General features: G+C 44.1%; 58 protein-coding genes, 5 pseudogenes and 1 riboswitch (1 of these 64 only partly in view). Of the genes and pseudogenes, 51 read left to right on the top strand and 12 right to left on the bottom strand.

Annotation, left to right across the window (positions count from 1 at the left end; genetic code table 11):
• Positions 1-282: the final stretch of a metallophosphoesterase family protein gene (locus tag ACTNES_RS01115; RefSeq protein ID WP_441038311.1), read on the top strand. Its footprint begins 1467 nt before the window's first position; the window shows 282 of its 1749 coding nt (coding positions 1468-1749); its start codon lies off the left edge, out of view; its stop codon occupies positions 280-282.
• Positions 242-466 carry a hypothetical protein gene (locus tag ACTNES_RS01110; RefSeq protein ID WP_441038310.1) on the top strand — a complete coding sequence of 75 codons (225 nt, stop codon included), beginning with the start codon at positions 242-244 and terminating at the stop codon, positions 464-466. Before ACTNES_RS01115 ends, ACTNES_RS01110 begins: the two co-directional genes overlap by 41 nt.
• Positions 467-504: 38 nt before the next feature.
• Here ACTNES_RS01110 and ACTNES_RS01105 read toward each other — a convergent pair whose 3' ends face one another.
• Complete coding sequence (locus ACTNES_RS01105) at positions 505-1035, bottom strand: hypothetical protein (protein WP_441038309.1); 531 nt, start codon at positions 1033-1035, stop codon at positions 505-507.
• 1 nt (position 1036) lies between these two features.
• Complete coding sequence (locus tag ACTNES_RS01100) at positions 1037-2197, bottom strand: MarR family transcriptional regulator (RefSeq protein ID WP_441038308.1); 1161 nt, start codon at positions 2195-2197, stop codon at positions 1037-1039.
• A 628-nt stretch (positions 2198-2825) separates the two neighbouring features.
• On the opposite strand from ACTNES_RS01100, the gene ACTNES_RS01095 reads away from it, so the two are divergent.
• From ACTNES_RS01095 to ACTNES_RS00955, 29 genes and pseudogenes are all read left to right on the top strand, one after another.
• Complete coding sequence (locus tag ACTNES_RS01095) at positions 2826-3053, top strand: hypothetical protein (protein ID WP_008705329.1); 228 nt, start codon at positions 2826-2828, stop codon at positions 3051-3053.
• A complete protein-coding gene (locus ACTNES_RS01090) occupies positions 3046-3264 on the top strand; it encodes a hypothetical protein (RefSeq protein WP_008393122.1) in 219 nt (72 codons plus the stop codon). Before ACTNES_RS01095 ends, ACTNES_RS01090 begins: the two co-directional genes overlap by 8 nt.
• The gene (locus tag ACTNES_RS01085; RefSeq protein ID WP_024853999.1) at positions 3261-3458 is read left to right on the top strand and encodes a hypothetical protein; all 198 of its coding nucleotides are present in this window, start codon (positions 3261-3263) and stop codon (positions 3456-3458) included. Before ACTNES_RS01090 ends, ACTNES_RS01085 begins: the two co-directional genes overlap by 4 nt.
• Before the next feature lie 2 nt (positions 3459-3460).
• The gene (locus tag ACTNES_RS01080; protein ID WP_024854000.1) at positions 3461-4540 is read left to right on the top strand and encodes a site-specific integrase; all 1080 of its coding nucleotides are present in this window, start codon (positions 3461-3463) and stop codon (positions 4538-4540) included.
• A gap of 3 nt (positions 4541-4543) precedes the next feature.
• On the top strand, positions 4544-4936 hold the full coding sequence (locus ACTNES_RS01075) for a plasmid mobilization protein (protein ID WP_073113076.1): 393 nt from the start codon (positions 4544-4546) through the stop codon (positions 4934-4936).
• The gene (locus tag ACTNES_RS01070; protein WP_441038306.1) at positions 4908-5714 is read left to right on the top strand and encodes a ParA family protein; all 807 of its coding nucleotides are present in this window, start codon (positions 4908-4910) and stop codon (positions 5712-5714) included. The genes ACTNES_RS01075 and ACTNES_RS01070 overlap by 29 nt, the downstream gene beginning before the upstream one ends.
• Positions 5704-6570: a ParB/RepB/Spo0J family partition protein gene (locus ACTNES_RS01065; protein ID WP_026650282.1), complete on the top strand. Its 867-nt coding sequence runs from the start codon at positions 5704-5706 to the stop codon at positions 6568-6570. The genes ACTNES_RS01070 and ACTNES_RS01065 overlap by 11 nt, the downstream gene beginning before the upstream one ends.
• Before the next feature lie 24 nt (positions 6571-6594).
• A pseudogene (locus ACTNES_RS01060) lies at positions 6595-6955 on the top strand (replication initiator protein A); the annotation flags it as partial.
• Positions 6956-7168: 213 nt separating this feature from the next.
• Complete coding sequence (locus ACTNES_RS01055) at positions 7169-7666, top strand: DUF6017 domain-containing protein (protein ID WP_441038305.1); 498 nt, start codon at positions 7169-7171, stop codon at positions 7664-7666.
• A 105-nt stretch (positions 7667-7771) separates the two neighbouring features.
• Entirely contained in the window at positions 7772-8077 is a 306-nt protein-coding gene (locus ACTNES_RS01050; protein ID WP_028087788.1) for a hypothetical protein, read from the top strand.
• Between the two features lie 45 nt (positions 8078-8122).
• Positions 8123-8680, top strand: coding sequence for a hypothetical protein (locus tag ACTNES_RS01045; protein WP_044925306.1), 558 nt, complete (start codon positions 8123-8125; stop codon positions 8678-8680).
• 24 nt (positions 8681-8704) lie between these two features.
• A complete protein-coding gene (locus tag ACTNES_RS01040) occupies positions 8705-9229 on the top strand; it encodes a flavodoxin family protein (RefSeq protein WP_008119059.1) in 525 nt (174 codons plus the stop codon).
• Between the two features lie 75 nt (positions 9230-9304).
• Positions 9305-9514: a DUF6219 family protein gene (locus ACTNES_RS01035; protein ID WP_009300563.1), complete on the top strand. Its 210-nt coding sequence runs from the start codon at positions 9305-9307 to the stop codon at positions 9512-9514.
• A gap of 257 nt (positions 9515-9771) precedes the next feature.
• Positions 9772-10134, top strand: a complete 363-nt coding sequence (locus ACTNES_RS01030) for a hypothetical protein (RefSeq protein ID WP_002584990.1) — start codon at positions 9772-9774, stop codon at positions 10132-10134.
• Between the two features lie 210 nt (positions 10135-10344).
• Positions 10345-11265, top strand: a complete 921-nt coding sequence (locus ACTNES_RS01025) for a DUF6017 domain-containing protein (protein WP_441038302.1) — start codon at positions 10345-10347, stop codon at positions 11263-11265.
• Between the two features lie 14 nt (positions 11266-11279).
• On the top strand, positions 11280-11504 hold the full coding sequence (locus ACTNES_RS01020; protein WP_002584988.1) for a DUF5348 domain-containing protein: 225 nt from the start codon (positions 11280-11282) through the stop codon (positions 11502-11504).
• A gap of 71 nt (positions 11505-11575) precedes the next feature.
• Positions 11576-12052, top strand: a complete 477-nt coding sequence (locus ACTNES_RS01015; RefSeq protein ID WP_058351589.1) for a PcfB family protein — start codon at positions 11576-11578, stop codon at positions 12050-12052.
• Positions 12049-12582: pseudogene (locus tag ACTNES_RS01010) on the top strand (type IV secretory system conjugative DNA transfer family protein); the annotation flags it as partial. The gene ACTNES_RS01015 and the pseudogene ACTNES_RS01010, both read left to right, overlap by 4 nt.
• Before the next feature lie 84 nt (positions 12583-12666).
• Positions 12667-15057, top strand: coding sequence for a recombinase family protein (locus ACTNES_RS01005; protein ID WP_441038300.1), 2391 nt, complete (start codon positions 12667-12669; stop codon positions 15055-15057).
• A gap of 193 nt (positions 15058-15250) precedes the next feature.
• Complete coding sequence (locus ACTNES_RS01000; protein ID WP_441038298.1) at positions 15251-15586, top strand: DUF3784 domain-containing protein; 336 nt, start codon at positions 15251-15253, stop codon at positions 15584-15586.
• Between the two features lie 377 nt (positions 15587-15963).
• Complete coding sequence (locus ACTNES_RS00995) at positions 15964-17187, top strand: serine/arginine repetitive matrix protein 2 (RefSeq protein ID WP_441038296.1); 1224 nt, start codon at positions 15964-15966, stop codon at positions 17185-17187.
• A 16-nt stretch (positions 17188-17203) separates the two neighbouring features.
• Entirely contained in the window at positions 17204-17887 is a 684-nt protein-coding gene (locus tag ACTNES_RS00990) for a CHC2 zinc finger domain-containing protein (protein ID WP_441038294.1), read from the top strand.
• The gene (locus tag ACTNES_RS00985) at positions 17820-19136 is read left to right on the top strand and encodes a VapE domain-containing protein (RefSeq protein ID WP_441038353.1); all 1317 of its coding nucleotides are present in this window, start codon (positions 17820-17822) and stop codon (positions 19134-19136) included. The genes ACTNES_RS00990 and ACTNES_RS00985 overlap by 68 nt, the downstream gene beginning before the upstream one ends.
• A 227-nt stretch (positions 19137-19363) precedes the next feature.
• Positions 19364-19543, top strand: coding sequence for a transposon-encoded TnpW family protein (locus ACTNES_RS00980; protein WP_441038292.1), 180 nt, complete (start codon positions 19364-19366; stop codon positions 19541-19543).
• Positions 19544-19602: 59 nt separating this feature from the next.
• Positions 19603-20466 (top strand): annotated as a pseudogene (locus ACTNES_RS00975) (VirD4-like conjugal transfer protein, CD1115 family); the annotation flags it as partial.
• Between the two features lie 623 nt (positions 20467-21089).
• Positions 21090-22910: a reverse transcriptase domain-containing protein gene (locus ACTNES_RS00970; RefSeq protein ID WP_441038291.1), complete on the top strand. Its 1821-nt coding sequence runs from the start codon at positions 21090-21092 to the stop codon at positions 22908-22910.
• 114 nt (positions 22911-23024) lie between these two features.
• Positions 23025-23180 (top strand): annotated as a pseudogene (locus ACTNES_RS00965) (TraM recognition domain-containing protein); the annotation flags it as partial.
• 97 nt (positions 23181-23277) lie between these two features.
• A complete protein-coding gene (locus ACTNES_RS00960; protein WP_129873175.1) occupies positions 23278-23655 on the top strand; it encodes a TnpV protein in 378 nt (125 codons plus the stop codon).
• Between the two features lie 13 nt (positions 23656-23668).
• The gene (locus ACTNES_RS00955) at positions 23669-23950 is read left to right on the top strand and encodes a DUF6809 family protein (protein ID WP_129873173.1); all 282 of its coding nucleotides are present in this window, start codon (positions 23669-23671) and stop codon (positions 23948-23950) included.
• A 121-nt stretch (positions 23951-24071) separates the two neighbouring features.
• Here ACTNES_RS00955 and ACTNES_RS00950 read toward each other — a convergent pair whose 3' ends face one another.
• Entirely contained in the window at positions 24072-24920 is an 849-nt protein-coding gene (locus ACTNES_RS00950; RefSeq protein WP_441038289.1) for a helix-turn-helix domain-containing protein, read from the bottom strand.
• A 361-nt stretch (positions 24921-25281) separates the two neighbouring features.
• Between ACTNES_RS00950 and ACTNES_RS00945 the strand changes: the two genes are divergently transcribed.
• The 11 genes and pseudogenes from ACTNES_RS00945 (at position 25282) to ACTNES_RS00895 (ending at position 34793) form a co-directional block, all read left to right on the top strand.
• Complete coding sequence (locus ACTNES_RS00945; RefSeq protein WP_195518953.1) at positions 25282-25575, top strand: hypothetical protein; 294 nt, start codon at positions 25282-25284, stop codon at positions 25573-25575.
• Positions 25559-25864 carry a hypothetical protein gene (locus tag ACTNES_RS00940; RefSeq protein WP_055220683.1) on the top strand — a complete coding sequence of 102 codons (306 nt, stop codon included), beginning with the start codon at positions 25559-25561 and terminating at the stop codon, positions 25862-25864. The genes ACTNES_RS00945 and ACTNES_RS00940 overlap by 17 nt, the downstream gene beginning before the upstream one ends.
• Positions 25865-26268: 404 nt before the next feature.
• Positions 26269-27513, top strand: a complete 1245-nt coding sequence (locus ACTNES_RS00935) for a serine/arginine repetitive matrix protein 2 (RefSeq protein WP_441038286.1) — start codon at positions 26269-26271, stop codon at positions 27511-27513.
• A complete protein-coding gene (locus ACTNES_RS00930) occupies positions 27510-28211 on the top strand; it encodes a CHC2 zinc finger domain-containing protein (RefSeq protein ID WP_373829054.1) in 702 nt (233 codons plus the stop codon). The genes ACTNES_RS00935 and ACTNES_RS00930 overlap by 4 nt, the downstream gene beginning before the upstream one ends.
• Positions 28171-29529 (top strand): VapE domain-containing protein, encoded by a 1359-nt coding sequence (locus ACTNES_RS00925; protein ID WP_373829055.1) that lies wholly within the window; start codon positions 28171-28173, stop codon positions 29527-29529. Before ACTNES_RS00930 ends, ACTNES_RS00925 begins: the two co-directional genes overlap by 41 nt.
• Positions 29530-29797: 268 nt before the next feature.
• A complete protein-coding gene (locus ACTNES_RS00920) occupies positions 29798-29965 on the top strand; it encodes a hypothetical protein (protein WP_172678304.1) in 168 nt (55 codons plus the stop codon).
• Between the two features lie 72 nt (positions 29966-30037).
• Positions 30038-31690 (top strand): recombinase family protein, encoded by a 1653-nt coding sequence (locus ACTNES_RS00915; protein WP_373730072.1) that lies wholly within the window; start codon positions 30038-30040, stop codon positions 31688-31690.
• A 313-nt stretch (positions 31691-32003) separates the two neighbouring features.
• On the top strand, positions 32004-32894 hold the full coding sequence (locus tag ACTNES_RS00910) for an AraC family transcriptional regulator (protein ID WP_273094940.1): 891 nt from the start codon (positions 32004-32006) through the stop codon (positions 32892-32894).
• 92 nt (positions 32895-32986) lie between these two features.
• Positions 32987-33484 (top strand): annotated as a pseudogene (locus ACTNES_RS00905) (MFS transporter); the annotation flags it as partial.
• 71 nt (positions 33485-33555) lie between these two features.
• On the top strand, positions 33556-33888 hold the full coding sequence (locus ACTNES_RS00900) for a transposase (RefSeq protein ID WP_073113382.1): 333 nt from the start codon (positions 33556-33558) through the stop codon (positions 33886-33888).
• Entirely contained in the window at positions 33885-34793 is a 909-nt protein-coding gene (locus ACTNES_RS00895; protein ID WP_070310171.1) for an IS3 family transposase, read from the top strand. The genes ACTNES_RS00900 and ACTNES_RS00895 overlap by 4 nt, the downstream gene beginning before the upstream one ends.
• A 26-nt stretch (positions 34794-34819) precedes the next feature.
• On the opposite strand, the gene ACTNES_RS00890 is transcribed toward ACTNES_RS00895, so the two are convergent.
• The 3 genes from ACTNES_RS00890 to ACTNES_RS00880 all read right to left on the bottom strand — a co-directional run bounded on the left by ACTNES_RS00890 (position 34820) and on the right by ACTNES_RS00880 (position 36649).
• The gene (locus ACTNES_RS00890) at positions 34820-35008 is read right to left on the bottom strand and encodes a hypothetical protein (RefSeq protein WP_441038284.1); all 189 of its coding nucleotides are present in this window, start codon (positions 35006-35008) and stop codon (positions 34820-34822) included.
• Between the two features lie 473 nt (positions 35009-35481).
• Positions 35482-36465, bottom strand: coding sequence for a 23S rRNA (adenine(2503)-C(2))-methyltransferase RlmN (rlmN, locus tag ACTNES_RS00885; protein ID WP_002584956.1), 984 nt, complete (start codon positions 36463-36465; stop codon positions 35482-35484).
• 16 nt (positions 36466-36481) lie between these two features.
• A complete protein-coding gene (locus ACTNES_RS00880) occupies positions 36482-36649 on the bottom strand; it encodes a cysteine-rich KTR domain-containing protein (RefSeq protein ID WP_412588271.1) in 168 nt (55 codons plus the stop codon).
• 67 nt (positions 36650-36716) lie between these two features.
• Here ACTNES_RS00880 and ACTNES_RS00875 point away from each other — a divergent pair, with 67 nt between their 5' ends.
• The gene (locus tag ACTNES_RS00875; protein WP_287935020.1) at positions 36717-37964 is read left to right on the top strand and encodes an ISL3 family transposase; all 1248 of its coding nucleotides are present in this window, start codon (positions 36717-36719) and stop codon (positions 37962-37964) included.
• 30 nt (positions 37965-37994) lie between these two features.
• Here the strand turns inward: ACTNES_RS00875 and ACTNES_RS00870 are convergent, their stop codons facing one another.
• A complete protein-coding gene (locus tag ACTNES_RS00870; protein ID WP_441038352.1) occupies positions 37995-39215 on the bottom strand; it encodes an MFS transporter in 1221 nt (406 codons plus the stop codon).
• A 1479-nt stretch (positions 39216-40694) separates the two neighbouring features.
• Here ACTNES_RS00870 and ACTNES_RS00865 point away from each other — a divergent pair.
• From ACTNES_RS00865 to ACTNES_RS00850, 4 genes are all read left to right on the top strand, one after another.
• Positions 40695-42608, top strand: coding sequence for a beta-N-acetylhexosaminidase (locus tag ACTNES_RS00865; RefSeq protein WP_441038283.1), 1914 nt, complete (start codon positions 40695-40697; stop codon positions 42606-42608).
• A 187-nt stretch (positions 42609-42795) separates the two neighbouring features.
• Positions 42796-43527: a histidine phosphatase family protein gene (locus tag ACTNES_RS00860; protein WP_216460691.1), complete on the top strand. Its 732-nt coding sequence runs from the start codon at positions 42796-42798 to the stop codon at positions 43525-43527.
• 87 nt (positions 43528-43614) lie between these two features.
• On the top strand, positions 43615-44550 hold the full coding sequence (locus tag ACTNES_RS00855) for an alpha/beta hydrolase (RefSeq protein WP_291804179.1): 936 nt from the start codon (positions 43615-43617) through the stop codon (positions 44548-44550).
• A gap of 51 nt (positions 44551-44601) precedes the next feature.
• Entirely contained in the window at positions 44602-46422 is a 1821-nt protein-coding gene (locus ACTNES_RS00850; protein ID WP_291804144.1) for a DUF6320 domain-containing protein, read from the top strand.
• Between the two features lie 297 nt (positions 46423-46719).
• On the opposite strand, the gene thiC is transcribed toward ACTNES_RS00850, so the two are convergent.
• From thiC to ACTNES_RS00835, 3 genes are all read right to left on the bottom strand, one after another.
• Positions 46720-48030 carry a phosphomethylpyrimidine synthase ThiC gene (gene thiC, locus ACTNES_RS00845; protein ID WP_291814969.1) on the bottom strand — a complete coding sequence of 437 codons (1311 nt, stop codon included), beginning with the start codon at positions 48028-48030 and terminating at the stop codon, positions 46720-46722.
• A 335-nt stretch (positions 48031-48365) separates the two neighbouring features.
• Positions 48366-48474: riboswitch (TPP riboswitch) on the bottom strand.
• 131 nt (positions 48475-48605) lie between these two features.
• A complete protein-coding gene (locus ACTNES_RS00840) occupies positions 48606-49616 on the bottom strand; it encodes a fibronectin type III domain-containing protein (protein WP_291804113.1) in 1011 nt (336 codons plus the stop codon).
• Positions 49617-49860: 244 nt separating this feature from the next.
• The gene (locus tag ACTNES_RS00835) at positions 49861-50139 is read right to left on the bottom strand and encodes a type II toxin-antitoxin system HicB family antitoxin (protein WP_216460695.1); all 279 of its coding nucleotides are present in this window, start codon (positions 50137-50139) and stop codon (positions 49861-49863) included.
• A 169-nt stretch (positions 50140-50308) separates the two neighbouring features.
• Here ACTNES_RS00835 and ACTNES_RS00830 point away from each other — a divergent pair, with 169 nt between their 5' ends.
• Together ACTNES_RS00830 and ACTNES_RS00825 are read left to right on the top strand one after the other, a co-directional pair.
• Positions 50309-51115, top strand: a complete 807-nt coding sequence (locus ACTNES_RS00830) for a DNA-3-methyladenine glycosylase family protein (protein ID WP_291804109.1) — start codon at positions 50309-50311, stop codon at positions 51113-51115.
• A gap of 119 nt (positions 51116-51234) precedes the next feature.
• Positions 51235-51525 carry a hypothetical protein gene (locus tag ACTNES_RS00825; protein ID WP_291804106.1) on the top strand — a complete coding sequence of 97 codons (291 nt, stop codon included), beginning with the start codon at positions 51235-51237 and terminating at the stop codon, positions 51523-51525.
• Between the two features lie 2 nt (positions 51526-51527).
• On the opposite strand, the gene ACTNES_RS00820 is transcribed toward ACTNES_RS00825, so the two are convergent.
• Positions 51528-52166 (bottom strand): endonuclease III domain-containing protein, encoded by a 639-nt coding sequence (locus tag ACTNES_RS00820; RefSeq protein ID WP_291804103.1) that lies wholly within the window; start codon positions 52164-52166, stop codon positions 51528-51530.
• Positions 52167-52417: 251 nt separating this feature from the next.
• On the opposite strand from ACTNES_RS00820, the gene ACTNES_RS00815 reads away from it, so the two are divergent.
• Both ACTNES_RS00815 and ACTNES_RS00810 read left to right on the top strand, forming a co-directional pair.
• Positions 52418-53089 carry a Crp/Fnr family transcriptional regulator gene (locus tag ACTNES_RS00815; RefSeq protein ID WP_291804100.1) on the top strand — a complete coding sequence of 224 codons (672 nt, stop codon included), beginning with the start codon at positions 52418-52420 and terminating at the stop codon, positions 53087-53089.
• Positions 53090-53230: 141 nt separating this feature from the next.
• The gene (locus tag ACTNES_RS00810; RefSeq protein WP_216460700.1) at positions 53231-54391 is read left to right on the top strand and encodes an MBL fold metallo-hydrolase; all 1161 of its coding nucleotides are present in this window, start codon (positions 53231-53233) and stop codon (positions 54389-54391) included.
• A gap of 262 nt (positions 54392-54653) precedes the next feature.
• Here the strand turns inward: ACTNES_RS00810 and ACTNES_RS00805 are convergent.
• Positions 54654-56889, bottom strand: a 2236-nt coding sequence (locus ACTNES_RS00805; RefSeq protein WP_441038282.1) for a glycogen/starch/alpha-glucan phosphorylase, incomplete at its 5' end; no start/stop codon positions are given.

The following is a 56889-nucleotide window of genomic DNA, read 5'->3' as shown; positions in this document are numbered from 1 at the left end:
TGGGATGAATTCCTATCATTGGCTGTGACATATGATGGATATAAAAAGAATGAAATACCAGCTATGTCTTTTGGTATTTCATTTGATTGGGATAATATGGAAGCTGATGAGATTTTGCAAATAATGAATATTCTATATTGTTTAAGTTACGTTGGCTTAGAACATGTAATGGAAAATGTAATTGAGTATGCAAGTAATAAATTAAAATTTAAAGATTATTTTAATAAAATAGGAGGAGAATATGAGTTTAGCCAAGGCGGAAAAAAAGTCAATAACGATTGACAAATTTGATTTAGCACAGACTCTTTTGAGAGCTAAGTCTAGTAGTAGAGTGACGGATGAGGATTTTAATACCTTGATCAAAGTCTATGAGGATGCTATTGTAAAGGATGTTAGCAGCAATAAATATTCTCCTACTGTAAAAATAACAAAGGAACAGAAAGAATTACTTAATTTTGGAATTTAGAGAGAGAAGGGAGACGTCATATGACGTCTCCCACTTATTTATTTCGGGAAGAATCTATTCAAGATATCCATTGTTTCTTTTGATGTAAAACCCCAGAGAATGGTACTCAGCGCTTCTATAGCTGCGTGACGTTTCCGGTAATAGGTACGATAAGAGATATTGCTGATATGCGGTTCGAGCTTTTCAAGGATCTCATCCGTGTTTTTCAGTTCCTGTGGAGACAGGAATGCATAATAGAGAATCCAGTAATACTGTTCTCCGTGCTTATGATTGTTACGGAGAAGATCAACGGAAGAATCTAATAGCTTCAACATCTTGTTACTCCGCTCAATGCTTTTTGCCCTTTCTGCTATGTCAGTTCCGGATAATTCTACCCCTGCAGCATAAACGGAATCTAGAAAATCATCCACACTGGTTCCATATTCCATACGGAATTGCGCTTCTAACTGCCGGACCACTACCTTCAGGCTGTATGTGGCATCCCGGTATCTTCGCAGAAACTTGTAAGTGTCGTGGAAGCGGGGATCTTCTTCAGGAGTCGCATAGCTTTGTTTTTTGTTTCCAGCCATTCTATTCACCCCCTTTCGCAGTAGTCATATATGTTTCAGCAGGCAGGTTAACGGCAGGTTTTTCTTTTGGCGTGACAGTCAGTTCAAACCGATATGCAGCCTTTCCGTAAGGACAGATAATATTTAGTGTATATTGATTTACTGTATCTATGCAGGCTGATAAAGGAGATAATATATACCTGGTTTTGGAGCATTCGCAGCACGGAATCCCCTGTGTTTGCAGTAGTTCTGCGACTTTTTTGATGATAAATTTCATGTGAGAAACCGGAACGCAGGACTCATTTTTGGGAACGGTGATTTGTTCTTCTGTAACAGTTTCTGAAACGCAGACCTCTTCTTTGGTTTCAGGTACGTGGATTGGCAGTTGCATGTTCATAGCGATTTCCTCCTTGTCTATCATTACATCACTGATGTCAAACATGACAGACAGGTAGTAGTTAAGATAGATCATGCTGCCATGTTTGCCTTTGAAGCTGACAAGAGTGATGAAGTTTAACTCTTCAAATTTTTTCAAGATACGTGATATAGTGGTTTTTGAATGTCCCCAACGTTCTCCAAGTGACTGGAAGCTGGTTAGGGGATTACCTGTGTTATTTCGGTAATATACTACAGGTGCAGAGAATGAGCCTTGCACGGTTGGATCATTGTATATAGCATGAATCCACATATCCAGTAACATATCCATCTCTGAGCATTTCCCCAGGCTGATAAGTTCATGGACTTTTGCAATAGGGAAAAAGAAAAATCCATCATCCTTTTTGCAGGGACAGTTGTATTCCAGAACGGTATTGTCCTTTGCCCAGTCAGTGATCTTAAATTTTACGATTTTCTTATTTCCAAGAAGAGAGTATGTAATACAATTTTGCTTCACCAGAAAATCTAAAATAGAGATTGCTTGATGTTGGAACCGGCAGTGAAACCATGTCTGAAGATCGGAAAGAGTACAGAGCCATTCGCCAGGACCTACCATGTAGGTAATATGCTCCATTCGCCGATATGACGAGCGGTAATTAGCATAGGAGCAAAGCACGATATAGTAAAAAAGACAAGAGCCTCCGTTTGTGCGGATGCTCTTGTCAGCGATAAGTGATCGTATAAAATTTCTGTAAATTCTGCAGCGTGGGAAATCCACGATTTGTTTTAATTCTAATTGATAGTCCATAAAATAACCTCACATTCTAAAAAGGTATTGAAGTACCTCCGGATACGATTCTTTGATAGTGAATCAGGTGCACCTCATTGCATTTCTATTGCATTTTTGATATCTTTTCATACTATTTCAAACTATCCAATATTGCCTGAAAATGGCTTAAAATCATTGGTTTTGCTTTATATTGCTTACCGTCAAACTGGAGTTTGAGTAGCTTGAAAAATCGCGGAAAAGCCCATAAATAAAGGCTTTGCGGGGTGTCGAAAAGACCAAATGGAGTGCAAATGGAGTTTAAAAATTATTTTTTTCTCTTGTTTATATTCCAGATTCACCTGCAAATTTCGTGAAATCGGTTATTCTCATAAAATAAAATTAGAGTAAATATGAAGAACAGTTTGTTTTGATTGAAGTGATTTTCGTCAAGGCAGACTGTTTTTTTGTTGCCTGCATTTAGAAAACAGATACCACAGAAAGGTTCTTTACTTTCGATGAGCTTAAACTCCATGACACAGTAATCACACTGATGGAGAATTAAAAAACAAGAAAATTTGATAAATTTCGGAAAATGATGTCCGATTTTGCATCTGCCAGTACAGAGTATATGAAGAGATAAATATTCAAAACACAGGAGGTACTGATTATGCAGAATAAATTATTTTTAAAGGCAGCCGATATATGTGAACTTCTGGAAGTAAAACAGACATCGGCTTATGAAATCATCGGAAATCTGAACAAGGAACTGGAAGAACAGGGCTACCTGACGCTTAGAGGAAAAGTTCCGACAAAGTATTTTGTGAAGCGTTTCTACGGAGTAGAAGATACTTGTGAGATTCCACAGGAAGAGGGAAAGGAATGGTTTCATGCGTAAGAGAAAAATGTATTTATCAGTGGAAGACATTGCAGAACTCTTTGGATTATCAGTTTCGTTTGCTTACCGGGTAGTGGAAAGAATGAATGCCGATCTGGCAAGCAAGAACTATTATGTGATTCTCGGTCGGGTGCCAACCCGCTATGTAGAGGACAAGATCTATGGTCTGGAACATGTTGAGCAGTATTTGAAGGAGGATAAAGCGGTATGAGTATGATGCAGGAAAAAATGTATATGGATGTGGATGATGTGTGTGCAATTCTTGGAGTTTCAAAAACTTATGCATATAGTCTGATGCGAGAATACAACAAAGAATTGAAGGCAAAAGGCTATATTGTAGTAGCTGGAAAAATCTCTACGAAATTCCTGGCAGAAAAGATTTATGGCATGAAAGTCGAGGATTAGCAATGGGGGTTTACAAAGAAGGAAAAAACTGGAAAGTACAGGTCTATTACAAAGACTGGCAGGGAAATCGGAAAAGAAAACAGAAAAGAGGATTCAGGACCAAGGGTGAAGCTAAGGAATGGGAAAGAGATTTCCTGCAACAGCAGAGCCAGGGTGTGGATATTGAATTTGGAAATTTTCTGGAGATTTATTACAAAGATATGGATGTCCGTCTCAGAGAAAACACTATGTACACGAAGCGATATATTATTGACCTGAAAATCAAGCCTTATTTTGAAAAGAAGATTCTCAGTGAAATTACGGTGGCAGACGTCCGTGCATGGCAGAATGAGTTGCTGACGTATAAGGATAAGAATGGAAAAGGATATTCTCCTACTTATCTGAAAACAGTGAACTGCCAGCTGACTGCAATCTTCAATTATGCAATGCGGTATTATAACCTGCAGGATAATCCCTGCAGGAAGGCAGGAGCGATTGGCAAGAGTAAAGGAGAACCGAAGGACTTCTGGATGCAGGAAGAGTTCAATGCTTTTCTGGAAACAGTAAGTGATAAGCCGGAGACAAGAATGGCGTTTCTTTTGTTGTACTGGACCGGAATGCGTATCGGTGAATTGCTTGCACTTACTTATAATGACATCAATCTTGAAGAGAAAACCATATCAATCAATAAATCTTATCAGAGACTGAAAGGAAAGGATATGATCACGCAGCCGAAAACTCCAAAGAGTATCCGTGTGATTACGATGCCGGATTTTCTTGCAGAGGAATTTAGGGAGTATTGCAGTCATTTGTATGGAATTATGAAAAAGGAAAGACTTTTTCGGTTTACCAAATCGCATATGGAACATTGTATGGCTACCGGAATCGAGCGGTCTGGTGTAAAGCGGATACGACTTCATGATCTCCGCCATTCCCATGCCAGTATGCTGGTTGATATGGGGGTGGCTCCATTGGAGATTGCAGAACGCCTTGGACATGAAAAGGTGGAAACCACGTTGAACACTTATTCACATCTGTATCCGTCTACACAGAGTAAATTAGCAGGTTTGCTAGATAAGAAACATGAGGAAGAGGAGGAATAAGCGATGGCTGGTGACAGACATGGAAAACACAACACAACGACCATTTCTTTTCGGGTGAATTCTTATGAAAAAGCAACAATTGAAGAACGAGTGAAAGTGAGCGGAATGAAAAAACAGGATTATATCGTCCGATCATGCATTTACAATCATGTATGTGTTGTTGGAAAGAAAGAAACAATTGAGATTATCCGGTCAGAAATGAAGGAAATGAGTTTGGTTTTGGAGGATGTGGCAAAAGATTTGAAGTCTGAAAAACCAGTTATTTCAGAATCGGTTCTTGATAGTATGACAGAACGGTATCTTGCATTTTTGGAAGCAGCATTATGGATGCTGAAAGGTTCAAGTTATTTATGGGAGGATAAAAAGGATGGAAGAGAAAGTAATGAAGGATTGTAAAGTGCTGGCATTGTGTTCACAAAAAGGCGGGGTTGGCAAGACAACAAGTTGCGTGAATCTGGCAGTCGGACTTGCAAAAGCAGGGAAGAAAGTGCTTGTGATTGACAATGATCCGCAGGGAAGTATGACAGCAAGTCTTGGGTATCATAACCCAGATGAATTACCAATCACACTGGCTACTATTCTGACAAAGATTGTAGAAGATGAACTATTTGAAAATACACTGGGAATTTTACATCACCAGGAAGGAATTGATTTGATTCCGGCAAACATCGAACTCTCTGGAATGGAAGTTTCACTTGTAAATATTATGAGCAGGGAACTTGTCTTAAAACAATATATAGAAAGAATGAGAGAAGAATACGACTATATATTGATTGACTGTATGCCATCACTTGGAATGCTGACGATCAATGCACTTGCCAGTGTCGATGCAGTTATTATACCTGTCCAGGCGGCTTATCTTCCTGTAAAGGGTCTAGAACAGCTGATACGGACGATAGGAAAGGTGCGAAGACAGCTTAACAAACAACTGAAAATTGGAGGTATATTGATCACAATGGTGGATAACCGAACGAACTATGCAAGAGATATATCTGATCTGATTTTTGATACATATGGAAACCAGATTAAGATTTTTCCACAGAGTATTCCATTTTCAGTACGAGCAGCTGAAATCAGTGCGGAAGGAATCAGCATATTTGAGCATGATCCAAAAGGAAAAGTAGCGGCTGCATATTGGCAGATGACACAGGAGGTGCTTTTGAATGAAAGGTAGAAGTGCATCGAAGATAAAACTGACATCTTATGATGAATTACTTGGAGGAGGAGAAGAAACGAACGATATCCAGCAGGTTTCACTTGAGCATTTACATTCTTTCGAGAACCATCCATTTCAAGTAAATGATGATGAGGCAATGGCGGAACTGGTGGAAAGTGTGAAAGAAGAGGGAATTCTTACAGCATTACTGGTACGACCGCTGGGTGATGGTGAATATGAAATCATCGCCGGTCACAGAAGGAGACATGCGGCACAACTTGCTGGTCTTAAAGAGGTTCCGGTTATTATCAGAAATATGGATCAAGATACAGCTGTCCGTGCGATGGTAGACAGCAATCTGCAGAGACCTAATATACTCCCAAGTGAAAAGGCATTTGCTTACCGTATGAAGATGGAAGCAATGAATCATCAGGGAACATCAGGCGGTATCAGTGCGAAAGACATTGGAAAGAACGCAAATGACAGTGCAAGGCAGGTGTATCGCTATATCCGGCTTACTTATCTGATGAATGACCTATTAAACGCAGTAGATCGTGATGTGATCGGATTGCAGGTAGGTGTAGAGCTTTCCTACCTTACGGTTCCAGAACAGGAGATGGTGGAGGAAGTGCATGAGAGTACCGGAAAATATCCAAGTCTGGAACAGGCAAAAAAAATAAGGCAACATCGAGAAGAAAAAACGCTGACAAAAGAGATTGTGCGGCTCCTGGTTATAGGAGAGCGTAAAAAGAAAACAACGGTAACATTAAAACAGGATGAAATTAAGAAGTATTTTCCTCCAGAGTATGATGAACAGAAGATACGGACTGTTATATGTCAGCTTTTGGAGGAATGGAGCAATCAGAATCATTGATAAGTACGAAGGGAGGGATGTGTCATGAGTATAAGAGCAACATTCCATTATTTTCAAGGAATGGAATGCGATATGTACAGTTTTTATCGTATTCCCAAACTGCTGTTTACAAGTGAATATTTTAAAAATCTCTCCTGCGAAGCAAAGGTGCTGTACGGACTGATGTTAGACCGGATGTCACTGTCCATCAAGAACCGGTGGTTTGATGAAGAGGACAGGGCATATATTTTCTTTTCGGTGGAAGAGATTATGGAAATGCTTAACTGTGGCAGGAATAAGGCTGTGAATTGTCTAAAAGAGCTGGATCAGGAAAAAGGGATTGGATTGATTGAGAAGAGGCGAATCGGACTTGGAAAAACAAATGTTATTTACGTGAAAAATTTCAGCCTGACAGAATATCCAGATGAGCCAGCAATCTTTGATTCGGAAGAAACACCGGAAAATGTAGCAGAGAGAAAAGAAAATACAGAGACAGAAATAGAAGAATATGCGAAAAAAGAGCCGGAAAAGCCCGTAAATACACAGAAGTTTGAAAAACAAACTTCAGGAAGTTTGAAAAATAAACTTCAAGAAGTTTCAAAAACAAACTTCAAGGAGTTTGAAAAACAAACTTCAAGAAGTTTCAAAAACAAACTGTAATAATACTGAATATAATTATACTGAATTTAGTGAGAATGAATCTTATCAATATCTATCTGAACAAGAGAAAGGGAGAGATAGGATACAGGAGAGAAATGAGTATCGACAGTTAATTCATGATAATATCGAATATGAGATCCTTTGTCAGAGCTATGGAACTGGACGAGTAGAAGAGCTGGTAGAGCTGATGCTGGATGCAATATGTTCGACAAAGACATATCAACAGATCAATGGGGAAGCTGTGCCTACACAAGTGGTCAAGAGCCGTTTGCTCAAAGTCGGGTATGAACACATCCAGTATGTGTTTTTCAGTCTTGACAGGAGTACAAGCAAAGTGAAGAATATCCGGCAGTATATGCTGACGGTATTGTATAACGCTCCTGCAACAATCAATCAGTTTTATGATGCTGAAGTTCGACATGACATGTACTGGGGGAAGGATATTCCAGACAGGTAAGAACTTTGTGCCCACTGGGCACGAAGTTTAAAAAGAGATAGTCATATCTGGCAGATATGCTAAAATAACCTTGTGTCCACTGGGCACAAAGTAGGAGGAAGAATTATGTTGAGATTTATGATAAAACTGCCATTTCGAATTATTGCAGCTCCTGTTTGGCTGGTACTTGCAGCGGTGAATATTGTGCTGGTGTTCCTGGTTGGGTTATCTGCTGGATTCTGCTATCTGATAGCCGGAATCTCTGTTGTGACAGAAGTTTTGAGTATTGGGTTTGGAATCAGTACGGACTGGACAATGAAATCAGCGATTATTACGACAGTAGTGTTTGTTCTACTCCCACATATCGGTATGGGGATAGTTGCAGTAATTGAAGTTGTGAAATGTGGATTACAGGAATTTATTTTTGGATGATTGTGGAAAATATAGTGGCGCTATATGGAAAGGCAGAAATAAACAATGGAAGAATTATATAAAGTGATGGATGATTTGCTTGAGGTGGAATTTCAGATGAAAGCAGGGATGGATATTCTGAAAGAACTGGAAGAGTTTTATATGCTGGAAAAAGAAACCGAAAAATCGGATGCTAGAAAAGTAGCTGTGCTGATGAAAGGATATCTGCAGTCGATGAAGTCAAATATTCGAGAAATCATTCGTTATATTGATGACACGACACTTGAAAAATCAAATGATAAAAAGAAAGATAAACAGGAATCTGCGAGCACCATATCCGAGGAAGTGCAGGAATTTGTGAATCTGACAATTACAGAGCATATGGGGAAAGCATATTCAGAATGGAAGTTAAAGCAGGATAAAGAGCCAGTAAGTGAGATTGATAAGAAATACCAGAAATTACTGGAAACGTTATCCCAAGAACAGGAAGAAGTGATTACGGAATACTGTAATGCAATTTTTAGCAGTGGAGCAGAAACAGAAGAATTTTTCTATCGACTGGGATTAAAAGATGGACTGAATCTGAAAAATACGGTAAAATCTGTATTAGAAATGATATCATGAAATCGGAAGTTGGAGGATACACGCATGAAAATTGTAATCATTAATGGAAGTGCCAGAAAAGGAAACACGCTGACAGCAATCAATGCATTTATAAAAGGAGCATCAGAAAAGAATGAAATTGAAATCATTGAACCTGACAAACTCAACATTGCACCATGCAAGGGATGTGGTGTCTGTCAATGCTCTAAGGGATGCGTCGATAAGGATGATACAAATCCTACAATTGATAAAATTGCTGCCGCAGATATGATTCTTTTTGCTACACCAGTTTATTGGTGGGGAATGTCAGCACAATTGAAACTTATCATTGATAAGTGCTACTGCCGTGGATTGCAGTTAAAAAATAAAAAAGTTGGCACGATTGTTGTAGGCGGTTCTCCCGTAGACAGTATCCAGTATGAGCTGATTGATAAGCAGTTTGACTGTATGGCAAAATATCTTTCATGGGATATGCTTTTCAAAAAATCATATTATGCAACAGCCAGAGATGAACTTGAAAAAAACAAGGATTCCATGAACGAACTTGAGGGGATCGGAAAAAATTTATAAAGCACGTTCCAAATTCCTGTTTGCATATTTCATCAAACGGTACATATTAAAATTAACACAAAGGGAGATGTTAGAATGAAAGCTCATGAATATTGGTCTGTCGGAGCATTGATAACGATGCTAGGAACTTTTTATAGCGGATATAAAGGTTCAAAATCAAGCCATAAATATTTTGCGGCAAGTTCTTTGCTTTGTATGATTATGGCTATTTACACAGGTCATAAGATGATATCTAAAAACAAGAAAACAAAGAAAGAACCAATATCATTAGGAAATGAAGAATAATACAATCAACCTTGTGCCCAGTGGGCACGAAGTTGGCATAGTCACTATGGTGTCAGGAGAAATCCTGGCATCTTTTTTTTATTGATTTGATAGACGGAAATCTTCTTATAAGCCCGCGCAAGTGTTTATAAAACCTCGCGAAAATGGCTTAAAATCAAGGTTTTCTGCATATCGTCATTTATCTTGCCATATCTCCGTATAAGATGATTTTGTAAGACCGGGCACCATTTTGGCACCACAAATTATAGGAGGACGACATGAAAAACGTACTTTTAGACAAGGGTATTATACTCCCGTCCGGCGAAATCAGCAAGGATAAGGTAAACCTTGTAACCGGAGCAATCACGCAGCCATTCGCAGAAATGGTATGGGTAACGACAGGCGGCGACATGGAAACCGTAAACCGCTTGACCGACGTACTTGTTACCATGAACACCCCCGCCGACCGGGGGAAGCTGTTCAAAATCATAAAAATGCTCTATGGGCTTATGGGCTTGCCCTTTTCCGAGGAAGCCGAGCCTATGGACGCAGACCCCGCCGTTTTGGAATACTTCATTTTTTCCTTTACGGCAGACTTTGGCGAAGTCATACAAGACCTCATAGCCGAAGAAGCAGAATAACGCACCGCACAGGCGGCGTTTCTCACTTCCCACAAGGAAGAACAGGAACGCCGCTTTTTTCATGCCCTTTGTTACGCAGTAGGCATGAAAAAGCCCTTGATTTACGCGGCTTTGCGGACGCGGTTTTCAGCGGATAAGGGATTGATACCTAAACCCTCAAAATCGCGTTTCTATTGCGTAACAGGTATGCAGCAAAGGAGTGATGAAGCTATGGCAGTTTTCAGAGTGGAGCGCAACAAGGGCTATACGGTTATGAGCAACCACCACTTACGCAATAAGGAGCTATCCCTAAAGGCAAAAGGGCTGTTATCGCAAATGCTGTCCTTGCCAGAGGATTGGGACTACACCCTTGCGGGGCTGTCCTTTATCAACCGGGAGAAAATCGACGCTATCCGGGAAGCCGTTAAGGAACTGGAACGCGCCGGGTATATCGTGCGTTCAAGGGAACGCGACGAGAAAGGACGCTTGCGCGGCGCAGATTATGTGATTTTTGAGCAGCCGCAGACCCCGCCTGTATCGGATTTACCTACATTGGAAAATCCAACATTGGATAATCCGACGTTGGAAAAACCTACGCAGAAAAAACCTACGTTGGAAAATCCAACGCAATTAAATAAAGATATACAAAAGACTAACTTACCCAAAAAAGAAAAATCAAATATAGATTTATCAAGTACCGATTCCATTTCTATCCATTCCCTAAATCCCTTGCCTTACGACGGGGAAGCGGCAGAGCCGCCGGAACGGAAACGAAAGGAAGCGACAGACGCATACAGCGTTTATGAGGAAATCATCAAGGACAATATCGAGTACGACCATTTTGTACGCTACGGGCAGGTAGACAAAGACCGTCTGGACGAAATTGTTTCGATTATCCTTGAAACGGTATGCAGCAAGAGAAAGACAATCCGTATCGCCGGGGACGATTACCCGGCAGAGCTTGTCAAGGCAAAGTTTATGAAGCTCAACAGCAGTCACATTGAATTTGTCTTTGACTGCATGAAAGAGAATACCACCAAAATCCGCAACATCAAACAGTACCTTAAAGCGGTGCTGTTCAATGCGCCGAATACCATTGACAGCTACTATACCGCCCTTGTCGCTCACGACATGGCGACAGGCAAAATCTAAAGGAGGATTACCACATGGCACAGAAAACAGGAGCTTTGATTTTTGACGAACAGACCGACCGCTACGACATTCGCTTTGACATTGCCGACTATTACGGCGGCTTGCATTGCGGAGAGTGTTTCGACGTATTCACAGGCGGCAAATGGAAGCCGACCCGCATTGAAATGAGCGCGGCGCAGGAATGGTACCTTGTGGGTATCCGCGCCGAGGATTTGAACGGCTTGCGCGTCCGTATCTAAAGCTTATGGGCGGCTACCGCAGCGGCGTACCACCCTAACACTATCAGACTACCGCGAAAGGAGGACGGTAAATGCAAGATGAAATCAACGAAAAGACCATAGCCCTTTACATCAAGACCGGGAAGCTGACCGCGCAGACACTTCAAAAGGCTATGAAAACGCTGCTTGCACAGATGAAGAAGCAGAAAGACAAAACGCCGCAGGGCAAGCAGACCTTAAAGCAGCTTATGAAGCAGAACGCGGGAGTTTCCAACATTGAGATTACCGAGGGCAATATCAAAGCCTTTGAGAGTACGGCGAAAAAGTACGGTATCGACTTTGCGCTGAAAAAGGACACGACGGAAAACCCGCCCCGCTACCTTGTGTTTTTCAAAGGCCGCGACGCTGACGTGCTGACCGCAGCCTTTAAGGAGTTTTCCGCAAAGAAGCTGACACAGGAGAAAAAGCCCTCTATCCGCAAGCTGCTTTCCTCTCTGAAAGAAAAGGCGGCGGGCTTGAACGCGCAGCGGGACAAGGTAAAGAACAAGGACAGGGAGGTATCGCTATGAAGCAGGAAGTCAAAAAGCTGCTTATCCTCAACCTGCCCTATCTGCTCTTTGTCTATCTGTTTGACAAGATAGGCGCAGCAATACGCCTTACCCCCGGCGCAGACGCAAGCGAAAAGCTCTTGCAGCTTGGGACGGGCTTTGCCGCCGCCTTTTCCAGTATCGCGCCGAGCCTGCACCCCGCCGATCTGCTTATCGGCATTGCGGGGGCGGTCATTATCCGGCTTGCCGTTTACATGAAAGGCAAGAACGCGAAGAAGTACCGAAAAGGCATGGAATACGGTTCTGCACGTTGGGGCGGCGCGGAGGATATAAAGCCGTATATCGACCCTGTATTTGAAAATAATGTGCTGCTGACGCAGACCGAAAGGCTGATGATGAGCAGCCGCCCGAAGCAGCCGAAGTATGCAAGAAACAAAAACATTCTTGTTATCGGCGGTTCCGGCAGCGGCAAGACCCGCTTTTTCGTAAAGCCCAACCTTATGCAAATGCACAGTTCTTATGTTGTTACCGACCCGAAGGGGTACATTTTAAGAATACAGAGAAAATATGTCATTAAAAAATGAAGTGTTTTCTGTGTGTTCTTATTTTTTAGCATTATGAAAGGAGCTGAGAAAATGGCTAAAGACAACAGAATAACAGCACTTTATGAGCGTCTGTCTCGTGATGATGAGATTCAAGGAGAATCGAACTCTATAACAAATCAGAAGCAGTATCTTGAAGATTATGCAGTACAAAATGGTTTCGAGAATATCCGACATTTCAGTGATGATGGATATTCAGGAACAAATTTCAACAGACCGGCTTTCAATGCACTATTGGCAGATATTGAAGCCGGAAGAGTTGGAACGGTGATTGTCAAGGATATGTCGCGATTTGGTAGAAACTATCTGCAAGTAGGTTTTTATACTGAAATGATGTTTCCAAAGAAAGGTGTCCGTTTTATCGCAGTCAACAACGGAGTTGACAGTGCCAATCCGACAGATAATGACTTTACACCATTCCTGAATATTATGAATGAGTGGTATGCGAAAGATACCAGTAAGAAAATCAAGGCAGTATTCAAGGCAAGAATGAGAGACGGAAAGCGTGTCAGCGGTGCTGTGCCATATGGATATTACAGAAAGCCTGCGGATAAGCAGACCTTGTATGTTGATGAAGTATCTGCTTCGGTTGTCAGACGCATTTTTCAGCTTGCTTGCGAGGGAATGGGAGCAACTGCAATAGCAGATACCTTGTCAGAGGATAAAGTGCTTATTCCGTCAGCTTATGCGAGACAGAACCACCCTGAGGATTGCCAGTGTACGAGATACCATGATGCTTATACATGGAATGCAACAACAGTCGGCTATATTCTGAGCAGACGTGAGTATTTGGGGCATACCATTCTTGGCAAGACAGCAAAAGACAGTTTTAAGACGAAACGAAAAAGAGTTGTGAATGAGGACGAGCTGCTTATTTTCTATAATACCCATGAAGCTATCATAGATCAGGAAACTTATGATAAGGCACAGAAAATGAGAAAACGAGTTTCTCCGAGACGGAACAGTGAAAAGCCTACACATAGGCTGTCAGGAATGCTTTATTGTGCGGATTGTGGAAGCAGACTGGCATTTATCAATTCTCAGTCGAAAGATGGAAAGACCTATGACAGTAATCAGGCATTCCGATGTAGCCGGTATCACAATAAATATCATTCATGTACTGGTCATTATATTAAGGCAAGTACAGTAGAAATGCTGATTTATCAGGCAACTAAGCGTGTTTCACAGTATGTCCTGAATGATGAAAAGGAATTTGTGGAACAGTTGAAGGCACAGTATGAAATACAGTGTGAAAAGGACAATACCAATGATAAAAGGGAGTTATTGGAAGCTAAGCGTCGCATGATGGATTTAGATGATCTGATAAAGGGATTATATGAAAATTTCACTTTGGGACGATTGCCTGAGAGACAGTTTAACCGTCTTATGACAGAATATGACACCGAGCAAAGTAACCTAGAGCAGAGAATTTCAGAACTTGAAACTGCTACAGAACGTATATCCACTAAGGCAGTGCAGATTGACAAATTTGTGCGACTGGTCAAGAAATACCGAGATTTTGAGGAACTGACAACACCTATGCTTAATGATTTTATTGAAAAGGTTGTAATTCATGAAGCTGTGGGTGGCAGAACAAAAGACCGCACTCAGCAAGTGGATATTTACTTCAATTTCATTGGAAATTTCGTTCTCCCACTCAGTGAGGACGAAGTGGAAGCCTTGCAGTTAGAGGAAGCACGCAGAGCGGAAGAGATTGCAGAAAGAAAGAGAAATTCTTCTAAGAAATCTACGCAGAAAAGAAATCAGAAGCGAGCAGAAATCAAGGCAAAGGCAGAAGCCGGAGATCCTATTGCAAAGGCAGAATATGAAGCAATTCTTGAAAAGGGTAGGCAGAATAATCGTAAGCAAGCAGAGAAAATGCGCAAATTGAGAATGGCTGACCCTGAATATCGGGCGATGATGGAAGAGAAAGAACGCTTGGCTTTGGAAAGGGAAAGGAAGCGTCAGGAGCGTGCTACAAGGAAGAAAAAAGCTACCTTGGCAGAATTAAAGGAGCAAGCAGAAAAAGGCAATCAGGAAGCAATCAGAGAGCTTGAAGAGCGTAGGGCTATTGCTAGGGAACGCTCGAGAAAATCAGCTGAAAAGCGTAAGCAGAGAGCAGAAAATGACCCTGAATATGCGAAATATTTGGAAGAGAGAAATGCAGAATACAACAGACGGCATACCGCAAGGAGAAAGGAGCAGTTAGAAGCTTTGAAGGCTAGGGCAGAAGCCGGAGATCAGGAAGCGCAGATCCAGCTTGCAGAGCGTAAACAGTATCAGGTCAGAGCCACAGTAAAGAGTTATCGGAAAATGCGTGACGATGCATTAAACGGAGATCCTATTGCAAAAGAAAAATATGAAAAGACCTTGGCTAAGAGACGTGAAGCGTATCATGCTAAGAAAAATGAACAGAGTGCCTAGAATGAATGGTATTTTATTACGGTACAGTAGTTGCAGAATTGAAGAGAAAAAGCGGGAGCTTATGCAATACAGTATCCTAATATATTTTATTTCTAGGAAAGGTTCAGGAAATTCTTTTGAAAATGGTAGATATTCCGTGCTAGTAGATGTATAATTTAAAACAACAAATCGGAATTTGAAGGAGGCATGTATTATGAATATAGGATTTTGGTCATGTATAATTTTAGTAATACCATTTATGATTATAGGGGTGTTATTTGCGGTTTTTAAGGAAAAAGCAGCAAAATTTGTTTCAGGATTTAATTCATTTTCTAAAGAAGAACAGGCATTGTATGATAAAGCTCATATCTCTCGTGATATAAGAAATCAGTGCTTCGTGTGGACTATTATAATGTTGGCAGGAGCGTTATTATCCTGCTTTTTAACCCCATATATGGCTATACCGGCCTATATTATTTGGTTAATTCTGTTTTTTAGAGAAGTACACTTTGATAATCATAAAGCGTTTGAAAAATATTTATTAAAGTAAATTCCAGTTTGTCGAATCGTTCAAGACGTTATGATTATATCAAAAATAGAATTAAGAAGGGATATATTTCTTTGGAGCAGAGTACAGAGGTGCAACCTCTGGCGGATTGTAAAGGCAGAGCCTTACGCAAGGTGCAGGAGAAAGACTCCGCTCGGGTTAAGGGCGAAGCGTCTTAGCCGGTCAAGGGTGCAACCATTGCCCAGTTAGTGGCGTTTCGCCACTAAGTACTGGGTATTACTTGTAGCAGAGCTTCACAAGTTTTGGCAACTTCGTTGCAATTCCCTTCGGGAAAATAATTAAATATTGTTGCTATTAACAGACTGAGTAGAGAAATTTACTTGGTCTTTTTTTGTCAGAATATGAAAGGAAAGATGGTTATGAAAGCTACTAGACACAATGGAAGATCAGGTAAGCATGGGACTTATGATGCTAAGCATAATGACCGCAGATTTGATGTGGAGAATAGTGAGCATATTGACGCAGAGAGGACAAAATTAAATGTCTATTGGGACTGCTATCAGGGTTACAGTCTGCCGAATGATGAGAACGAAAGGGCAAGGTTCACTTTTTCGGAAGTGGAGAAAGCCTACTATGTTGAGAATTATTCAGATCATGTAGACGGGCAGAACGAAAGAAATAGAAAGGCAAGACATTATGACAGAGTGAAATCTATTGACGGTATTCTTGAAAATAATAAAACGTGTCCGGAAGAAACTTTGCTACAGCTTGGCAACATTGACGGAACAGTTTCCGCTGATGTGCTTGCTCAGATTAGTGCGGAATACTTTGAGGAATTTAATAGACGATATGGTTCTCATGTTCATATTTTGGACTGGGCTTTACATCTTGATGAAGCTACTCCGCATATCCATGAAAGGCACGTTTTTGACGCATTGAACCAGTATGGAGAATTGTGTCCCCAACAAGATAAGGCTTTGGAAGAATTGGGTTTTGAACTTCCGAAGCCGAATGAGAAAAAGGGAAAGTACAACAATCGGAAGATGGTCTTTGATGATGAGTGCAGAAAGCTGTTCATTAGTATTTGCCAAAAGCATGGACTAAATATTGATGTTGAACCGGTCTATGGTGGTGTGAGCTATTTGGAAAAGCAAGATTTTATCCTCATGAACCAACAGAAACGCATTGAGGAAAAGCAAACCCTGTTAGACGGGCTTATGATGAAGATAGAGGACGTAAACGCAGTTGTTGAGGAAGCAGTTGACCTTGCCTATGAAAAGGCTTGTGAGGTGGTCACAGAGCGTGTGAAAGAGGAAACTGTGAAGCATGATGTTGATGTAGTAAAAGATTACGGAGAATTGTTACAGAAACAGCCGAAGGACAAACTCAGCGACAGTTCTAAGTCGGTAGCTTCCAAAGTTGTAAATGCGATTGTTTCCCGACTGGAGAAAGCGTCTCAGGTTCTTCTTGGCAATATTATTTCTGCCCTGAATGAGCCGAAGAATAAGACTAAGGCAAAGGAGCAGATCAAGGAGCACGCAAGAGTATCTATTCAGGAAAAACTGAAAGCCATGCAGAAGCAGGTCAGGGAAGAAGAGCAGAAACGAGACGTGCCTGTCAGAAAAAGGAATATGGAACTTTAAGGAGCATTTGTTATCCATGACTGGAGAGACAGATGCTTTTTTATTGTCCGGAAAGGATTGTATGGGAGTATTTGATGAAGTAAAGGAACGAGTGACTGCAAGGGCAGTTATGGAGCGGGTCGGTATTGTTTTCAATCGGAGTAATATGTGCAAGTGTCCGTTTCATCAGGATAAGACAGCGAGCATGAAAGTAAAGCCGACAGATAAGAAATATTTTTGCTTTGGTTGTGGGGAAAAGGGAGATGCAATTGATTTTGTTGCGAAGTATTATAATCTTTCTCCCAAAGATGCAGCTATGCAGATTGCTGATGAATTTGGTATAGCTTATGACAGCTCGGTGCGGTCTCCACCAAAGCCGGTCAGGAGAGAAAAATCTCCAATGCAGATACTGTCAGAAACTAAGACTAAGACCTATCGGGTATTATCTGATTATCTACACTTGCTGAAAGACTGGAAGCGGGATTTTGAACCGAAAAGCATGGATGAAATTGATGAGAGGTATGAGGAAGCTGTGAATAATCTCCCCAAAGTGGAGTATCAGCTTGATATCATGTTATGGGGAACAGAGGAAGAGAAAGAAATGCTACTCAGAGATTTGGGAAAGGAGGTGGCAGAAATTGAGCGAAAAGTTAATGAGCATCGCAGAAATCAGGGAACGATTGATCACAACAGACAAAGGAGCTGTGAAGCAGTGCATTAGGAATGTTGTTACAGTATTGCAGAATGATCCGAAGTTCAAGGGTGTTATTCGCTACAACATGATGACAGATCGGAACGACATTGTAAAAGATCTGGGGTGGTATCGGGAAAGCCCTGTGCTGACTGATTCTGACATAGACCATATCATGCTGTATCTTGAAGAGAATTACAGTCTGACCACGGAGAAAAAGATAAAATCGGCAATCAATGTGGTCGCTATGGAAAACAAGTATCACCCGATTCAGGGAAAACTCAATTCCTTAGTGTGGGACAAAAAAGAGCGTATCAAAGATGTTCTGTATCACTTTCTTGGAGCGGATAGGAATGTCTATACCTACGAAGCAATGAAAGTTCTTCTGTTGGGTGCAATTTCAAGAGTGTTTCGCCCAGGGACGAAGTTTGAGTATATGCTGATACTGGTAGGTGGTCAGGGAGCCGGTAAGTCCACATTTTTCAGGTTCCTTGCCATGAATGATTCATGGTTTACTGATGATCTGAAAAAACTTGATGATGAAAATGTGTTCCGAAAAATGCAGGGACATCTAATTATAGAACTGTCGGAAATGATAGCGACTGCCAGTGCTAGGAGCATTGAGGATATTAAGTCTTTTATCAGTAGGCAAAGTGACATTTATAAAGTGCCTTATGAGACACAGCCAAAGGACAGACCGAGACAGTGTGTGTTTGGTGGCACTTCCAACGCTATGGATACACTTCCACTTGATCGTACCGGTAACAGACGATTCATGCCGGTCATGGTTTACCCTGAGAGAGCAGAGTGTCATATTCTTGATAATGAAGCAAGTTCAAGGGAATATATCGAGCAAGTGTGGGCGGAAGCTATGGAGATATTCAGATCAGGAAATTTCAGGCTGATGCTTAGTAAGGATTCTTCTGAATACCTGAAAGATTATCAGAAGCAGTTCATGCCGGAAGATGCTGATGCCGGAATGATTCTTGCTTTTCTTGATGATTTCAAGGGGGACAGGGTTTGTTCCAAACTGTTGTGGAAAGAAGCACTTCACAGAGACTACGAACCTAAGAGGATTGAGCTAAAGCAGATTTGTGATATTATGAACAATTCTGTGACCGACTGGGTTATGAGCGAAGGGGCAATGCACTTCGGAGATTATGGCAAGCAACGAGGTTGGGTGCGTGCCGGTTCGTCTCAGGAGATCCCCGACAAAGCGGATAGCGATGGTTTTATGGAAATACCGAAACAGTTGGAATTGGAGATACCATTTAAGTAACAAAATTGATGAAGTTACCTTGTTGTTACTTATGCTGTTACCTAGTGGAAGCATTGGTTTTACTGGGTTTTCTATGAAAGGTAACAAAAGTAACAAGAAAATAGAAAAATAAATTAAATATGGGTAGCAAGCATAGGTAGCGGTGATTTGAGAAGTCTTTTCGGTCATGTTACCTTTTTTGTTACCCTTTCCCTTGTAGGGGGAAATTGAGGAAAGGAGCGGAGCGAATGCAAGGAGAGAAAATGGTGGAAAACAAAGCAAATTATATAGATGGCGGTAATTTCAAGACGAAGATTGGAAATACTACTTACCTTGTCGGGGTGTTCTTCAACAATGCGAAAAAGGTAACAGTAGAGGACAGAATGAAGAATTTAATACGTCAGGAAGTGGTTGCCGGCAATTTCTAAGCCAGTTCATCATTAAAACAATCATTTTTTAGTGAATTATCATTCTCTGTATTGACAAAACGCTTCCTAAAGGCACCGTCTTAATCGAGTGCGGGAAGCTCTTACAGCGGGGCGGGTACAAAATCAAAGTGCTGAATACGATTAACTTCAAAAAATCCATGAAATACAATCCCTTTGCCTATCTGCGGAGCGAAAAGGATATTTTGAAGTTAGTCAATACCATTATCGCCAACACCAAAGGCGACGGGGAGAAATCCGGCGAGGATTTTTGGGTAAAAGCTGAAAAGCTCTACTATACCGCGCTTATCGGCTATATCTGGTACGAAGCCCCCGACGAGGAAAAGAACTTTACGACGCTGCTTGAAATGATAAATGCGTCGGAAGCCCGCGAGGACGACGAGGACTTTAAGAACCCGGTAGACCTCATGTTTGAACGTCTGGAAGAAAAAGACCCGGAACATTTTGCGGTCAAGCAGTACAAGAAGTACAAACTTGCGGCAGGCAAAACGGCAAAGTCAATCCTTATTTCCTGCGGCGCAAGGTTAGCCCCCTTTGACATACGGGAACTGCGCGAACTCATGGAAACCGACGAAATGGAGCTTGACACTTTGGGAGATAGAAAAACGGCATTGTTCGTTATCATCTCCGACACCGACGACACTTTCAATTTTGTTGTTTCCATTCTCTACACGCAGCTTTTCAACTTGTTATGCGACAAAGCCGACGATGTTTACGGCGGGCGGCTGCCTGTTCATGTGCGCTGCCTGTTAGATGAATTTGCGAATATCGGTCAAATCCCGAAGTTTGAAAAGCTCATAGCGACCATACGAAGCCGCGAAATATCGGCTTCTATTATTTTGCAATCACAGTCGCAGCTAAAGGCAATCTACAAGGACAACGCCGATACCATAGTCGGCAACTGCGTGCGCCCAGAAGCCGCCAGCGCATTATAAATTGGCGGCGTGGTAACTACAGGATACCGCCTTTAGCAAGCGGTAGGTAAAAGTATCAAGCTACCTGCAAATAAATGGAGAAAAGGAGGCTCACAACAAGCAGAAGCAACCTATTATTCTACGACTTATCCGAGAGGGGAAACCCGAAGGGGAGTGTAGCATGTCGTTGCTGTCATAAGAATTTATGACAGCCTGCGTAAGAGGACAATAATCCTGTGCGTCCAAATGCGTAAGAATAAAAATCTGTGTACGAGGTACAAAGCTAAACTGCCTGAACGATAGCCAGAGCGAGGGAACCCGTACCCTGCATACGAAAAGGATTGAAACGTATGTTTTCCATGTTGCTTGCATTTCGCAGTTATGGAAGTAAGTGATACTCATGGAAAGGCAACCGCAAGACAACGGGTAAATGGCGAAAGTCGGTGCCGACAACACAGAAAGCTAATCTTGTTTTTACTAACTGGGGATGACCTAAACCCGGTAACGGGCATGGTCACACAGCTCCCATAGTAGTCCGAGACGTTAATAGCGTTCACACGGCGAAGGGGAGCAGCTTATTATTGATACCAAAACGAAAGGAGTGTGCGTGAGGCATGAGAAATCCAACTGAGGTATTAAAAAGTTTGACGGAAAAGTCAAAGGATGAATCATACAGGTTCCAGAGACTATACCGGAATCTGTACAACCCGGAGTTCTATTGGCTGGCGTATAAAAATATTTACGCAAATAAAGGCAGCATGACTGCCGGAGCCGACGGGACTACGATTGACGGGATGAGTAATGAAAGAATCAATGGGATAATTGCGTCACTAAGAGACAGGAGTTACCGTCCCAAGCCTGCAAAGCGGGTATATATTGCCAAGAAAAACAGCAATAAAAAACGTCCGCTGGGCATTCAGTCCGGCAATGACAAACTCGTGCAGGAAGTCGTTAAGATGATTTTGGAAAGTATTTATGAACCCGTATTCAGTAATAAATCTCACGGGTTCAGACCAAACAGGAGTTGTCAGACAGCCCTAATGCAGATACAGAAAACCTTTACGGGGACAAACTGGTTTGTAGAAGGAGATATACACGCCTGTTTCGACAGCTTCGACCATCATGTAATTGTCGAGATTCTGAAAAAGAGAATCGACGACGAAATGTTTATCCAGCTAATATGGAAGTTTCTGAAAGCTGGATATATGGAGCAATGGGAATACGAAAGGACGTACAGCGGCGTGCCGCAGGGGTCCGGCGTAAGCCCAGTCCTCTGCAACATCTATCTGAATGAACTGGATAAATTCATGGAAAAGTATGCCATAGATTTTAATACGAAAGCGCCCAGAAAGCGGCTCTCACCGGCATACAAAACAAGTGTAAACAGAGCATACGAGTATAGAAAAGAGGGCAAGCGGCTCTGGGAGCAGTTATCGCCGGAAGAAAGGAAAATACGGAGCAGACGGTTAAAGGAACTGGAAAGGGCAGAAAAAAGTATGACCCCGACGGTTCCGCTGGATGCGAATTACAAGCGGATTCAGTACACCCGGTATGCGGATGATTTTCTTATCGGCGTAATAGGCAGCAAAGAAGATGCCGAGCAAGTCAAGCGGGATGTAAAAGCATTTCTGCAAGATGCGCTAAAGCTGGAAATGTCAGATGCCAAGACTAAAGTTACCCATACGGGAGACAGAGCAAGGTTTTTAGGATATGACATTACGGTATCAAGAAGCCAGAATATGAAGAAACTGGCAAACGGAAAGATTCAGAGATGCCAGACAGGAGTTGTGAAGCTTCTGGTTCCCAGAGAGAAATGGGTCGGAAAACTGCTTGAATATCAGGCAATAAAAATCAAAATCAACGAGAACGGCAAAGAGAGGTTCGTTGCCCTGCACAGGGGCAAGCTGGTAAACAAAAGCGATATAGAGATACTGGCAACGTACAATGCTGAGGTCAGAGGTCTGTACAACTACTATTCTATTGCCAATGACGCTTTCAAAATCGGCAGATTCGGCAATGTGATGAAATACAGCATGTATAAAACATTTGCATGTAAATACAAGACCAACGTCCATGAAATCAAGCGGAGGTACTGTGTCGGAGATTTATTTACAGTTGCATATGACACAAAAGCAGGAAGAAAAACCACCACGTTTTACAGGGACGGGTACAAACGGAAAGAAACGGCGACAAAGTTTGATAACGTCAGCGAACTGCCGGATTATTCAAAGTACACGAAAACCAATACCTTAAAACAGCGTGTGGGAAGGCATACCTGTGAATTGTGCGGAAAAGACTGTAGAAATCTCGAAATCCACCAGGTAAAGAAACTCAAGGACTTGAAAGGCAATGCCGATTGGGTACTCCTGATGCGGAAACGCAGAAGGAAAACTCTGGTAGTATGCCCGGATTGTCATAAAACGATTCATTCTTAACAATACCGCAAATATGATAAGCGGAAAGCCGTATACACCGAGAGGTGTACGTGCGGTTTGGGAGGGAGTGGACGTTTATCCTTCTTCGGGAGGATAAGCCGAAGCTTACCTCATGACACGACCCTTTTCTTGGGCGGCAAGGAAAAAACGACGCTCAAAGAAATATCGGAAATCTTAGGCAAAGAAACGATTGACAGCTTCAACACTTCCGAAACCAGAGGGCGGGAGCTTTCGCATGGGCTGAACTATCAGAAGTTAGGCAAAGATATGCCATACTTGTTCGTGAAGAGTTCAGTTGCCTTGAATTTATCATGAACAGGGACACGATCAACTGGATTCTGAAAAAACTGAATACAGGAGGTCGAATATGGAGCATTTACCAAAGAAAATCCATCAAAACGGCATCAGCTACACGCTGGTGGGAGACTACTACATCCCCGATCTGGAGCTGCCGGAGGAAAGCCGCCCCATTGGGCGGTGGGGCCGGATGCACAAGGCGTTTCTGCAAGAACACCGGCCCGGCCAGTACAATGCACTGCTTCTGTCGGAAAAACTCTGGACATATCTTGCTGACCTGAACGAACAGGCCGCTGACCGGCTGGCGTGTATTGTCTCGCAGATGCAGGAGGCAGAGGGTGTCACCGAGGAACTGAAAGCCCGTGACCAGCTTGCGTGGGTCGGGGGCATGAACAGCATCCGCAGCCGGGCAGAGGAAATCATCCTGTCTGAGATGATTTTTGTCTGAGGGAGGTGGGCGCATGATTCTGGAAGAAATGTATAACGGCAGATTTTATCCCTGTGAAACGGTGGTCGCTGATTCATCGAGGTTCAAGCAGGCAGTCAAAGCCAGTGCCGCCCTGATGGACACTTTATCTGAGCGTCTGAGCAAAGAGGACTATGCACTGGTTGAAGAACTGCGGGAGCAGGTGGCAATCGCTCAATGTGAGGAAAACGAAAGCCACTTCAAATACGGCTTTTCGGCGGGGCTGCTTGTCCAGCAGGAAGCCCATGCGCAGATGTCGCAGAAAAACAAAGAATAGCATCTTCAATAGTGGCTGTTCCCAAACTGGGAACAACCACCACAACAGAATACAGCTTCATGAAAGCCATTTGCCAATCAACCGGCGGATGGCTTTTTTGCCGCTCCCGGATATGGAAATTTTACTTCCGCTTACGTCTGGCCTTGCGGTTGGGCGGGATGGGGCTGGCCTTTCCTCTCATACTGTTGGGGTTTTTGAGCTGCTTGGACAGGCTCAGTATCCGCAGGAACGCCGAGAAATCCTCCGAGGAAATCTTCTCAAAGGGTATCTGCAACTTATCGCAGAACTCGTGGATCAGCATCTCTATATCGCTGCCCTGTCCTATGGCCTGCTCAAATTTTTCCTTTACATCATCCAGCGTGGGCTGCGGGTCGGCGGTGGTCTTGTCCTTGCGGTGTGCTTCCCGGATGTCCCGGACGATGCTGTCCAGATCATCGTGCATGACATGGCTGTAAAAATCGCTTTCCTGCACCTGCCCCAGTTCCAGCGTCCGCATATAGAGGTCATCTTCTCCGGGCGCATATTTGCTCATGACGGTCTGCCGGGTGGCCTCCAACACCAGATTCATCTGCTCCACCCGCATATTGGCAATCTGGTCGATGCAGATTTCCATATCTATCATCAGCCGCCGGAAATTCGGGTGGGTAGCCAGTTCGCAGAGAAGCCGGTTGTTGATTTTGCCGCTGCTCAAAAGTTCCACCATATCATCACTCAGATGCAGAGATTGAAGTTCTGTGTTTGGGTGATTTTTATTTTCCGTCAGTCCCATCAGATAGTCGGTGGACACGCCGTAAAAGTCCGCCAGCGTTGCAATCGCAAACGGGCTGATGTCCTTGTAGTCATCGGTTTCATATTTTCCCAGTGCGGATTTAGACAGGCCGGTCTGTTCTGCCAGTTGTTCCAGCGTCAGGTGCTTGTCCACCACTCGCAGGTCTTTGAGCCGCTCCGGGATTGACAGCTTTGCGTACATCCAAAGCCCCCTCTCGTCATTGATTTTTCAGTGATTACATCTATTATAGCACGATTCCATAAGCGTGGAAATATGCGGATTTCAAGCGTTTTTCCGACGTTTTGGATATACGGGAAAGGGCCTCTTTTTTCGGTAAACTGGTTCTTGCAGACAGGCACAGAACCTTGAAAATCGAATGACCGGCTGCAAGGGGTATGGCCTCCGGGGAAGTGACGCCAGGACAGAAATCGAGCGCACCAAAGAGGCCGATACGCCGGGAGAAATTCCGGGCAGGAGCGGCTTGCAGGCAGACCGGCGGACAGGAAACAAGTTTATCATGCGGGGCGCATGGTCCCGCAGCAAAGAAATGGAGGAAATCATTATGACACTGAGTATGAAAGAAAAGAAGATTCTCTACGCTTACGGCTGTCCCAGCCACCACAATACGGTGACACGGCTGAAATGGCTGACGGCTCTGACGGTTGACCCGGAGGCCAAACGCCGGATGCTGGGGCTGGCCCGGAAGGTGGAAACGGAGGTGGACGAAAGCTGGTACGAGGATTTTTACCACCATCTGCGGATGGAGATGGACGAGTACCGCCGTCTCAAGCGCAGCCTGCGTGTGCTGAAATCTTACACCGAGTATGAGGAGGATCTGTATGAGGAAGCTGTCTAAGTATGAGAAAGAAACCATCATCAACTGGAACGAGGCGGAGAACCTTGCCAGCATCTACACCTTCAACGCCAGCTTAAAGCGCAGGCTGGCTGATTTCAGCCGGAAGTACCCTCTGCTGTGCCGGTTGGAGCGCAGCACGCCGGAGGGCAGCGTAACCTATGTGCTGGACAAGTCCCGGCTGTCGATCCGGCTGGTGCCGCCGTACAGCGAGGAACGGAAAGCCGCTGCCAGCGCCTACGCAAAGGAGCATGGCTTTCAGGTGGTGGGAGCGGAAGAAAAAATCGCCTGAAATCGGGGCGTTTACGGAAAAAATGACGGGTCTGCACCCGCTGTTTTGACTGGCAATCCCCGCAGGCGTATTCCGTATCCACTCCCCGCCTATGGGCGCAAATGTGCGGATACGGAGCCGGTGAAACTGGCAAACACCGCTTCTGCGGCGGAAGCCAGCTTCGCCGGTGCGGGAGTACAGAGGGCAGCCAGCCCTTTGTGCCGGGGGGCAGGGGCGGCAGCGCACTGCTGGGGTCAAGGGGCAACGCCCATTGGCAGGTTAAGGGCGAAGCGCCTTGCCCAGGGAAAGTTGATGCCTGCGTCAACTTGTACTGGGTATTACCTGACGCAGACTTTCGCAGGATTTGCGGCTTCGCCGCCCCTTCCCCGGCCCCGGAACATCTTCGCAGGAAGGAGGAAATCTGTTTGAAACTGACACGACACAATGGACGCTCCGGCAAGCATGGCACCTATAATCCCCGCCATAATGACCGCCGGTTCGATGTGGAGAACAGCGAACACATTGACGCCGAGCGAGCCAGACAAAATATCTACTGGGACTGTTACCGGGGCTTCACCACACACGAGTTCCGGGAGAACCCGGAACAGCCGGATTTCAGCTTTGAGGAAATCGAGCGGATGTACTACTACGAGCATTATTCTGACCATGTGGAGGCCCAGAATGCCCGGAATGAGAAAACCCGGCACACCGAGCGTAACCGCACCGTGGAGGACTTGCTGAAAAACAACAAGACCTGCCCGGAGGAAAGCATCTACCAGATCGGCACGATGGGAGAACCCGTCCCGCCGAATACGCTCTTTTCCATTGTCAATGAGTTTTATGAGGAATTTGAGCGCCGCTTTGGTTCTCATATCCACATCTTAGACTGGGCGCTCCATCTGGACGAGGGGACGCCCCACATCCATGAGCGGCACGTTTTTGACTGTGAGAACCGCTACGGGGAACTGTGCCCCCAGCAGGAAAAGGCGCTGGAAGAACTTGGCATCCCTCTCCCCAACCCGGAGAAGCCCAAAGGCCGGAACAACAACCGCAAGCAGACCTTTGATGCGGTCTGCCGGACGATCCTGTTTGACATCGCCAGACGGCATGGGCTGCATCTGGATCAGGAGCCGTCCTACGGCGGGCGGGACTATCTGGAAAAACAGGATTATATCCTGATGAAGCAGAAGGAGCAGCTTGCGGCGCAGGAGCAGAAGCTGAAAGAACTGACGCTCAAAATCGAGGACGTGGAGACGCTGTTAGATGATGTTTCCGATGCGGCCTATGACAAGGCGGTGGAGGTCGTGACCGATACCGTCCGGCAGGAGACACACAAGGAAGATATTCGTCTGGTGGAGGAATCCAAAAAGTGGGTGCTGTCGCCGGAACGGAAAGCCCCGAAAAAGGAACGTGAGTATGCCGCCGTCCGGCTGGATGGAGTCATTACCAAAATCAAAAACGCCATGCAGCACGCTCTGGCAAAAATCCAGCGGACGTTGATGCAGCCGGAGGTCAAGCAGGCCGGGAAGGAGCAGATCAAGAAAAAAGCCAAAGAATCCATTATGGATATGCTGGCAAAGGCAAAGATCAACGCTGACCGGGATAACCGGGAGCGTTGGGAACGGGAGGGGCGGATCGCCCCGACTAAGAAACACGATATGGAGTTATGAGGCATCTGATTTCAGGATTCAGGTGCCTTTTTCTCTGTCTGGAGGTGAGAAAATCGAATGTATTTGAAGCGGTGAAGCAGGCTGTCCCCACACGGCAGGCTGCGGAATCCTACGGGGTACGGGTCGGCAGGAACGGGATGGCCTGCTGTCCCTTCCATGATGACAAACATCCCAGCATGAAGGTTGACCGCCGGTTCCACTGCTTCGGCTGTCAGGCGGACGGGGATGTGATCGACTTTACCGCCTGTCTGTTTGGCCTGAACAGTAAGGAGGCGGCGCTGAAGCTAGCGGAGGATTTCTCGGTCAGCTTTGACGCCAAAGGCCATGACCCGCCCCGCTGGAGGCCGGTCAAACGGAAAATCAGCGAGGAACTGCGCTACCGGCAGGCGGAGCAGAAATGTTTCCGGGTGCTGTGCGATTACCTGCATCTGCTGGAACGCTGGGAGAAGGAATATGCCCCGCAGACGCCGGAGGAAACATGGAATCCGCTGTTTGTGGAGGCCCTGCAAAAGAAACCGTACACCGAGTATCTGCTGGATATTCTTTTGTCCGGCAGTATGGAGGAACGGGCCTGCGTGGTCGCTGAATACGGAAAAGAGGTGAGGAAGATTGAGCAGCGAATATCAGAGTTTACCGTCGGCCACCCGGCAGGCCGCCATGAGCGCAGCCGAAGCCTTAGCGCCGGAGCAGAGCGTTGACGAAGTGCGGGAAAGCCTCTCGGTCACGGAGAAAGGCCAGCCCGCCAACACCATCGGCAACTGCCGGACAGTATTCTGCCATGACCCGCTGCTGCGGGACGCCATCCGGCTGAACCTCCTGACTGACCGGGTGGACATCGTGCGGGATCTGGGCTGGCGCAGGAACACCAGCGCCCTGACGGATACGGATGTGAAATATCTGCTTCTCTATTTTGAGCAGACCTACGGCCTGACCAGCGAGAAGAAAATGACGGCGGCCCTGTCCATCGTGGCGAATGAAAACTGCTACCATCCTATCCAGGACGTGCTGAACGGCCTTGTGTGGGACGGGACGCCCCGCATCCGCTCCTGTCTCCATCACTTCTTAGGTGCAGAAGTCAGCGACTATGTGGAGGAAATGCTGAAGCACTTCCTGCTGGGGGCCATCCGGCGGGTGTTTTCCCCCGGCTCCAAATATGAGGAAATGCTCTGTCTGGTGGGCGGCCAGGGGGCTGGCAAGTCCAGCTTCTTCCGCCTGCTGGCGATCCGGGACGAGTGGTTCAGTGACGACTTGAAAAAGCTGGATGACGACCGGGTATTTTTGAAGCTGCAAGGCCACTGGATCATCGAAATGTCGGAGATGCTGGCTACCAGCAGCGCCAAAAGCATTGAGGAAATCCGTTCATTTATCAGCCGCCAGAAGGAAACCTACCGCACACCCTATGAGGCCCAGCCCAAAGACCGGCTGCGGCAGTGCGTGTTCGGCGGTTCTTCCAACACGCTGGACTTTTTGCCCCTTGACCGGGCCGGGAACCGGCGTTTCCTTCCCATCATGATTTACCCGGAGAATGCGGAGGTTCACATTTTGGAGGATGAGGACGCCTCCAGAGCCTACCTGTTGCAGGTCTGGGCGGAGGCCATGACGGTTTACCGCAGCGGCCGCTACTCCATGAAATTCAGCAAATCCATCCAGCGGCAGCTTGTGGAGGTGCAGAAGGATTTCATGCCGGAGGACACGGAGGCCGGGCAGATACAGGGCTTTCTGGAACACTACACCGGCAGCATGGTCTGTTCCAAACAGCTTTTCAAGGAGGCGCTGGGCCACACCTATGACGAGCCGAAGCGGTGGCAGCTTCACAATATCAACGAGATTATGAACACGGTGGTGACGGGCTGGAAGCCGTTCTCCAATCCGAGGATGTTCGCCGGATACGGCAGGCAGAAGGGTTGGGAACGGGACGTTTCCGGCAACGAACTGCCCGGCAACGAAGATGGATTTGTGGAACTGAGCGAGGAAGATTGCCGCCAGTTGGAATTTCCGAAGGAGTGGATCGCCTGAAAATGGCGGTCTGTTGCCGGGATGGTTGCCACTTGGTTGCCGGGTTCGTTGCCGGGGATTCCCCTGTCTGGATACGGGAAAAGCCAGTAAATAAGGGATATTTTAATATTTATCTTTATCTCCGGCAACGAAAGCAACGAGATTTTTCAAGAAAATTCACAAAGTAAGATTTACAGGCCGGACGGTAGTTTACAGGTTTTTGGAGGTTCGTTGCCGGACTTCGTTGCCGGGTGTTGCCGTCCGGCCTGTCTCTCTATGGAGGTAGCCTATGGAAAAAAGCAAGCAGCAAAAAAATAAAGTCCGTTTTGTGGTGGTGCGGGAGTTCTCCGGGGAGAAGTCCATGCGGGAAGCCTTTGAGCAGCTCATTGAGCGCCAGACCTGTGAACACTTCGAGGAATGGCGTCATCAGCGGGAAATGGCAGAAAAAGCTGCGTAAAAACGGTTGATTCAGGGGCAGGGACATGGTACTATAATGGTATCGTGTCCCTGTTCATAGAAGGAGAACGCTATGAGCAGGAAAAAACAAGTCTATGAGAAAATCACCGCTCTCTACTGCCGTATCTCTCTGGATGACGGCGGCGACAATGAGAGTATGAGCATCAGCAACCAGAAACTCATGCTCCGGGACTTCGCAGAAAAGCATGGGATGTTCCAGTATGAGTATTATGTGGATGACGGCTATACGGGCCGCAATTTCAACCGTCCCTCGTTCCAGCGCATGATCGCTGACATTGAGGCGGGGAAAATCGGCTGCGTCATCACGAAAGACCTATCGAGGCTTGGTAGGAATTATATCGAAGCTGGAAGCTATATCGAAATCTTTTTCCCCAAACACAATGTGCGCTATATCTCCGTCACGGACGGCGTGGACAGCCTGACCCGTCAGGAAATGGACATCACGCCCTTTAAGAATATCCTGAACGATATGTACAGCCGGGATATTTCCAAAAAGGTGCTGGCGGGACGCATGACCCGTTCCCGACAGGGAAAGTTCTGCGGCGGGCAGCCGCCTCTTGGCCTGATGCGTGACCCGGAGGACAAAGGGCATCTGATCCTTGACCCGGAGACTGCGCCGGTGATCCGAAAAATCTATGATATGGCACTGGACGGCTGGGGCTGTATGCGGATCGCAAAGCAGCTCATGGAGGATAAAATCCCCATCACCAGAGTAAAGAGCAATACAGAATGTGACGTGAACTACTATTCATGGGGAAGCGCAAGGATCAGCCATATCCTGCGGAATCCCTTTTATAAGGGCGCACATCTTGTCTGCCGGACACATCAGAAAGGCATCCGCTCCAACACTTATGACATTATCCCCCGTGAGGAATGGGAGGTCATTGAGGGCTGTCATGAGGCGATTGTGACGCCGGAGGAATGGGAACAGGTGCAGGACATCATTGACCGCAGGCCCACAATTATGAAAGGCAACGCCTGCCCCTTCTATAACTTGTTCCACGGGCTTGTCTATTGTGCCACCTGCGGGAAGTCCATGCAGGTGCGGTATGAAAAGGTCGGCAGAACCGGGAAGAACCGTTTCACCGGCGAGATGCGGGAGCCGATTGACAGGGCATACTATATCTGCCAGACCTACAACCGGCTGGGCAAGAACGCCTGTACCAGCCACAAGATTGAGGCAAGGGATTTGTACAATCTGGTGCTGAAGGATATACAGGAATTGGCGGAGCAGGCCATGAAAGATGCGGATATGTTTTACCAACGGCTCAGCAGCCGGATGGAGCGCCGGTATCTGGTGGACGCTTCTCAGACAGAGAAGGAACGGAAACGGCTGGAAGCCCGGAATCAGGAAATTGACGGGATGTTTTTGAGCCTGTACACCGATAAGGCCAAAGGCGTCCTGACCGAACAGCGGTTTATGAAGCTGACGGCGGTGCTGGAACAGGAGCAGGGGGCCAACCAGAAACGCCTGCACGATCTGGCGGTGATGCAGAGCCGGGCGGACGCTCAGGAGAGCGAAGTCCGCACCTTCATCAAGGAAATCCGGCGCTATGCCGCCATTGAGGAACTGGACGAGTCCGTATTGAACCGGCTTATCAGCAAAATCCTGATTGGCGAGGTCAAAAAGGTGGACGGCCAGAAGGTACAGGAAGTCAGGATCGTTTATAACTTTGTCGGGGAAATCCCGGAGATTGCAGCATAAGAACGGCAAAGCTCTCCCCTTCATGCAGGGGAGGGCTATTTTTGTAAATACATCATACTTAAAAATCTTGGCGAGAACGGAAAAAGTAACACACAATTCCGAAAACTGTAGAAAAATATCAGATTAGATATATAGATGTAACAACATGAACACATGGCGATTCCGCAGACTTCAATAGAAACTAAATTGACGAAGTTAGGAATATTGCTGATTTTCGATTAGCAGATTATAATATCATAAATACCTGTACCGTCCAGTTTGCGCCTAAAAGAACGGCGGATAAATAAAAAAATTTGCAGGGAGGAAAAAAGCAATGGCCATGCGGCTTGATCACCAATTGCGAGAGCAAATATTCCGTAAACACACAACATTTCCAATCACATATTTTCAAGATGAACTGGCTGAGCTACCACAGTTCACTGGCCCTTTACATTGGCACCCAGACTTCGAATTGGCTTCAGCGGAATTTTCCATTTTAGAATATCAGGTTGGACAGCAGCGCATCCTATTGGAGCCAGGAGACAGTATATTTATCAACAGAAATGTGTTGCATGGTGTTAAGCAGTTGGATGGAAGCCAAACGGAACCAATGCCTAATATCGTCTTTTCTGGCAGCGCAATCGCACCGGAAAACAGCATCATTTTTCAAAAATATATCAAGCCAATCGCACTGTGTGATCAGATGCCCTTTGTAGTGTTTAGACATAACGATCTCAATCAGGACGAGGTAAACAACTGGCTAAAAGACATTTATTCCCGATTGCGTAGACAAGAAAACTGTTTTGAGATGGCGGTTCAGCGTAATCTAAGTAAAATATTTGAATATTTATTTCGCAATTTTGAGTGCTTACCAAAGACAGAGGTTCCACGCATACAAATCACCGCACAAATACGAATCCAGAAGATGCTTTCATACATTTATGATAATTACTCCAATGCAATAACACTGGAGGACATTGCAAATGCGGCTAATATCAGTCGTAGTGAGGCGGGGCGGTGCTTCAAAACTTATATGGAGTGCTCTCCTGTTGATGCTTTAATCCAGTATCGTCTGCAAATCGCCCATGAGTTACTTGGCGATAAATCCTTGACGCTGGAGAAAATAAGCTGCGCCTGTGGATTTCATTCTGTTCGCTATTTCAATCGTCAGTTCAAAAAGAAATATGGCCACACTCCTCATGAACTGCGAAAGTTGGGTAAATAGTACCTGCTTATGGTGATAATAAGGCTTTAAATTCCTGCTTTTTGGTGATATAATACCCGAAAACTACGGAAGAGAGGTCTGTTAGAGATAACATGGCAGAAAAAAAGAACTATAAAAAGACATTGATAACTTGTTACATCGGCTTCATCACACAGGCAATTGTGGCGAATTTTACGCCGTTGTTGTTTTTACGATTCCATAACGAATATAATATCCCTCTTGGGGAAATCGCTTTAATTTCTACCGTATTTTACGTTACACAAATAGTTGTAGATACACTTTGTGCGACAATTGTGGATCGCATAGGATATCGAAAAAGTGTTGTGATTTCTCAATTTCTGGCGGGAGTGGGACTGGTTGGTTTGGCAACCTTACCAAACCTGCTGTCAAATCCATTTGCCGGAATATTGATTAGCGTGATCGTTTATGCAATGGGCAGCGGAATGATAGAAGTGTTGGTAAGCCCTATCGTTGAGGCTTGTCCATTTGAGCATAAAGACAGCGTGATGAGTTTACTCCATTCCTTCTATTGCTGGGGCGCGGTTGGGGTCATTTCCCTTTCAACGCTTTTCTTTGCCATTTTTGGTGTGGTATAAAAAAAGTTGACATCTTATTCTCAAGGATTTCATGATAGAATCAAGAGAATAAGGAGGTACTCAAAATGGCACGTAAATATGACCATGAATACAAAGTACAGGCAGTTAAGTTAGCAAAAGAAATAGGTGGTGCTAAAGCTGCTAAAGAATTAGGTATCCCGGAGGGAACTATCCATACATGGCTGAAAGCAGTTAGAGCAGGCACATTGGATATTGGCGATGGTGCACATACTCCAGAAAGTGCGATGAGTCTTGCTGAGGAGCTTGCGATGCTCCGCAAACGCGTTAAGGATCAAGATAAAGAAATCCGGCGTCTGAAAGAGGAAAATGAATTTCTCGAGGAAGCAAGTGCTTTTTTCGCAGCCAGCCGTCGGAAGTCAGCAAGAACCAAAGAATGAAGTTCATTGCCATAAAAACGGAAGACGGCGTGATTAAGGGGAAACTCTCATTCTACTGCCGGATGCTCGGTGTCAGCCGCCAGGGTTTTTACAAATATCTTGCTATTAAAGATCGTCCCTGGAAATATCAGGATCTCGCTGATGCTATGAGAGCGATTAATTCTGAGGATGAATGCAATGATACCTATGGGCGTATTCGCATGTATCAGGCACTTCTCCTTAAGAATCTGGAAGGACTCAAAATCCCCAGTGAGCGAACTGTCTACAGGGTTATGGATGAAATAGGCCTTAGCCATCGGCCAAAGCGTAAGCCAAATGGTATTACCAGAGCTGATCGGGAAGCGCGTAAATCGGATGATCTTCTGAAGCGAGATTTCAAATCCAATAAGCCACTTGAAAAATGTGTAACTGACATCACAGAGATCAAGGCTAAAGATGGAAAACTGTATGTTTCAGCTATCTTTGACTGCTTTGATTCCAGTGTCCTTGGTCTGGCGATGGAAACCAACATGAAAGCAACTTTGTGTGAGCATACCCTGGATAATGCCTATCTTGCATATCCTAATCTGCGAGGCGCCATTTTACACTCTGACAGAGGAACACAATATACCAGTGAAACCTATCGTAAGGCTCTGGCAAAATACGGTATTATTCAAAGCATGAACAGTGCTGGTGGCAGGTGCCATGATAATGCCCGATGTGAAAGCATGTGGGCCAGAATGAAAAGCGAGCTTCTCTATGACCGCTACAATACGGAAACTATGACCACAGAGGAACTGAAGGTTCTCATTTGGAGATATTTCATCAGTTACTGGAATAACAGGAGGATCTGCTCTGCTAATGGTGGGCTTCCTCCGATCATCAAGCGCCAGAGATACTATCAATCTTTGGACCTGGCTGCATAGTCAGTGATATCTTTGAGATAAATGTGTCAACCAATATTGACAATATCAAAAAGCTGCGCGAGTTCGCTTTCGCTCAAATCCGAAAAAGTAACTTCGCGTGCTGCGCGTTTCGCAAGAGTGCGGCGGTGGCTTTTCGCTTCGCCGACCAAAGTTTTCTTTGCTAATGCGTCGTACTGATGTTGTATTCTTTCCTTGTCGGAAGAAGATAGCTCCATAGAGTTCACCTCCTTCCCGCGTGGAGTAGAGGACGGGAGTTAAGGGCTTGTCCTCTCTGCCCCTTTCGCTCCGTACCCGTTCGGGAGATGGCTCTTGAGTGCGCTTTTCAGAAAAAAGTTGAAAAAAGCAAAATGCGCCCGTCCGCAAGACGCGGACGGGCGCAAAGGAAATGTAAGCAGTAGCTAAATGTATTGACAGTTCACATTCATAGCCGGAATATCCCGCTTGCGGAGCATAGCTTTTTTTGACCGCAAAGCATTAGGCGGGTTACAGTAAATAAAAATGGACACGGCGATACCTCCCCGATACCGCCGTATCCTTAAAAAAGGGCGACTTTAATACACTACCCGCAATCCATTCTATAATAGGGAACAGCGGCTTTTGCGCAATATTAAATAAAAAAGCCGATAACACATAGGTTTTTTGACCTAATGCGTTATCGGCTCTGCGTCTATGCGTCTGGCACTTTTAATCATTTTTTTTTGAATTTATTATATGTGTTAGCTAACTGTCCACAAGCCGCGTTAATCTCTCTGCCATGAGAAACTCTCATAGTAACTTCAAGTCCTGCTTGCTCTAATTGATGTTTGAATGCAACTATTTCCCGTTTCTGTGGTGCTTTAATTCTTGAATTGCTTGTTGGGTTGTATTGTAACACGTTAATCATAACTTTTTTGCCCCGAAACCATTTTGCAAGTTGTCTTACATCTGAGGGCCGGTCATTTATACCCGGTAAAAGCAAATACGCAAAGACAATTTTGCGATTATGCCTTTCAGAATAGGATAAGGCTTGCTTAACAACATCTTCAATAGCATATATGCGCATGTGAGGAATAATACGATTTCTTGCAGATTGTGTTGCTGCGTGTAAAGATATTGTCAACTGAATTTTAAGATGTTCCTCGCGCAATTTTTTTAATTGATCGACCGGACCAACTGTTGATATGGTAATGCCGTCGGTTGGAAAGTTGAGCCCATATCTATCTCGGAGAATATGGATTGCTTTTATCAAGTTGTCATAATTGAATAAAGGCTCTCCCATACCCATAAAAACGATACGGTTTACTTTTCGACGCAACAATATAATCTGTTGTACGATTTCTGACGATGTTAGATTACGAACAAAGCCATTTCGCCCGGACTCACAAAAAATACAACCAACAGGACAACCGACTTGTGTGCTCACGCAAACAGTTCCACCATCTCGCCGCTTGATAAAAACCGTTTCAATGTATTTGTTGTCTTTCAGTTCGTAAACATACTTTTCAGTATCACTGCTTTTGCAAATATTTTTTACCAACATTGATAGATTTTTTTTGCGTGGTAATTGCTTATATAATTCTTCATATAAGGCTTTTGCTTCATTCTCGCCAATAACTTCCGACATTTCTTTGTAAGTAAATCCGTATGGATCATTCCGTACTTCCGCAGGCGTATATTTAGGTAAACGTTTCATTTTTATATCCTTTCTTCTAAATAATAAAAGTTTGTTTTTCTGTATTTTTGATTACAATCTCTAATTTTTCTACATCAATGATATGCGTCAATTTGCATTTAGGGCAGAAAAGAGGAAAATCTTTTAATACAGTATTATGAAATACTTGAACTCTCGTCTTTCCGTTACAAATCGGACATTTTATCCAATATTTTGGCTCTACTCCAAAAGTAGTGGATAAGTACCTTTTGTGATATACTTGTCACGGGGTGATGAAACAGGTGGAAAAAAACTTCACAGCGATGATTGCAGGTTCTCTCAATCTAAGTGAACCGTGGTACGTGGAGGGAGCTGAGTTCCGTCCGGAAGAGCAAGAAGTGCATATCTACGTCAATGTCAGAAAGACTGCAGCCCTCGTCTGTCCATGCTGTGGCGGGCCTACTTTACGTAACGGCTATGAGCCAACAGAGCGTGTTTGGCGGCACGGAGACTGCATGTTCTATCCGACCTACGTCCATTGCAGGCGTCCACGGGTGAAGTGTCCAAGGTGCGGCACGAAGCAGGTGAACGCCCCATTTGAGCGGAAGAACAGCCGCTTCACTCTGTTGTTTGAGGGCTATGCCATGCTGATTCTTGCCGACATGCCAAGGGCTCGCGCAGCAGCAGTGCTTCGGTGCGATGAGAAATCTCTTGCCTCTATACTCAACTATTGGGTAGACGATGCGGTGAGTAATCGCTCACTGAGCGGCGTGAAGCGGCTCGCCATCGACGAGACCTCTCGCCTTCGGGGACATGACTATGTGACAGTCGTGATCGATGCCGACCAACGCTGTGTAATCGACGTAGAGGCAGGCAGAGATAAAGCCACGGTGTCCACCTTCGCTGAGAAACTGGAGATGCGTGGTGGCAATGCGGCGGCCATCTGTGCGGTAACAAGCGATATGTCGAAGTCTTACCTGCCAGCCATTGAGGAAAACTTCCCTAACGCCCTGAGCATCATCGACAAATTCCACGTCAAGAAGGTGCTGATGGACGCCCTTGACGATGTTCGCAAGGAGGAGCAGCGAACCGCTGCGTCCAAGAAAGAGCTCTTTCTTGGAAGGCGTCTATTCATGATCCCCAAAGCCAGGATGACCAGCGAACAGGCGGAAAAACTGGGATCTCTGTCCAAGCTGTATCCCAAGACTGGTAAGGCTTACAGCATTGTAGCAACCCTTGATGACTTCTATACCTGCCAAACGGTGGAGGAAGCTGAACAGGCTTTCGACCGCCTCTACTCATGGATGCGTCGTTGCCGTTTGAAGCCAATGAAAGAGGCCGCCAAGACACTCCGGAACCACAAGACGAAGATACTGGCTTACTTCTACCACCGCATAACGAATGCTGTCTGTGAGGGGATTAACTCCATGATACAGGCGGCAAAACGGAAGGCTCGTGGCTTTAATACATTCAGAGGATTTGCCTCGATGATATACCTTGTTGCTGGCAAGTTACAGCTGGCTGTGCCACGCCCCTTTTGACCCTTATCCACTAAAATTGGAGTTGAACCATTATTGCGTATTGTCAATCTCTCTCAAACCGGGTAGTAAAAATACGGCAAGCGCAACGATGATAATGCCAATTCCGCAAATGACAAACCATTTCTCAACTCCCAGCCGCTCCGCCAGAGGCCCGGAAATGACAAGGCCAAACGGCATGGCGAGGGAAGCGGCGCTTGTCAGTAGAGAAAAAACTCTCCCCAGATATTCTGGTTTGACCGTTTCTTGAAAAATCGCATTTTGCACACCGTAAAATGGAGCGGAAATTCCCATAACAGTACAGCACACAACAAAGACAAGAAATGCGTCTGGCGGCAAAAGCCCGGAGAGCATATTGCTAACGCCCATCAGGAGAACGGAAAGACCGATGGTGTACCGCCGTTTCTTAAAACCGCCCCAAATGCTCAGAATGACTCCGCCAAGCAGCATACCAACCGCAAAAGCAATTTCAGCGGCAGAGGCATGGGCCGGTGTTCCTTTGAAGTATGACATACAGATGAGAGGAAAAAGCGTACTGATTGGCATATAAAAGAACATATAAATTACACCAATCCAGAGCAGAGCAAAGAGGCCCCTGTTTTGCTTTAATACCACATACCCCTCTTTCATATCCTGTAAAAACTGTTGTCTTTTCGTTTCTGGACATAGTTCAGGCGTTGGTATGGACGAAATCGCAACAGTCACACAGGCAAGGATTGCACCCACAATATCTAACAATATAATTGCATTAAGAGGCCAAACAGCATATAAAAACGCTGCGGCAGCTGGACTGATAATCGCACTTACTGCTTGCATGGTCTGCGTGTAACCAGCGCATTTTGTAAGTCCCTCTTTTGGCACAATCATAGGTGTTGCTGCGCTGAATGCTGGAGAATGAAAAGCAGTTCCCGCACTTCGGATTAACAGGACAACCATAATAGACCATACGGGCAATTCCATGTAAAACGCCACCAGCGCCAGAATACCGCCAGCGGCGGCAATTATCAAATCCGCACCAATCATTACGCTTTTACGGCTGTGCCGGTCAACAAAAGCACCTGCAAACGGGCCTAAACAGGCTTGCGGCAAAAATCCAATCAGTGTTGCCGCCGTCAATATGATTGCAGAATTAGTTTTCGCAACCAAATAAAAGATAATGGCCATTTGCAAAATACCGCTGCTAATAAAGGATATTGCTTGTCCGGCAAGAAGTGTAAAATAAGTTTTTCTCCATGAATTGTTGTTTTGGGTCATAATGCGAACCTCCTTTTTTATTGCATTGTTCTTTGTTTCTGCAATAAAAAGCAGGCGTTGTCCCACAGAGAGGGCAGACGCCTGCATAACAACAAAGCACGAAAAAACACCACGATACAGTTCAAAGACTGCTCGTGTCAAACCTACGTGTTCCTTTGCATACGCACGCAAAAAAAGCCCACCATCATGTGGAAAGGTACTTCTACTTTTTATTGCTTATTAGCGTACACAAATTAACACACGTAAGCCTCCTTCCAATCTCAAACTGTCGCACAGTATAACACACATCCGATAGACTTGTCAACCATTTTTAACCTTGTTTTCCATCTTGTTTTTCCATCTCTTACGGGCAGTAGCAAAGCCAGGCGAGCCAGTCAACGGTCAAGATGAACGGCGCTTTCAGCGCCGCCGTTGACTGGCTCGCCCGTCTTTGCTAATGGGTAATCAAGGCGGGAAAGCCATTTTAGGGCTTTCCCGCCCATTTCAATTTTGGGAGAAGAAAGGCCCCAAAATGAACGAGTGCGGCCAAACACTTTTAGGGATTGGCCACCTTGTCCACCCATCCAGCGGGGCGGCGGGGAACGGTCAAGGCCGGGCGTCAGCCCATTCATTTCAGCCTTGACGGTTTCCTGCCGTCCTGCTACTTTTCCCGGAGTGTGGCCACACATCTGGTCACGGTGTCCAGAGCTTTGGGACTTTTTGTCCCATAGGCCGGGGGCGGAGGACGAGGGACGGGGGCTTTCATAATACGCCCTGTCTGCTGCTGAAATCAGCCCTTTGTTTCCGGCTTACCAGCCCCAAACAAAGCCCTGCTTTCCTGCCGCGTCAAATGCCCTTGCCCTCCCCGGCGGCAACGGTATTTTCAGGGCAACGCCGACAGAGCGTATAACACACTACACTTTGCTCCGCAAAGTCGTGTGCCAAATGGGGCGCTGCCCCCTTTGGAAACCCCCGCAACAAACAGGTGCTATGCACCCAGCCGGGAGCATAGCGCCGTTTGTTGTCAGCAGCCCGTTTCACGGTCTGCGTGTAGTTCCTTGTAAACTGACCTAACGTAACACACAAGTTACTGTTCACAGGTAATATCCCGCGAGGTGTTTTTTGTGAGCGAAGGTCACAGAAAACCCGAGACATACCGCGCGAATTTATGCGATTAGCATAAATTCTGTGCATCGCGAAGCGTGTTACTGGGCACGGAGTGAACAGTAACACACACAAGTTTTGCAAAGAATAAACAACTGTAGATATTGGAATATAAATATCAGTGTTATATAATAATGGTAATTCAATAAATATTGCATCCAATTCAGTTTATCAAAAAATGGGATCATATTTTGATAAACTGTTTTGAATGCATTATTTGTTTTTGATCAAATTGCGAAATTGCTATTTGGTGTAGAACCGCGTAGCGAAGCGGATGATTTTATCAGCTTGATATTGAAGGTCGAAATGGAATGGGTAAAGTAAAAGGAGAAGAAGATGGGTGTGAATTTTATATTGCAGGGGGCAGAAGAGGATATCAGCAGGATTGAGAAGGGAACAAAAATTCTGCAGGAAGAATGGAATGTCGAAAGCCAGAAAAAAGGGACTGTTTTTTCTGATATTAAGGTAAATGTGAGTTTCCATGAAGGGATGGAACTTGAAATAAAACAGGTGAATGAAGATGTGGAAATTTGCTGCCATGAACCGGCGCATTTTTTCAGAGCATTGAATTGGGTGCAGAAACATCTGAAAGATACAGAAGGCAAATCTGAGAAAAGGGAAACTGCATATTTCACAGGAAACGGTCTGATGCTGGACTGTTCCCGCAACGCAGTATTTACGGTAGAGAAAGTAAAAGAAATGATCCGTACACTGGCAAAAATGGGTCTGAACCGACTGCTTCTTTACACAGAAGACACTTACGAGGTAGCGGATCTGCCATATTTCGGAGCTTACAGAGGAAGATATACAAAAGAAGAAATACAGGAAATGGATACATATGCGCAGATATTCGGGATTGAACTGATTCCGTGCATTCAGACTCTTGCGCATCTCCACAATGTGTTGAAATGGCCGTCAGCGGAAGAAATTGTGGACACACCGGATATTTTGCAGGTGGGAAAAGAAGAGAGTTATGTTTTTATTGAGAAGCTTCTGACCGCAGTAAAGGACAGCTTCCATACAAGACGTGTGCATCTGGGAATGGATGAAGCTGTCCAGCTTGGCCTGGGAAATTATCTGAAAGAAAATGGCTACAGAAACAGTTCAGAACTGATCAAAGAACATTGTACCCGTGTACTGGAAATCTGTAAGAAACTGGGACTGGAGCCTATGATCTGGAGTGATATGTACATCACTTCCAATACAGGAAAAAGCTACTATGAAGTACCGGAAGATGCCGATTGCAGTGATTGGAAGAAGCCTGATCCGGAGCTTGGACTGGTGTACTGGGATTATTATAACAAAGATGAGAGTGTTTACGAAAAAATGCTGAAAGTACATAAACAGCTTTCTGATAAGATTGTATTTGCAGGTGGATGCTGGATCTGGAACGGAATCGCACCAAACTATTCCAGAAGTTTTACCTGTACAAAATCAGCACTTTCTGCATGTAAAAAATATAAGGTACCGGAAGTGTTCTGCACAGCATGGCTGGACAATGGGGCGGAGACGCCAGTAGATGCGATCCTGCCGGGAGCAGCATTATTTGCATATCTGGGATTTCATCAGGAATTTGACGAAGCAACGCTGGAAGAAGAGTTCAGAGATGCTGTGGAAAGTAGTCTAAAAGAGTTCCTGAAACTTGATAAATTTGACAGACTGTTCCTTGGTGATCAGGTGAATATGGCGTCTGAAAATCCTTCTAAATATCTGCTATATCAGGATGCAATGCTTGGAATTTTTGATTATCATTTGAAGAATGCGGGAGCTTCTGAGTATTATAAAATGTTGGCAGAAGAACTGAAAAACAGTGCAGAGATCTGTAAAAATCACACAGGATTTTTTGAATATTATCATTGTCTGGCAGAAATTCTGTCACAGAAATCGGAACTTGGTGTGCAGATAAAAGTGGCATATGATGCACAAGATTTATCCACATTGAGACAGCTTTGTGAGGAAATCATTCCACATCTTACAGAGAAATTGTGGAAATTAAAAGAACTCAGAGAAGATTTGTGGATGACAGATGCAAAGCCGTTCGGATACGAGCTGATCGATCTAAGAATGGGTGGTGTGATCACCCGTCTGGAAAGCAGCAGACGCAGACTTTTGAAGTATGTGGAAGGCAGAATCGACAAACTGGAAGAACTGGAAACTGAGAGAATCCCGTACTTTGCAGAAGGAAAACCGGCGATTGAAAATCACTGGCAGAGAGCTGTCAGTGGGGCAGATTTTACGGATACGATCTGACCGAATCAACTGCAGGGCGGTTGATCAGTAATACATGAACAGCTTTTTTGACAAATATCAACTTGACACGTACGAGGGGATGTGTAAGACTCTTATTATAATGAACAGTGATAGCATGACAATTCAGTAAAGAGTATCACTGTACTGTAATAAGAGTCTTATTTTATACAGAAAGGAAACAATACAAATGAGATTATTGATCGTACGACATGGAGACCCGGATTATTCTATTGATTCGCTTACTGAGAAAGGATGGAAGGAAGTAGAATATCTGTCGGAAAGACTGTCAAAACTTGATGTCAAAGACTTCTATGTCTCTCCTCTTGGAAGAGCAAAGGATACGGCATCTCTTACATTAAAGAAAATGAACCGTACAGCAATAGAGTGTGACTGGCTTCAGGAATTTGATGTTCTGATCGATCGTCCGGACGTTACTGACAGACAGAAAAGAGTATGGGACTGGCTTCCCCAGGACTGGACACAGGACGAACGTTTCTATCAGTACGATCACTGGTATGAAAATGAAAGATTACAGAAATCAGATGCAAAGGGTTATTATGACTATGTAACAGGGAAATTTGACGAGCTTCTGGCAGAGCATGGATATGTGCGTGAAGGACATTATTACAGAGTAGAGAAACCAAATGAAGATACATTGGTATTCTTTTGCCATTTTGGTCTGGAATGTGTGCTTCTTGCACATCTGATCGGTGCTTCTCCGATGGTGCTGTGGCACGGTTTTTGTGCTGCACCAAGTTCTGTGACAACTGTCAATACAGAGGAGAGAAGAGAAGGAATTGCAAGTTTCCGTATCAGTGCATTTGGTGATATTTCCCATTTATATGTGCATGAGGAGCCGCCTGCATTTGCAGCGAGATTCTGTGAGATGTACAGTAATAAAGACGAACGTCATGACTGATCAGGAGCGATCAATTAACAGAAGGCGGATGATTTTATCCGATGACTAAAATCTGAAAGGAAATAAGAGATATTGATATCAAAGACAATGAAAACAATTCTGCATGCACTGTCCTACGGAAATATTGAAGTGGAATCGTCCAGAAAACTGGCAGATCTGAAACAACTGGATGCGATGAGGATTTTTTTGAAGAAACTTGATGCAAAGGTTTATAACGGAGATTATGAGGTTCCGATAAGAGTGTATTTTCCTACAGAAGAAGCTATGCAGGCAGGAGTTGTAGAAGGCAATACATTTCCGATACTGCTGTTTTTTCACGGCGGCGGCTGGGTAACCGAGAGTGTGGAGAATTATGATCGTGTATGCTCCAGAATGGCACAGGCGACTGCACATATCGTGGTTTCTGTGGAGTACAGACTGGCACCAGAGCATAAATTTCCGATACCGCTGGAGGACTGCTATGCTGCCGCAAAAGCTCTCTATACAAATCAGTTGTTTCTGAATACAGATCCGGAGAAAATTACGATCATTGGAGACAGTGCAGGGGGAAATCTGACAGCAGCAGTGTGTCTGATGGCAAGAGACAGAGGGGAATTCACACCTCGCCGTCAGATTTTGATCTATCCGGCACTTGGAAACTGTTATACAGAAGAATCTCCGTACAGATCTGTGCAGGAGAATGGCAGCGATTATCTCCTTACGGCAGTAAAAATGGAAGATTATCTCACACTGTATCAGAGCTCGGAAGAGGATAGACAGAATCCATACTTTGCGCCGATTCTGGAGAAGAATCTTAAAAATCTGCCGGAAACATTGGTTCTTACAGCAGAATATGATCCTCTGCGTGATGAAGGAGAAGCATATGCAGGAAAGTTACAGGCAGCAGGAAATATGGTAGAACTTCACAGAATCCGGGGAGCATTTCACGGTTTCTTTGCCTTGGGAATTAAGTTTCTGCATGTGCAGGAGAGTTTTAAATATATTAACGAGTTTCTGAACAAAAGCTACGAACAGATACTATAATTCATAAATAATATGTAAGATGTGCGAGATGAAAAAGAAAGCAGGAAAACTATGGATACAGGATACTCAAAATGGAGAAAACTGGATAATGCAGCTCTGGCATTTCCACTGGTAACAGGAAAGAATGACACCAGGGTGTTTCGCTTCTACTGTCAGATAAAGGAGAATGTCAGTGGTGAGATCCTTCAGACTGCACTGGATCAGACGATGGAGAAATATCCGTTGTTTCAGGCAGTCCTGCGAAAGGGATTGTTCTGGTTCTATCTGGAGCACAGAGATATCAGAGCAGTTGTAAAACAGGAGACAGAACCTCCGTGCAGCCGTCTGTATATTCCAGATAAGAAAGCCCTTTTATTTCAGGTAAGCTATGACAAAAACAGGATTAATTTTGAAGTATATCATGCTCTGACAGATGGTACAGGAGCAATGCATTTTCTGCAGGAACTGGTGCAGAACTATCTGATTCTTGCGCATCCGCAGGCAAATCTGCCGAGGATAGAGAGCGAGGAGGAAATTACACACGGAGATAAGGAAGAGGACAGTTTTTCCCAGTATTATTCCTCAGATACGCCGAAGGATACGGGGAAGAAACCGGCTGCAGTCAAGTTGAAAGGGGAGAAACTGATGCATTCGGATATGCATATTACAGAGCTTGCCCTTTCTGTAAGAGATATCCATCAGAGAGCACGTTCCTATGGTGTTTCCATTACAGTTTTGCTGACTGCGATGATGTTGTGCTCTATCCGTGAAGAGATCGAGAAGAATCAGCAGAAGCGACCGATAGCTTTGATGATTCCGGTAAATCTTAGAAATTATTTTCCGTCTCAGTCAATGACGAATTTCTTCGGATGGATTGAGGTCGGGTATACATTTTCGGATACAACAACGTTTGAAGATGTATTGATGGATGTAAAGAGACAGTTCCAGGAGGAACTGGTAAAAGAAAAGATTGCTATGCATATGAGCGGATATGTGCGCATTGAGAAAAATCCTTTTGTTCGTGCGGTTCCTCTGGAAATTAAGAAATATTTTCTTATGATCGGGGCAAATCTGGGGAGTCGGAGTATTACAGCGGTCTATTCTAATATCGGAATTATCCGTTTCCCGGAGGAGTATAAAGAATATATTCAGCATTTTGGAATCTTTGCCAGCACAAATTCTCTGCAGATGTGCTCTTGTTCTTACGGAGATGAGATGGTACTTGGCTTTACTTCCAAGATACCGGATGACAGTATTCAGAGAAACTTTCAGAGGATGCTCAGTGAGGAAGAAGTTTCTCACAGAGAATTAAAAAATGAATTTCCGGCATACGGAGAGAAGCAAAAACTGGTGAAAAAAGAAAACCAGAGAGTCGTGCAGACATTCAGTTTTTTGTGCCTGGCAGTTGCTGTCATCTGTGGAATGATCAATTTCATGACTGCAGGAACATTAAACTGGTTCTGGTTTGCAGGTGCGGGATGTGCCTGTGCATGGCTGGTGGTTATGGTGGCGTATTTCAAACGGAGGAATATTCTGAAGAATGAAATGTGGCAGTTATTGATCATATCGGTGATCGCGATTCTGTGGGATCACTTTATCGGTTGGATGGGATGGTCTGTAGATTTTGTACTCCCATTTGGAGCTCTGGCAGTGCAGTTTTCCATTCCGGTGATCGCAAAGGTGAACCGTCTGGAGAGGGAAGAATATCTGTTTTATCTTGTACAGGCAGGAATCGCGGGGGTGATCCCGATGATACTTGTCTGGACGGGAATTGTGAAATTTGTTTATCCGTCAGTAGTATGTGCAGGTATCAGTTTCCTGACACTGGCAGCATTATTTATCTTTTGCCAGAAGGATACGCTGAGGGAATTTCATAAGAAATTGAGAATGTAACATTGCAGATATAATAAAAATTTGAAAATAAAAATCCACAGTTTAATCAAATTAAGCAAGCAGCGAAGCAGATGATCTTATCCGCCTGGAGCTTTGAAATAAGATGTTAAACTGTGGATTTTTTTGTGCTCTTAAAGAGATAAAAACTATGGCAAAATTATTTTTATAAAAGCAATAAACCAGATGAAATATGTATGATAGCAGATGTAATATTCAGTATTGTTTCATATATTTTCATCAGATAATATAATTCCTGATGATTCAAAATGTAAACAATAATCAGAACTATTCATCGTATTATTCATCAAAAATAGTAACAATCTCACCATCCAGAATACGGTTTGTATTCTTAACAGCGCAGAAATTACCGCACATACTGCAGGTATCTTCTTTTTCAGGTTTTGCTTCTGCACGGTAGCGTCTTGCCTTTTCCGGATCCATGCTGAGTTTGAACATTTCTTCCCAGTCAAGACGTTTTCTCGCTTCACTCATCTTATAATCCCAGTCAGCAGCGCCAGGAATTCCCTTGGCAATATCAGCAGCATGAGCAGCAATCTTTGCAGCTATAATTCCCTCTTTTACATCAGCTGCATTCGGCAGGCGAAGATGTTCGGCAGGTGTTACATAGCACAGAAAAGCAGCACCGGAATAGGCAGCAATTGCACCTCCAATTGCGGAAGTGATGTGGTCATATCCTGGAGCAACATCCGTTACAAGAGGTCCAAGTACATAGAAAGGAGCACCATGACACAGTGTTTTCTGAATTTCCATATTAGCAGCGATCTGATTCATCGGCATATGTCCAGGACCTTCGATCATAACCTGAACATCTTTTTCCCATGCGCGTTTAGTGAGCTCGCCCAGAGTGATCAGTTCTTCAATCTGTGCAGTATCTGTAGCGTCTGCCAGGCATCCCGGACGGCATGCATCACCCAGACTTAAAGTAATATCATACTCTCTGCAAATGTCCAGAATTTCATCAAAATGCTCATAGAACGGGTTCTCCTGTCCGGTCATTTCCATCCATGCAAACATGATAGAACCACCTCTGGAAACAATGTTCATGAGACGCTTATTTTGTTTAAAACGTGCTGCAGTTGCACGGTTCATACCGCAGTGAATAGTCATAAAATCAACACCATCTTCTGCATGCATACGTACAATATCAATCCATTCTTCAGAAGTGATTTTGCCAAGTGCTTTGTGATAATAGACTACTGCATCATAGATTGGAACTGTACCGATCATCGCAGGACATTCGGAAGTAAGCTTGCGGCGGAAACTTCTGGTATCGCCGTAAGAACTGAGATCCATGATCGCTTCTGCACCCATTTCCACTGCAGAATGTACCTTTTCATATTCCATATCAACGTCTTTCCAGTCTCTGGAAACACCTAAATTTACATTGATTTTTGTTGTCAGTTTTGCACCGACTCCACTTGGACTGATGCATTTATGATTCTTATTACAGGGAATGATAACCTGTCCTTTTGCGATCAGTTTTCTTAATTCATCCACATCAAAATGCTCTTTTTCTGCTACGATCTCCATCTGTGGTGTAATGATTCCGTGACGCGCTGCGTCCATCTGTGTTGTGTAATGTGTCATTTTTTCCTCCTTGCCCTGCACTGTGGGCTGCTGTTGCTGTACACATTTAGCCATTACAAAATGCTGGTACAGTAACGCGAAATGAACTGCGCCTCCTGCATATAGCAGGGACTTGCACCTGCGCATATTCGTAAGTTCTTAAGTAAACTACTGGATTAACAGAGAGTGGTGCCCCCGGTCTGTATGATTAAGAAAGGGGAGCCCGGATCAGAGAAGGATTGATGAGATCAGAGAGGGTTAAACTCCTCGATCCAGTAAGAAATATATACGATATCTTCTGGAAATTTTCGAATAAAAAAGGAAAAACTGCAATACGCCAACAAGCATATTGCAGTCCGGAAGAACTATAACTTTCCCTACGTTGGCATTATCCAAATCAGGTTATGGGTTAAAGCAATACAGCTTACTCTCAGCCTGTTTACACAAGCTCCCCTTGTCTTAATTGTCCACATTGTAACACTCTGATGTGAGAAAGTCAATATGTAAATCAGTTTTTGAATTGATGTAGCAATAGTATTTACTGTGCATGGAGTGAACAGTAATTCAATAGTTATTAGTGAAAAAAAACTGTCATTTTAACGCCCTGTGAGGGACATTGTATAGGCATTTGATGCAGAGGTCCAGGTTTTTCCATTGACTTTTTTGTTTGCGATAACTTTGATTCCGTACTTGACGTTTTTGGTCATGTTGGTAAGGGTAAATGAGGCAGCTGTTGTTGTTCTTACTTTCTTGTAGGAACTGGAGTTTGGATATTTCACGTAAACAGAGTAGTTGTTTGCACCTGCGACTTTGTTCCATTTTACGCTCATAGTACTGCTGGTATTTCCGGCTTTTTTTAGAACGATTCCCATGGAAATATATCGGGTAGTCGGGGTTGTGGTTACGTAGCGTTTGTTATTCAGGAGAAGATAAGGATAAATCTTTACCTGATAAAAGGTGTTTTTGTTTAACGGTAGGGTAAAGGATGGTCTGGTATAGTATTTGGTGATAAGTTTGTGGGCGGCAGAACTCTGATATATAACTTTATAACCTGAGATAGAGTTTGCCGGGTTTACAGTGTTCATGTTAAAGGTATAACCGCCTGTGGATGCGTAAGAGGTTTTGACAGTTACGCTGGAGTAAAGGGTTGTGCATCCGGCGATGCGTGATGAAATCGCTGTTCCGGATGAGGTTAAAGCTGTGATCCTTACTTTGTAGGCTGTGCCGGCTTTTAACTTATTGATCTTTGCTTTATTGCGGCTGTTGTCAAAGTAGCCGAGCAGTTTGTAGGAACCGGAGCTGAAAGGGCTGATGCTGATCGCATATTTCGCAGCATTTGTGACCGGATTCCACTGGACAGTTACAGAATTCTCAGAAGCGGCAATCTGTTTGATACCTGAATCAGAGGTAAGGTAAGAAACACCAGCAGCCTGGGCATTGGAATCATCGACAGAAGGAATATCCGTTTGCTCCGGAGATAATTCAGCAGACTGTTCGACAGGCATAAGCTGAGCAGTTGCTGCAAAAGCTGTAGCTGCGGTTGAAAACGTAAGAACTGCACTGAGAGCGATGCTTACAAAAAACTTTTTAAAACTTCTTGCTTTCATAGTAAAAACCTCCTTTTGAAGCTGAAAAACAAAGGCTGAGATTGTTTTGCAGCTAGTACGCCGAAGCGTGTCTGAACAGTTTTAAATATAATAAAAAAGCTTCGTTGATGTTGCTGTTATTGTAACATAGCGAAGCTTTTTTTCTGTAATCGTTATTGTTCATTCCATTCTCAGTAACGTGGCCCCAATTCATTTCAGATTGTCTGCAACAATGGAATTTTGGTTTGTATGTTTTTAAGTAGTATTATTCATCCCATCCGTCATACATGCGGATATTGACCTGAATGTTTCTTACAACATCTCCTTCCTGGAGATCCAGGTCGGATTCATCAGAGATTGCCGGGAGATCCATCTCATCTTCCATTACTTCTGCATAGATCCAGTTATAAGCTGCTTCATTTGCATTGTCGATCGCATCGTCAAGAGTATCGCCTTCTGCCTCGCAGCATGCGAGATCCGGGAAAAATGCTTTGTATCTGCCTTCTTCATTTTTGCGGAAAACCGCAGGATATATAAATTTCATTGGTAAGAACCCCTTTCTGGTTGTAAGTATAATGTTATTTTTTCTGTATTCTGGTTTACGTTTATACTTAGAATAGTATATAATACATTCATATATACATCAAGAATAAAAAGTGATCAGCTGCGAAGATATGCTGGTGGTTTTGCAATTTTACAGAGGGGATTACGATATGCTGACAATAGAAATGGACAATTTTGATCTGGGGCAGATCTGCAGGTCCGGACAGTGCTTCCGGATGGATCAGATCGGTGATGACCGCTACCGGGTAATCGCGGGAGATAAATATCTGGAACTGACTCAGGAGAGAGGGATTGTCAATTTCTTTTGCCCGGAACAGGACTTTATCTTCTTCTGGATCCGGTATTTTGATCTGGACTGTGATTACAGCGAATACATAAACAAGATTAATCCAAGGGATAAATACCTGACAGCAGCAGGAGAGATGGGAAGTGGAATCCGCATTCTGCAGCAGGATCTGTGGGAGATGATCATTTCCTTTTTGATTTCTCAGCAGAATAATATTACAAGAATAAAGAAGTGTATTGAAAATATCAGCCGGGAATTTGGAGTAAGAAAAATAAGCAGTACAGGTGCAGAATATTATGCATTTCCAACTGCAGAAGCACTGGCTTCGGCAACAGAAGAACAGCTTCGGGAGTGTAATCTGGGTTACAGAGCGAAATATGTGCTGGACACAGCACGAAAAGTCTGTTTCGGAGATATTTCTCTCGACAGTCTGTACGATATGACTTATAAAACTGCACGAAAGGAACTTTTGGGGCTATATGGAGTTGGTGAAAAAGTAGCTGACTGTATCTGTCTTTTCGGACTGCACCAGCTGGATGCGTTTCCTGTAGATACTCACATCCGTCAGGCACTGGATGCCCATTATAAACGAGGTTTTCCAAACAGACGTTATAAAGGCTGTCGGGGCGTGATGCAGCAGTATATTTTTTATTATGAGTTGATGAAGTAACTGTTTAGCGAGGAATTTTGTATGAGAATGTTAAAAACGATTCTCAATGGAGTCTGATTTGTTTCAGTGAAAATGTTGAACAGTTATTTGATAAAAACAGTAAAAGGAGGAATGTTATTATGGAAATCGGAGCAATGTTAGACGAATTAAGAGAAAAGGCACTGAAAAACCACAACATCTGGCAGGAACTGATGGACACCAGAAAGGCAGAACAGCCGCTTGCTGCTTTTTGTGCAAAGTGTCGGGAACTGGGATATCAGATTTATGAGATGGATCTGATAACAGCCGGGGAAGAATTCTATGCTACGATGCGAAGAAGCACCAATGGTGGTGGAGAGAACTCTCCGAAACTGGCCGGCGAAGACGATTTCTATGAACTCTTCTTCGCCAGTCTGGAGCAGAATTTGTAGGGTTAGTCTACGCCGTTTTTGGCACAGATATCATTCAGGCAACATCTGTCACAATAAGGTTTGGTACGGGCAGTACAGACATCACGTCCGTGGTTGACCAGACGGTGGCAGAGATCGTTGCCTTCTTCCGGTGGGATGATCTTCCATAAAGCCATCTCTACTTTCTTAGGTTCTTTCATATTATCTACCAGACCGATGCGGTTGGAGAGACGGATGCAGTGTGTATCTGTAACAATCGCTGGTTTGCCGAATACGTCACCCATGATCAGATTGGCGCTCTTTCTGCCGACGCCCGGGAGTTTCAGCAGTGCATTGAAATCATCCGGCACGTTATCATGATACTGTTCATGCAGAATTTTCATACAGGCACTGATATCTCTTGCTTTACTTTTACCCAGACCGCATGGATGCACGATTGCCTCGATATCTGCAACATCTGCATTTGCAAGTGCTTCCACAGTAGGATATTTTGCGTAAAGATCTTGAACAACTACGTTGACTCTGGCATCTGTACACTGAGCTGCCAGGCGCACGCTTACCAGTAATTTCCATGCGTTATCATAATCCAGAGTACAGTCTGCATCCGGATATTCTTTCTTTAATCTGTCAATGACCTCGAGGGCCAGTTCCTGTTTTGTCATATATTTATTATCTCCATTTCTTGTATATTATTTTTTGTTCAAGTTGTTATTCATAATCTGTCGGCAATTGTTTCACTATTTTGATTTAATAGCAGGGGAAGCTAAGGCCGGATATTTCATGGCTTTTTCAAATTCCTTGTTTATAATAATAACATAAACAACAATCCCTTGCATTTCCTATTTTCCTATATTAAAATAAAATCAGCTGTTGTATTTACAACAAAGTAATAAAAGTATCCGAAAGGAATTCTATGATAGATACAGACTTTTTGTGCAGATCCCGTTTGTTTCGGGGATTTACAAAAGAAGAAATAAAGAGCCTGCTGGAGTGTCTGAATGCGGCTGTCAAAACCTATAAAAAAGGTGAATACATTTTCCAGGTGGGAGAAGTGACAGAGCATTTCGGGATGATCCTGGAGGGAAAAGTTCAGGTTGTCAGTGACGATTACTGGGGCGAACGTCAGATCCTTGCCGGATTTGAGAGAGGTCAGTTATTCGGCGAAGCATATGCATGTATGGAAAAGATGCCGCTTCTGATCAGTGCCGTAGCAGTAGAAGAAACACAGGTATTAATGCTGAATGCTCACAGAGTTTTGCAGACCTGTACTTCCGCCTGTGATTTCCATCGCAGACTGGTAGAGAATCTTGTAGGAATTCTGGCAAAGAAGAATCTTACACTTACCAGAAAGATTGATCAGATTAGTAAGAAGACGATACGGGGAAAAGTCCTTGCCTATCTGTCAAGTGAGGCAGGGAAGCAGGACAGCAACGATATCATTATCCCATTTAACAGACAGCAGCTGGCAGAATACCTCGCTGTAGACAGAAGTGCATTGTCTGCAGAATTGTCGAAGATGCAGAAAGAGGGCATTATCAGTTATAAGAAAAACCATTTTATTTTAAATAAGGATAATATGGGATAATAGAGAGGCAGTTTGAACTGTTTGTGTCTGGAGAGCAAGTGCGTCAGGCGGATATTCGTAATTCGGTTTGCTACTTGCTCATAACCAAATGAAGTATTAAATGGAAGCAAATGATTTTATCAGCACATAAGAGGGAAAAGAATGAAAGTACGAATGTATAATGTAGGTTTCGGAGACTGCTTCTGCCTCCGGGACAGAAAGAAAAGTCTGTTGGTGGATTTCGGAACCAACAACAGCAGGATAGAGGGACGTCCCAGAAGAGAAATATTTGATCTGATCATTTCAGATTTATCAACGATCAGCAGTAAGAATCTGCTCCTGACACATTTTCATATGGATCATCTGTCAGGTCTGCTTTATATGATGAAGAAGAAAGATATTTCTGTTGATTTTGGCAGGATTTATCTTCCGGATGTTTTCTCAAAGAAGGAAATGAGCAGAACATTGGTATTGTTGCTTCTGGCAGATCTGTTAAAGGAATCCGGACTTCCAAGTCGTCAGGTCAGTTTGTTTGCATTGGTGGATGCGCTTCTGGAGAACAAACAGAATGTGGAACTTCTCAGTAGAGGGAAACTTTTTGAGAATAAATATCAGGCATTGTGGCCGGATGTGGATATCATTCAGAAAGAAACAGATGAAGTATATGATCAGCTCATCAAAGATGAGAGATTCACTGAGGTGATGGTTGTTCTGCTGGAGTTTGCAGAGAAACTGCGTAAGATCGTCTGGTCTATGACAGAAGAAGGAAGAGTACAGTCTGAAGAAGAACAGGAGAAAATTTCTCTGGCATATGTGTATGACAGAGAATTCAGAAGAATTAAAGCAATTCCGGAATTTAAAGAACTGCTAAATTATCTGAATGAAAAGAAAGTAAACCTCAGACAGTTTAAACATAAGATCAGCATTATCTTCCAGAATGCCCATGACGGAGAACTGAACCTGTTATTTACCGGGGATGCCCAGCCGGAGCATATGAAGATGATCGCTGAGAACTACGACGGGAAACTGCCGTTATATGAACATTACTGGTGTATCAAAGTACCGCATCACGGAACACAGGGACATTACTTCGACTTTTCCCAGTATGAACCGGAGAATATGCTGATTTCTAATGGAATCCACTTTGCGAACAGTAAGAAAGAGTCAAAGGAACTGAGGACATCACCGCTTTATGGTGGATTGTTCTATATTCCGGATACGCATATGTATTGTTCAAACTGTGACTGCTGTGACAGCTATGAAAATGGCTGCTCCTGCAAGGAAGCAGATGTGATTTCACCGGCATATTATAAAGATATATAAGGTCTGCAATAGTATTTCAAATCTGTATTTGAATGATTTGATAAATAAAAACAGAAATCTCCTGGTACATTTTTAAAATAAACGTATCGGGAGATTTTTATTATATCATAGAAAACTACTTCATAATTGCCTATGACATAATAGACCCTCCAGGAAAGATTGTACTGCGGTGAACATAAAACAGCAGACATCTGTATATCCCATCGAATATACAATGCCTGCTGTTGGATTTTTATATTGCTTCTATATTATATTTACTGAATTATTTAGCTGGTGTCAGGTGCCAGATATCGTTGTTGTACTGCTCGATCGTTCTGTCAGATGAGAAGAATCCAGCTTTAGCGATATTAACCAGCATCTTCTTAGCCCATGCTTTTCTGTCTGCATAATCAGACAGAGCCTGATCTTTCTTTTCAACGTAATCATTGAAGTCAAGCAGTGTCATGAACCAGTCTTTGCTTACCAGTTCGTGATGCAGTCTTTCCAGATTTTCTTTATGGCCAAGTTTCAGCATCTTTTCGCTTACGATGAAATCAACGCATTCTTTGATGTGTTCATCGCTCTCATAGATATCTTTGGAGCAGTAGTCTGCTTTCTCATAATGTTCGATAACTTTCTCACTGGATTCACCGAAGATATAGATATTGTCTTCACCAACCAGTTCGCTGATCTCAACGTTAGCACCGTCCATAGTTCCCAGAGTAACAGCACCGTTCAGCATGAACTTCATGTTACCTGTACCACTTGCTTCTTTGGAAGCCAGGGAAATCTGTTCGGAGATATCACATGCAGGGATCAGTTTCTCTGCCGCAGATACATTGTAGTTCTCAACCATAACAAGTTTCATGTATGGTGCAACTTCCGGGTCATCTTTGATGAGATCCTGGAGTGTGAGCAGAAGGTGAATGATATCCTTCGCGATCACATAAGCAGGAGCTGCCTTTGCGCCAAAGATAAAGGTTACAGGCTGAGCCGGTTTCTTACCGCCTTTGATCTCCAGATATTTGCTGATGATGTACAGAGCATTTAACTGCTGGCGCTTGTACTCATGGAGACGTTTGATCTGGATATCATAAATGCTGTTTTCGTCGATTTCGACACCTGTGTTGGACAGGATAAAGTCTTTCAGAGTTTTCTTGGCTTCTGTTTTGATCTCAAGAATCTTATTCAGAACTGCCTCATCATCTTTATACTTCAGCAGATTTTCCAGAGCGTTTGCATCTTTTTTGAACTCATCACCGATCAGCTCTGTAATGTAATCAGTCAGCGGATGGTTGCAGTGCATTAACCAACGGCGGAATGTGATGCCGTTAGTCTTATTGTTAAATTTCTCCGGATAGATATCATAGAAAGCTTTCAGCTCGCTTGTTTTCAGGATCTCTGTGTGCAGAGCAGCAACGCCGTTGATGGAGAATCCGTAGTGGATGTCCATATGTGCCATGTGAACCAGATTGTTTTTGTCAATGATGGCTACGTTTTCCTGTGGATATTTCTCTTTGATCTTTTCATCCAGTTTCTCGATGATCGGAACAAGGTGAGGAACAACATCAAGGAGATAATCCATCGGCCATTTTTCCAGTGCTTCTGCAAGGATGGTATGGTTTGTGTAAGCACATACTTTGGATACGATCTCAGCAGCTTCATCAAAGTCGATTCCGCGCTCTGTCAGGAGACGGATCAGTTCCGGAATGACCATACTTGGGTGAGTATCGTTGATCTGGATCACTGCATAGTCTGCAAGGTCATGCAGGTTGCAGCCTTTCTTTGTTGCTTCGTCCAGGATGAACTGAGCGGCATTGGATACCATGAAATACTGCTGGAAGATACGGAGCTTACGTCCGTCATCATCGCTGTCATCCGGATACAGGAACAGTGTCAGGTTGTGAAGGATGTCTTTTTTATCAAAAGAGATTCCGTCTTTTACGATTGATTCATCTGCGATGTCAATGTCAAATAAGTGCAGATGAATGGATTTGTTATTGTAGCCTGCAACGTCAATGTCGTACAGGGAAGATTTCAGTGAGAATCCGCGGAACGGTACTGTATAGGAAACACCTGCAGGTGTAAGCCAGCTGTGTTCTTCAATCCATGGGTTCGGAGTTTCTTTCTGAAGTCTGTCCTCAAAGAGCTGCTTGAAAAGACCCAGATGATAGTTCAGACCAATACCTTCGCCCGGAAGACCGAGAGTTGCGATGGAATCCAGGAAGCATGCTGCCAGACGTCCAAGACCACCGTTTCCAAGAGATGGTTCCGGTTCCACTTCTTCGATGTCAGCAATGGCTTTTCCATTCTCTTTTAAGAATGCAGCAACATCATCATAGATTCCCAGGTTGATCAGGTTGTTGGATAATAATTTACCGATCAGGAACTCTGCGGAAATATAATAGATTTTCTTCTTTCCATCCTGATAGCCTTTTTCGAAGAGCTGGTTTTTAGTATATATCAATAATGCATTGTAAATTTCTTCGGTTGTGCACTGACGTACATTTTTCTTATAC

The sequence above is a fragment of the Blautia sp. HCP3S3_D9 genome, from assembly GCF_052063845.1.
GTDB lineage: Bacteria > Bacillota > Clostridia > Lachnospirales > Lachnospiraceae > Blautia_A.
Note: the sequence above shows the minus strand (reverse complement) of the source record. Positions and strands in the feature narration are given on the sequence as shown.

What these genes read in the sequence shown, in the direction of transcription:
- ACTNES_RS01045 (WP_044925306.1), top strand. Translation starts at nt 8,123, where the DNA reads ATGGAAGAATTATATAAAGTGATGGATGATTTGCTTGAGGTGGAATTT.
- ACTNES_RS01110 (WP_441038310.1), top strand. Translation starts at nt 242, where the DNA reads ATGAGTTTAGCCAAGGCGGAAAAAAAGTCAATAACGATTGACAAATTT.
- ACTNES_RS01070 (WP_441038306.1), top strand. Translation starts at nt 4,908, where the DNA reads ATGGAAGAGAAAGTAATGAAGGATTGTAAAGTGCTGGCATTGTGTTCA.
- ACTNES_RS01000 (WP_441038298.1), top strand. Translation starts at nt 15,251, where the DNA reads ATGAATATAGGATTTTGGTCATGTATAATTTTAGTAATACCATTTATG.
- ACTNES_RS00955 (WP_129873173.1), top strand. Translation starts at nt 23,669, where the DNA reads ATGATTCTGGAAGAAATGTATAACGGCAGATTTTATCCCTGTGAAACG.
- ACTNES_RS00940 (WP_055220683.1), top strand. Translation starts at nt 25,559, where the DNA reads ATGAGGAAGCTGTCTAAGTATGAGAAAGAAACCATCATCAACTGGAAC.
- ACTNES_RS00960 (WP_129873175.1), top strand. Translation starts at nt 23,278, where the DNA reads ATGGAGCATTTACCAAAGAAAATCCATCAAAACGGCATCAGCTACACG.
- ACTNES_RS00860 (WP_216460691.1), top strand. Translation starts at nt 42,796, where the DNA reads ATGAGATTATTGATCGTACGACATGGAGACCCGGATTATTCTATTGAT.
- ACTNES_RS00810 (WP_216460700.1), top strand. Translation starts at nt 53,231, where the DNA reads ATGAAAGTACGAATGTATAATGTAGGTTTCGGAGACTGCTTCTGCCTC.
- ACTNES_RS00985 (WP_441038353.1), top strand. Translation starts at nt 17,820, where the DNA reads ATGAGCATCGCAGAAATCAGGGAACGATTGATCACAACAGACAAAGGA.
- ACTNES_RS01090 (WP_008393122.1), top strand. Translation starts at nt 3,046, where the DNA reads ATGCGTAAGAGAAAAATGTATTTATCAGTGGAAGACATTGCAGAACTC.
- ACTNES_RS01105 (WP_441038309.1), bottom strand. Translation starts at nt 1,035, where the DNA reads ATGGCTGGAAACAAAAAACAAAGCTATGCGACTCCTGAAGAAGATCCC.
- ACTNES_RS01020 (WP_002584988.1), top strand. Translation starts at nt 11,280, where the DNA reads ATGGCACAGAAAACAGGAGCTTTGATTTTTGACGAACAGACCGACCGC.
- ACTNES_RS00990 (WP_441038294.1), top strand. Translation starts at nt 17,204, where the DNA reads ATGACTGGAGAGACAGATGCTTTTTTATTGTCCGGAAAGGATTGTATG.
- ACTNES_RS00895 (WP_070310171.1), top strand. Translation starts at nt 33,885, where the DNA reads ATGAAGTTCATTGCCATAAAAACGGAAGACGGCGTGATTAAGGGGAAA.
- ACTNES_RS00835 (WP_216460695.1), bottom strand. Translation starts at nt 50,139, where the DNA reads ATGAAATTTATATATCCTGCGGTTTTCCGCAAAAATGAAGAAGGCAGA.
- ACTNES_RS01075 (WP_073113076.1), top strand. Translation starts at nt 4,544, where the DNA reads ATGGCTGGTGACAGACATGGAAAACACAACACAACGACCATTTCTTTT.
- ACTNES_RS00830 (WP_291804109.1), top strand. Translation starts at nt 50,309, where the DNA reads ATGCTGACAATAGAAATGGACAATTTTGATCTGGGGCAGATCTGCAGG.
- thiC (WP_291814969.1), bottom strand. Translation starts at nt 48,030, where the DNA reads ATGACACATTACACAACACAGATGGACGCAGCGCGTCACGGAATCATT.
- ACTNES_RS01050 (WP_028087788.1), top strand. Translation starts at nt 7,772, where the DNA reads ATGTTGAGATTTATGATAAAACTGCCATTTCGAATTATTGCAGCTCCT.
- ACTNES_RS00980 (WP_441038292.1), top strand. Translation starts at nt 19,364, where the DNA reads ATGCAAGGAGAGAAAATGGTGGAAAACAAAGCAAATTATATAGATGGC.
- ACTNES_RS01035 (WP_009300563.1), top strand. Translation starts at nt 9,305, where the DNA reads ATGAAAGCTCATGAATATTGGTCTGTCGGAGCATTGATAACGATGCTA.
- ACTNES_RS00890 (WP_441038284.1), bottom strand. Translation starts at nt 35,008, where the DNA reads ATGGAGCTATCTTCTTCCGACAAGGAAAGAATACAACATCAGTACGAC.
- ACTNES_RS00825 (WP_291804106.1), top strand. Translation starts at nt 51,235, where the DNA reads ATGGAAATCGGAGCAATGTTAGACGAATTAAGAGAAAAGGCACTGAAA.
- ACTNES_RS00945 (WP_195518953.1), top strand. Translation starts at nt 25,282, where the DNA reads ATGACACTGAGTATGAAAGAAAAGAAGATTCTCTACGCTTACGGCTGT.
- ACTNES_RS00870 (WP_441038352.1), bottom strand. Translation starts at nt 39,215, where the DNA reads ATGACCCAAAACAACAATTCATGGAGAAAAACTTATTTTACACTTCTT.
- ACTNES_RS00930 (WP_373829054.1), top strand. Translation starts at nt 27,510, where the DNA reads ATGAGGCATCTGATTTCAGGATTCAGGTGCCTTTTTCTCTGTCTGGAG.
- ACTNES_RS00995 (WP_441038296.1), top strand. Translation starts at nt 15,964, where the DNA reads ATGAAAGCTACTAGACACAATGGAAGATCAGGTAAGCATGGGACTTAT.
- ACTNES_RS00875 (WP_287935020.1), top strand. Translation starts at nt 36,717, where the DNA reads ATGAAACAGGTGGAAAAAAACTTCACAGCGATGATTGCAGGTTCTCTC.
- ACTNES_RS01025 (WP_441038302.1), top strand. Translation starts at nt 10,345, where the DNA reads ATGGCAGTTTTCAGAGTGGAGCGCAACAAGGGCTATACGGTTATGAGC.
- ACTNES_RS01100 (WP_441038308.1), bottom strand. Translation starts at nt 2,197, where the DNA reads ATGGACTATCAATTAGAATTAAAACAAATCGTGGATTTCCCACGCTGC.
- ACTNES_RS01095 (WP_008705329.1), top strand. Translation starts at nt 2,826, where the DNA reads ATGCAGAATAAATTATTTTTAAAGGCAGCCGATATATGTGAACTTCTG.
- ACTNES_RS00820 (WP_291804103.1), bottom strand. Translation starts at nt 52,166, where the DNA reads ATGACAAAACAGGAACTGGCCCTCGAGGTCATTGACAGATTAAAGAAA.
- ACTNES_RS00815 (WP_291804100.1), top strand. Translation starts at nt 52,418, where the DNA reads ATGATAGATACAGACTTTTTGTGCAGATCCCGTTTGTTTCGGGGATTT.
- ACTNES_RS00900 (WP_073113382.1), top strand. Translation starts at nt 33,556, where the DNA reads ATGGCACGTAAATATGACCATGAATACAAAGTACAGGCAGTTAAGTTA.
- ACTNES_RS01015 (WP_058351589.1), top strand. Translation starts at nt 11,576, where the DNA reads ATGCAAGATGAAATCAACGAAAAGACCATAGCCCTTTACATCAAGACC.
- ACTNES_RS01080 (WP_024854000.1), top strand. Translation starts at nt 3,461, where the DNA reads ATGGGGGTTTACAAAGAAGGAAAAAACTGGAAAGTACAGGTCTATTAC.
- ACTNES_RS00840 (WP_291804113.1), bottom strand. Translation starts at nt 49,616, where the DNA reads ATGAAAGCAAGAAGTTTTAAAAAGTTTTTTGTAAGCATCGCTCTCAGT.
- ACTNES_RS01085 (WP_024853999.1), top strand. Translation starts at nt 3,261, where the DNA reads ATGAGTATGATGCAGGAAAAAATGTATATGGATGTGGATGATGTGTGT.
- ACTNES_RS00950 (WP_441038289.1), bottom strand. Translation starts at nt 24,920, where the DNA reads ATGTACGCAAAGCTGTCAATCCCGGAGCGGCTCAAAGACCTGCGAGTG.
- ACTNES_RS00910 (WP_273094940.1), top strand. Translation starts at nt 32,004, where the DNA reads ATGGCCATGCGGCTTGATCACCAATTGCGAGAGCAAATATTCCGTAAA.
- ACTNES_RS01030 (WP_002584990.1), top strand. Translation starts at nt 9,772, where the DNA reads ATGAAAAACGTACTTTTAGACAAGGGTATTATACTCCCGTCCGGCGAA.
- ACTNES_RS00915 (WP_373730072.1), top strand. Translation starts at nt 30,038, where the DNA reads ATGAGCAGGAAAAAACAAGTCTATGAGAAAATCACCGCTCTCTACTGC.
- ACTNES_RS00855 (WP_291804179.1), top strand. Translation starts at nt 43,615, where the DNA reads ATGAAAACAATTCTGCATGCACTGTCCTACGGAAATATTGAAGTGGAA.
- ACTNES_RS00925 (WP_373829055.1), top strand. Translation starts at nt 28,171, where the DNA reads ATGAGCGCAGCCGAAGCCTTAGCGCCGGAGCAGAGCGTTGACGAAGTG.
- ACTNES_RS00920 (WP_172678304.1), top strand. Translation starts at nt 29,798, where the DNA reads ATGGAAAAAAGCAAGCAGCAAAAAAATAAAGTCCGTTTTGTGGTGGTG.
- ACTNES_RS00850 (WP_291804144.1), top strand. Translation starts at nt 44,602, where the DNA reads ATGGATACAGGATACTCAAAATGGAGAAAACTGGATAATGCAGCTCTG.
- ACTNES_RS00970 (WP_441038291.1), top strand. Translation starts at nt 21,090, where the DNA reads ATGAGAAATCCAACTGAGGTATTAAAAAGTTTGACGGAAAAGTCAAAG.
- ACTNES_RS01040 (WP_008119059.1), top strand. Translation starts at nt 8,705, where the DNA reads ATGAAAATTGTAATCATTAATGGAAGTGCCAGAAAAGGAAACACGCTG.
- ACTNES_RS00865 (WP_441038283.1), top strand. Translation starts at nt 40,695, where the DNA reads ATGGGTGTGAATTTTATATTGCAGGGGGCAGAAGAGGATATCAGCAGG.
- ACTNES_RS01005 (WP_441038300.1), top strand. Translation starts at nt 12,667, where the DNA reads ATGGCTAAAGACAACAGAATAACAGCACTTTATGAGCGTCTGTCTCGT.
- ACTNES_RS01065 (WP_026650282.1), top strand. Translation starts at nt 5,704, where the DNA reads ATGAAAGGTAGAAGTGCATCGAAGATAAAACTGACATCTTATGATGAA.
- rlmN (WP_002584956.1), bottom strand. Translation starts at nt 36,465, where the DNA reads ATGAAACGTTTACCTAAATATACGCCTGCGGAAGTACGGAATGATCCA.